This is a genomic window from Campylobacter novaezeelandiae (assembly GCF_004323845.1).
In the GTDB taxonomy this organism is placed as follows: Bacteria; Campylobacterota; Campylobacteria; order Campylobacterales; family Campylobacteraceae; genus Campylobacter_D; species Campylobacter_D novaezeelandiae.
On record NZ_QPGR01000004.1, the window covers coordinates 1 to 57,671 of the forward strand.

Sequence of the window (57,671 nt, forward strand, 5' to 3'; positions counted from 1 at the left end):
AGAAAAAATAGAAAAAATTGCAATTATTATAAATCAAATGAAATAATAAGAATACTGAAAAATAGATATTTTGAAAGGTTTTTAAATTTTAAGAAATTAAATGATGGTGGAAGCGAGGGGAATTGAACCCCTGTCCAAAAATAATTCCACAAAGACCTCTACATACTTAGTAAAGATGAAAATTTCACCAAATCAAGCTCATCTTCCAAAACTTTATGATCTGGCTAAGACTTTATTTCATCTTTGATGTGTCAAGTCAAAGACTACACTATCTTGTAATGACCAAATTTTAAATTAGATAGTATTGTTTAAAATTCGGGCTCAACTGAACTTACGCAGCTTTAGCGTAAGCAGGAGCAAATTTTACGTTGTTTGCGTTTAATTTTAATTTAGGCTTTTAACGCTTTGCCCAAAGCGGTATGCCATCTTTGCAAACTTACTCCTGTCGAAGCCAAGTCGCTCCCATTATTTAGAAATAATATTTGGAACATTAACAATTAAAGGATTAAAAATAGCTAAAACAGAATCGTCATTTTCGTAAGATCTGCAGTATTTTTCAAATTGATCACTCATTAAAAGCATCCAATCTGTAAATTCTTCGCTTGCAGGACCTTCAAAACGGCTTGCTTGAATCATCATTTCTTCACAAAATACGCAAAAATCTGTTACTTCATTAAGCTCTAAACGTCTTGCAGCCCAAGCAGTATTGTGTGCTAGAGTTTCAAGCTCTTTTACAGCTTCTTTATATTTTTGTTTATCTGTGCCTAATTTTATGATCAATGGTTCAAAGCGATCACACATGGTTCTAAAAAATTGCAAAAATTTTTCTATATCATCAATTTCATAATCTAATTCTAATTTTGTTAAAATCCCCATTTTTAAACCATTATTTTAAAGTTCAATTTAAATTTTATCAAATTTTAGCTAAAAACTAAATTTTAAAAGTTAATGAGCAATGCTTAGTGATAAAGTTTTATTTATTTTTGAAAAATTTCTTAAAATATAAATAGTCTTTATAAAAATTAAAACTATACTTTGTTAAAATTCTCTTTTAATTTTTTAAAGCAGTTTAAAATGGATAGAATTGTAGAAATAGAAAAATTTTCCCTAGATGAAACTTATGAAACTTCGCTAAGACCATCAAATTTTGATGGTTATATTGGTCAGGAAAATATCAAAAAAAATCTTCATATTTTTATCAGTGCCGCCAAAAAACGTAAGGAATGTTTAGATCATATTCTTTTTAGCGGACCCGCAGGACTTGGAAAAACAACCTTGGCTAATATTATCTCTTATGAAATGAATGCAAATATTAAAACAACTGCAGCTCCTATGATAGAAAAAAGTGGAGATTTAGCTGCTATTTTGACTAATCTTAGCGAAGGCGATATTCTTTTTATAGATGAAATTCATCGCTTAAGTCCTGCCATAGAAGAGGTGCTTTATCCTGCTATGGAAGATTATAGGCTTGATATCATTATAGGAAGTGGCCCTGCTGCACAAACGATTAAAATCGATTTGCCTAAATTTACTTTAATCGGTGCTACGACTAGAGCAGGAATGCTTAGTAATCCTTTAAGAGATCGTTTTGGAATGCAATTTCGTTTAGAATTTTATAAAAATGAAGAATTAGCCCTTATTTTACAAAAAGCAGCAAATAAACTTGGTAAAATTTGCGATAAAAAAGCAGCTCTTGAAATCGCTAAAAGATCGCGTTCTACGCCAAGAATTGCTTTAAGGCTTTTAAAAAGAGTAAGGGATTTTGCTGATGTAAATGATGAGGAAAATATTAGCGAAGAAAGAGCTAAAGAGGCTTTAAATTCTTTAGGGGTTAATGAGCTTGGTTTTGATGCTATGGACTTAAGGTATTTAGAACTTTTAACTTCTGCGAAACAAAAACCTATTGGGCTTGCTAGTATTGCTGCTGCATTAAGTGAAGATGAAAATACCATTGAAGACGTGATTGAGCCTTATTTGCTTGCTAATGGCTATATAGAAAGAACGGCTAAAGGAAGAATTGCAAGTGCAAAGAGCTTTAGAGTTTTGAAATTAAATTATCAAAAAAATTTATTTGAGGATTAAATTTATATGAAAAATGGTAAAATATTTTTAATATGCTTTATTTTGGTTGTTTTAACGCTTTTGCTTTATCTTTTTAAAAATTTTTTACTTGTTATGATAATTGCTATTTTAATGGCTGTGGCTACTTCTAACTTGCATTTGAGATTTTTAAATTTAACTAAAGGTCGTAAATTTTTAGCAACTTGTATGACTACTGCTTGTATTGTTGCTCTTTTCTTTGCCCCTTTTGTTTATGCCATGATAGAATTTGCCAGAGTTTTAAAAAATTTTGATATAAATACCATTACTCATACTTTAGATTATATTAAAAATTACGAATTTTCTCTTCCTGAATCTTTGAATTTTTTAGAACCAAAAATAAAAGAATTTTTAGCCAATATTGATCTTAATACCCTTTCAAAACAGTCTTTAAGTTATGCTTCAAATTTTACAAAAAGTGGAGCTAAATTTTTGATTGATATGGTATTAATTTGTGTATTTTATTTTTTTGCAAATCTTTATGGAACAGAGCTTGTTATTTATATAAAATCTATAGTGCCTATTGAGAAAAAGGAGCTTGAAGATGTATTAAGCGAAGTAAGCAATGTTATGGCTGTGGTGCTTTATTCTATGGTTATTGTTGCTATTTTTCAAGGTGCATTATTTGCAATTATTACTGCTGTTTTTGGTTATAATGGATTTTTAATGGGTGCTATTTTTTCAATAAGTTCTTTAATTCCTGCTATTGGCGGTGCTTTAATTTATATACCTATTAGTCTTTATGAATTTGCTATGAGTAATCAAAAAGCTGCTTTTTGGATTTTTGGTTATTCTGTTTTGGTAATATCTTTTTTTGCGGACACTTTAATCAAGCCTTTAATTATCAAATGGATTAATGAAAAACTTGTTAAAACTCCTACGAATATCAATGAATTCTTGATTTTTTTAGCAATGATCGCTGGAATTTCTAGTTTTGGGTTTTGGGGTATTATTTTAGGTCCAGCAATTTTAACTTTTTTTATTTCAACTATAAGACTTTATGTAATTTTGAAAGATAAAAATTTAATTTAATAATCCAAATTAAAAAGTTTAAAAATTTAAGCTTTTTAATTATTTAAGTCTTTGATTTCTTTTTTAAATATCTCTCCTCGTTCTTTATAGGAGCTAAATTGATCCAAACTTGCACAAGCAGGACTTAGTATAGCAATTTCGTTATTTTTTAATTCTTTTGAAATTTCTTTGATAGCATCTTTTAGAAAATGGCATTGATAAGCTTTTATTTTATAATCTTTAGCATAAGAATTAAGTTTTTGTATATTTGATCCTATGATGTATAAAGCTATATCTAGTTTTTGCATAAAATTGAATAAGTTGTTAAATTCCATTCCTTTATCATCACCCCCTATGATAAGATAAATTTTTTTATCTTTATAGCGTTTAAGCGCTTCTAAAGTGGCATTTTCATTAGTAGCTTTTGTATCATTGATCCAAGTTCTTCCTAGATGATCTTTTAATTCTTCTAATTTATTTTCTTCCATTTTAAAAGTGGATAAAAGTTTATAATTGATATCTTTAAGGATAATTTTTTTTATACTACAAGCTATAAGAGCATCGATTAAAAAAGGTTTTTTAAAATTAACTTTTTTTAGATCAATTTCCATTTTCTGTGCTAAATCTTTTTCATCTTTATAAGTAATTTTATCCGCTTTTGTAGGAATATCAGCATATATTTGAGGAAGTATAACTTTATCACATTTTTGCATTCTATATAAAACACTAAGTTTGGCTTCTTCATAGGCTTTAAAACTTCCATGCCAAGAGATATGATCTGTGCTTATAGGCAAAAGGGCATAAATTTCGGGTTTTGCTAATTTTGTATAATGAAGAGTAAAAGATGAAGTTTCAAGTATCCATAATTTTGCATAAGGATTTAAATTAGCTAAAGGTATGCCTATATTTGCGCCCATAACAGCTCCTACATGTTTTAAGAGATGTTGGGTTATTTGTGTTGTTGTTGTTTTTCCATTTGTTCCGCTAATCCAAACACTTCTTGGCATAATGTCATAAAAGAAATCATATTCACTGATTAAATTTCTAGCTTGTTTAACTAAGATATGATCTTTTGGAAAACCTGGGCTTACTATTTCAAGTGAACTTAAAGAAGGGTTAAAATGATTTGTAGGTAATAAATTGTTATTAAATTCATCTTTTAAAGGCTTTTTAAAATTATCATCATAAATATCAAAGCCACCTAATTTTTGCGCTAAAGCTTTAGTGGTTGTTCCGTAACCAAATAAAGATTTTTTCATCTTAATTTTATTGAGGCAAGGGCGATTAAATTGGTAAGTAAAGCTATCATCCAAAAACGCACAATGATTTTATTCTCTACCCAGCCTACTTTTTCAAAATGATGATGGATAGGAGCCATTTTAAATACTCTTTTATGAAATATTTTAAAACTTCCAACTTGCAAAATAACTGATATGGTTTCAAGAACAAAAACAAATCCTATAAGTAAAAGTAAAATTTCATTTTTACTAATAACTGCTAAAAACCCTATAAAAGCTCCTATGCTTAAACTGCCACTATCTCCCATAAAAATTTGTGCTGGATAGCAGTTATACCATAAAAACCCCATTAAAGCTCCAATTAAAGCCGCACAAACAATTGCAACTTCTCCAAGATTTTGAATTTTAGGCAAAAGCAAATACTCGCTGTAATTAAGATTTCCGCTTAAATAAATAAAAATTGCTAAAGTTGAAAGAGAAAATATAGAAGGAACCGTTGCTAATCCATCAAGTCCATCTGTTAAATTTACTGCATTAGAACTTGAAATTAAAACTAAAATCCAAAAGACTATAGCAAAAAGAGATAAATCAAAAAGAGGATGTTTGTAAAAAGGGATATATAAATCTGTATTAAATCCATAAAAATAAAGTGGCACACAACAAAGCAAAGAAGCAATGATTTGAGCTATAAATTTAGCCCTAGCACTAAGACCACTGTGATTGTTTTGATAAAGAATTTTACCTAGATCATCAATAAGACCTATAAGCGAAAATAAAATAAGACATAAAAGGGTCAAAAGAGCAAAATAATTATCAAATTTTATGCATATTAAACTTGCAATAACAGCACAAGATATAAAGACAATCCCACCCATTGTTGGTGTTTTTGATTTCATTTGATGATTTTGTGGAGCGTATTCGTATATAGGTTGATTAGCATTTTTTGTTTTTGCCCATTTTATAAATTTTGGAATAATAAATAAAGTAAGACAAAGGGCAATGAAAAATGCAAATCCTGCACGCACGCTAATATAAGTAAAAAAAGCATAATCACTAAAATAAGATAAATAATACAAATGTAAAGCCTTTTTTTGTTTTTAAAGTTTAATTTTAGTAAAATCAAGCAAAAAATATTCTTATAAAGAGTTTAAAAAATGAAACAAAAATGTATTTTAGTTATAACAGATGGTGTAGGGTATAATCCAGATAGTGAATTTAATGCTTTTTTTCATGCCAAAAAGCCAAATTATGAAAAACTTTTTAAAGAAGTGCCTCATACTCTTATTAAAACCAGTGGTTTAGCAGTAGGTTTACCAGAGGGACAAATGGGTAATAGTGAAGTAGGGCATATGTGTATAGGAAGTGGACGCATTATTTATCAAAATTTAGTAAGAATTAATAAGGCTATAGAAAATAATACTTTAAAAGATAGCACTAATCTTCAAAATATTTTAAAAAAATGCAAGAAAATTCATATTATAGGTTTATATAGTGATGGAGGGGTACATTCAAGCCATATGCATTTTAAAGCTTTGCTTAAAATGTGCAAAGATGCAGGTAATGAAGTTTATGCGCATATGATAAGTGATGGTAGGGATACAAGTCCTAAAAGTGGTATAAATTTCGCTAAAGATTTAATAAAATTTTGTCAAGAAAAAGATATTCAATTTGCAAGTTTATGCGGAAGATTTTATGCTATGGATAGGGATAAAAGATGGGAGAGAACACAAAAATATTATGATTGTTTATTAGCTAAAGTGTTAAAAAATAGTGATTTTGTTGAGCATATTCAAAATTCTTATGATAAAGATATTACCGATGAGTTTTTAGAGTCTATAATTAATCCTAAATTTGAGGGAATTAATGAAGAAGATGGACTTATTTTTATTAATTTTAGAAATGATAGAATGAAACAGATTATTGAAGTTTTAAATGATGGAAATTTTAAAGAATTTAAGCGTGAAAAAATTTTCAAAAATTTACTTACAATGACTGTTTATGATGATAAATATAATATTCCAGTGTTATTTGAAAAAGAAAAGATTGATAATACCTTGGCTGAGACTATTTCTTTGGCTGGTTTAAGACAACTTCATACAGCAGAGACTGAAAAATATGCTCATGTAACTTTCTTTTTCAATGGAGGAAAAGAAGAAGTTCTTGAAAATGAAACAAGGGTTTTAATCCCAAGCCCTAAGGTAAAAACTTACGATTTGATGCCTCAAATGAGTGCTTATGAAGTGCTTGAAGTGGTGTTAAAAGGTATAGAAAATCAAGAAGATTTTATAGTTGTTAATTTTGCCAATGGAGATATGGTAGGACATACTGGAGATTTTAAAGCGGCTGTTAAGGCTGTAGAAGCTGTAGATGATTGTTTAGGAGAAATTATAAAAAAAGCTAGAGAGCAAGATTATGCTTTTATTATTACAAGTGATCATGGCAATTGTGAAGCTATGCAAAATAAGAAAGGGGAGTCGCTTACCAATCATACAACTTTTGATGTATTTGCTTTTATTGAGGCAAAAAATATTACGAAGCTTAAAGAAGGTAAGGGACTTAGTAATATAGCTGCTAGCATTTTAAAGATCATGGGGATTAATATCCCAAAAGAAATGAATGAAGCTTTGTTTTAAATTGGGTATAAATTAATTTAATTACTAAAGCATTGTATAATTTTAAAATAAAAAAGGAGTAAAAATGAAATTTAGCGGAAAAAATGTTTTAATCACAGGATCAAGTAAGGGCATAGGCTCATATATTGCAAGAGTTTTAGCAGAATTTGATCTTAAAGTTTGGATTAATTATAGAGGAGATCATAAACTTGCAGATGCCTTAAAAGAGGAAATTGAATCAAAAGGTGGCAAAGCTGCTGTAATTAAATTTGATGCAAGCAAAGAGGATGAATTTGAAGCTGCTATTAAGACTATCATAGAAAGCGATGGAGAACTTAGTTATTTGGTAAATAATGCAGGAATTACAAATGATAAATTAGCCTTAAGAATGAAATTAGAAGATTTTACTGAAGTAATTAATGCGAATTTAAATTCAGCATTTTTAGGTTGTAAGGAAGCATTAAAAATAATGAGTAAAAAACGTTTTGGAGCTGTTGTAAATATAGCTTCTATAGTGGGAGAAATGGGCAATGTTGGACAAGTGAATTATTCTGCTAGTAAAGGTGGAATGATTGCTATGACTAAATCTTTTGCAAAAGAGGGTGCGAGTCGTAATATTCGTTTTAATGTTGTAACGCCTGGATTTATTAAAAGCGATATGACAGAGGTTTTAAGCGAAGAAATTAAAAAATCTTATGAAGATAATATCCCTTTAAAACGTTTTGCTGAACCTTGCGAAGTTGCTTATTGTGTAGCATTTTTGCTTAGTGATTATGCTTCTTATGTGACAGGAGACTCTCTTAAAATTAATGGCGGACTTTATATGTAATGATAAATAAAAAAACCTATGAAATCACTTCTTGTGATGATGTTGAGCTTAATATAAAAAGAGAATCAAAGCTTGAATTTAAGCTTTGGTTTGATGATGCTAAAGAAGTAAAAGCTTTAGTTTTTATCAATCAAGGGCTTGGAACTGATTGTAATGATCCTTATTTAGATTTTGTTGCTAGAGATTTAATCAAAAATTTAGATATTGCTATTGTAGGAGTTAATTATCACTGCATAGGCAATCGTCCTCAAACAGGTTCTAGTTTTTATTTAGATGATATTGATAAGCTTATTTTAAGTGAAAGTTGCAAAGCTATCAATTTAGAACTTCCTTTAGAGGTTAAAGATATTAATAATTATGAAAAAATGAGTGAAGTTTTTCATTTTGTCAATCAAAATTTAGCTAGAAGAAAATTTGAAGGGAAATTAAATCCTAATTATTTTTTAAACCTTCATGTAAGTTTACAGCCTAGTAAAAATGAATATCAAAATTTTGGCATTATGCAAGCACAAGATTTAATCAATGCTTTGCTTTTTATTAAAGCAAATCCTCCATTTAAAATTTCTGGGGGGGGGGATTTAGCTATTATCATGATAGGGACTTCTCACGGAGGATATTTATCACACCTTGCGGCTAAAATTGCCCCTTGGCTTATAGATGGAGTGATTGATAATTCTAGTGGAGCTAAATTTCCTTGGAGGGTTGTAGGTTTTGGCAAAGAGATTGATTTTATGCAATATGCTGAATTTTCAACTTTTGATTTTTTTCATCATATTAATACTCATTGTTCCACAAAAACATTTTGGACCAGTAATAAAGAAGCAAAAAACTTTTTTTCTCCGGCAAGAAGAAAAATAAGAAACATTTTAGAAGAAGATCATCTTATAATACAAAGCAAATATGCCAATACAAAATATGTGAGTTATTTTTCTGTAAAAGATCAATATCTTTCTTTAGAAGAAAAAAGAATTTTATATAAAGAATTTAGGGATTTAAATTTTGATGCTTGTCTTTATGAAATCAGTGAAAAAGATATAGATCATAAATTCATAAAAGATCTAAATCACGGTATGGGAATACCTACAAAACTTTTAATTAAAAAAGAATTGCCAACTTTATTAGATAAAATTCTTTTAGATAATAAAAAAGACTTTAAAGAAAAAAGTATTTCTTATCCAAGTGAAGACTTAATTTATACTTTTAGCGAAGAGAATAATAGAATAAGTTTGAAGATTATAAAAAAGTAATATTGTATTTTTAAGCTTTTTAGGATAAAATACGCGTTATTTTAAATTCAAGGAGATAGATAATGGCAACTTTTGATGATGTAAAATCAGTTGTAGTAGAGCAATTAAGTATAGATGCAGATGCGGTAAAAATGGATTCTAAGATAATTGAAGATTTAGGTGCAGATTCTTTAGATGTTGTTGAGCTTATTATGGCTTTAGAGGAAAAATTTGGTATAGAAATCCCTGATAGTGATGCTGAGAAGCTTATTAAAATTGAGGATGTTGTAAATTATATTGATAATCTTAAAAAATAATTTTAAATTCTTATAATAAGGAAGCTATTTTTGAAAAGAGTTGTAGTTACAGGTATTGGAATGATCAATGCTCTTGGTCTAAATAAAAATGACTCTTTTGGAGCAATTTGTGAAGGTAAGAGTGGCGTTGGAAATATTACTCTTTTTGATAGTAGTAATTTTCCTGTAAGAATAGCTGCTGAAGTAAAAAATTTTGATCCACTAGAAGTTATTGACGCTAAAGAAGTTAAAAAAATTGATCGTTTTATACAGCTTGGAATAAAAGCAGCAAAAGAAGCAATGCAAGATGCTAATTTTGATGAAAATTTTCAAGAAGAAGAATTTGGTATTGTTTCAGCAGCTGGTATAGGTGGTTTGCCTAATATAGAAAAGAATTCTATAATTTGTCTTGAAAAGGGTGCGCGTAGAATTTCTCCATTTTTTATTCCATCAGCACTTGTGAATATGCTAGGTGGATTAATTTCTATAGAGTATTCTTTAAAAGGGCCAAATATTTCTTGTGTAACAGCTTGTGCGGCGGGAACTCATGCTATAGCTGAAGCTTATAAAAGTATAGTTTTAGGAACAGCTAGTAAAATGCTTGTTGTAGGTGCAGAAGCGGCTATTTGTCCTGTAGGAATTGGTGGTTTTGCATCAATGAAAGCATTGTCAACAAGAAATGATGATCCTCAAAGAGCTTCTAGACCTTTTGATAAAGAAAGAGATGGTTTTGTTATGGGAGAGGGAGCTGGAGCTTTAGTTTTTGAAGAGTATGAGGAAGCCAAAAAAAGGGGTGCTCATATATATGCTGAACTTATAGGGTTTGGAGAGAGTGCTGATGCACATCATATTACTTCGCCTACTTTAGATGGTCCACTTAGAGCTATGCAAAAAGCTTTAAAGATGGCTGGTAATGTAAAAATTGATTATATTAATGCACATGGAACTTCAACTCCAGTTAATGATAGAAATGAGACAGCAGCAATTAAAGCACTTTTTGGAAATGATATTCCTTTGGTAAGCTCTACTAAAGGTCAAATAGGTCATTGTTTGGGAGCTGCTGGGGCTATTGAAGCTGTTATTAGTATTATGGCTTTAAAACAAAATATTGTCCCACCAACTATTAATCAATTAGTTCAAGATGAAGAATGTGATCTTGATTATGTGCCAAATAAAGCTAGAGAAATGAATTTAAAGGTTGCTATGAGCAATTCATTTGGATTTGGTGGCACAAATGGTTGTGTGATTTTTAAAAAAGTAGATAATTAATAATGGCTTCATATTTAGATTTTGAAAAAAATATTGAACAAATTGATCAAGATATTATTAATGCTAAAAATAAGGGCGATTTTGAAGCTGTTGCTATCTTGCAAAAAAATCTTGAAAAAGAAATACAAAAGACTTATAAAAATTTAAGTGATTTTGGTCGTTTGCAACTTGCTAGACATCCAGATCGTCCTTATGCTTTAGATTATATTCATCTTATTTTAAATGACGCTCATGAAATTCATGGAGATCGATCTTTTAAAGATGATCCTTCTATTGTTTGTTTTATGGGTTATTTGGGTCAAAAAAGACTTATTGTTATAGGTGAGCAAAAAGGAAGAGGAACTAAAGATAAAATTCTAAGGAATTTTGGTATGCCTCATCCTGAAGGATATCGTAAAGCTTTAAGAGTTGCAAAACTTGCTGAAAAATTTGAAATTCCTATACTTTTTTTAATTGATACCCCAGGAGCTTATCCAGGTATTGAGGCTGAAGAAAGAGGTCAAAGTGAAGCTATAGCGCGTAATTTGTATGAATTAAGCGATCTTAAAACTATTACCATTGCTGTAGTTATTGGCGAAGGAGGTAGCGGAGGAGCTTTAGCTATAGGTGTTGCAGATAAGCTTGCAATGATGAAAAATTCTGTTTTTTCAGTTATCTCTCCAGAGGGTTGTGCAGCGATACTTTGGAATGATCCTTTAAAAAATGAAGTAGCAGCAAAGGCTATGAAAATCACAGCAGATGATCTTAAATCTCAATCTTTAATAGATGATGTCATAGAAGAGCCTTTAAATGGAGCACATCGAAATAAAGAAGGTGCAGCTGTTGCTATAGCAAATTACGTTAAAAAATCTTTAGAAGAACTTGAAGGTATTGATAAAAGAGAACTTGTTTCTAATCGTATGAAAAAAATTCTTAAACTTGGATCTTATACTGAATATTCTTAAAAATATAAAAATTTATTATATTTTTTTATTTAATATTTAGATTTATATTTATTTCTTGATAAATATTTTTTAGCTTATATTGGTTAAAAAATATTTTTATAGACTTTCTTTAACTTTTTGTATTCAATAATTTGTTTTAAATTTTGTTTTATGCTGATTAAATATTATTAATAAATAATTTTTTATTTATTAAATTTTAAGCTAGTTCTCTTATAATTCAAAATTGATATTTAGTATCAATTTTATTTTAAAGGAAAAATTTTGACTAAAAAATTAAAAACCCCAATATTTGCAAGAAATAAATTTTTTATTTTTTCTTTATTCTTAAGCTCTTGTGCATATGCTCAAGAACAGTATAGACTTAATGAAGCTGTTATAAGTGCAAGTGGATTTGAGCAAAGCATAGTAGATGCACCTGCATCTATATCTATAATTACAAAAGAAGAGTTAAGTCAAAAACCTGTTAAAGATATAGGTGAAGCTATTGCCGATATCCCAGGAGTTGATGTAACTATGAATAAAACTGGAACTTACGATTTTAGTATACGTGGTTTTAGCTCTAGTTATACTCTTGTATTAATTGATGGAAAAAGACAAAGCGTTGCAAACGGTTTTTACGATAATGGTTTTGGAGGAAGTGAATCTGGATACTTGCCTCCCTTATCAATGATTGAGCGCATAGAGGTGATTAGGGGTCCTGCTTCAACTCTTTATGGAAGTGATGCTGTTGGAGGTGTTATTAATATTATTACTAAAAAAAATCCCAATAAAACTGAAGCAAGCATTGAATTTAATACACTTTTACAAAATCACCCTAAGAAATATGGTAATGCAGGAGGACTAAATTTTTATATAGCAACACCAATTATTGATAATAAATTTTCAGTTTCTACTAGATTTAAATATTATGATAAAAAAGATTCTGATTTAAAATGGCCAACTCCTGTATATCAAGGTTCATCTCAGAAACCATCTAATTATCAAATTGCTAGTCACTCTCCAGGATATTTTTCTAGTTTAGGTTTTGGCGCTAGATTTAATTTAAATGTCAATGATAATAATGACGTATATTTAGATTTAGAACGCTATATTAATGAAATAAGTGTAAATTCTACTAGCGGCAGAGCGATAAAAAGTGAGAGAAGATTATTTAAAGACAATATAGTTTTAAATCATGATGGAATGTATAATTTGATTTCAACTAACTCCTATTTTCAGTATGGAAGCACAAAGGATATAGATTTACATAGTCAAATTTTTGTAGTTGAAAGTAAAGCTGTTGTTCCATTTGATCTTAATAAATATGGTAATTTTGTTACAAGTTTTGGAGCAAGGTTGGATTATGAAATGCTTAAAAATGATTCTTCATCTGCTGGAACTGAAATTAAAGGAAAAAATTTAGATCAAACATTAGCTGCCTTGTATGCAGAGAATGAATATTTTATTAACGATAATCTTATATTTACTACAGGGTTAAGATATAATTATAGCGATTTATTTAACTCACAATTTACTCCAAGAGTTTATTTGGTTTACAATCTAAATGACAATGCAACTTTAAAAGGAGGAGTATCAAAAGGCTATAAGATTCCTGCTGTAAAACAGCTTACAAATGGATATTATAATTATGGCAATGGAAGCGCTTCTTTTGGAAATCCTGATTTAAAGCCTGAAGAAAGTATAAATTATGAACTTGGTATAGATTTTAAAATATTTAATTTTGCACATTATTCTATAACTGCTTTTGTGACGGATTTTAAAAATCAAATTTCTAATGAAGAATTAGATGGAACTTTAAATGGTATAGATTGTAGTAGTGGTATAACATGTACAAGACCTATAAATTTAGGAAAAACTAGAACAAATGGAATAGAATTTGCCTTTAATACTATATCTTATAATGGTTTTAGTATCAATTCTTCTTATACTTTCATGGATAATCGCTATAAAAATGGTAAAAAAAATATTTATGGTGGCAATAGGATAGAGAATTTACCAAGGCATATAGCTATGATAAAATTAAATTACGAAAAAGGTAAATTGAATTCTTATATAAAAACAAGAGCAAGACTTGATACTATCAGTAAGCCAAAAGGGGGAAATAATAAGCCTTTGCCTTGGCAAAAATATAAACCTTTTTATATAGTTGATATTGGGTTAAATTATAAAGTAGATAAGCATAGCACTCTTAATTTTTCTATACAAAATCTTTTTGATAAAAACTTTTTTGATCCAGGTATTACTAGTTATGCAAATAATGGATTGCCAGGAGGATATGCAAATCGATATCAAGATTATACTGAAGGTAGAAGCTTTTGGATAAGTTATAAATACGATTTTTAAATTTATAAAAAATTAAATGATTTGAATTTATAATGAATATAATTCATAACTTAATAAAAGTTTTTAAAGGAATATTATGAATTTAAAAACATTAAAAGAAGAAAGATTTGTTTCTTCGCCCTATATTCAACCTAAAAGATATACTTATGAATATAAGGGAAAAAAATATTCTTGGGATTTTATTTGTGCTAAAGATAGCGTATCTATTTTGCTATATCATGTAGATTTACAAAGTTTTGTTTTCGTTAAACAATTTAGAATTCCACTTTGGCACTATCAAACAAGTTTAAAAGAGTATAAAGAAAATAAAAATTTAGGATATACAATAGAGCTTTGTTCTGGGCTAATTGATAAAAATTTAAGCATAGAAGAAATTGCCAAGGAAGAATGTATAGAAGAGCTTGGTTTTCATCCTAAAAAATTAGAAAAGATTAATGAGTTTTATTCTGGTTTTGGTTCAGGGGTTAGCAAACAAAATCTTTATTTTGCAGAAATAAGTCAAAAAGATAAATTAAGTCAAGGTGGAGGCATAGACACAGAAGAAATTGAAGCCGTTTATGTTAAAGTTGTGGATTTTGAGGAATTTACAAAAAATATTATCCGTAATTCTCTGCTTGATTATTCTTATTTTTGGTTTATGAAAGAAAAAGCCAAAGTATACAATTTAGCTTAAAATTAAGCTAAATTATTTTTTTGGCGTGATAGACTTGTTTCATTAAGCATTTCTTCAAAGATATCAAAAAGTTCTAAAGAAGCATTTTCTGCATTTTGACATTTTTCTGTAATTTTGTTTTGTGTTACTTGAGTTGATGAGTCTTCAGTGTGAGCTATATTGATTGCAGAATTCATATTTTCGTGAACTTTTTGATGAGGTTCATTAATTTTTGAGAATATTTTACTATGTCCAAATCTTTCTTTTCCTGTGCTAGCTAACCATTTTCCTAAACGACATGAGGTATGATTTGCTAGTTGATTTCCTGTTTTTTCAAAAATTTCTTTATAGCCATTGAGTTTAAAAGCAACGTGATCTAACTTAGCTAAAGAAATAAAAGCTTCAGAAGTTATATCTTTTGCATTGGCATTTGTTAAGTTGGATTCTTGAATCAATTCATTAAATTTATTTGAAAAATTTTGTATATAAGAATTAGAATCAGTAGAAACTTTTTCAACTTGTTCGCTTTGTGAATACATTTCATTGGCATTTTGTTTTAATAAATTGATATTCATTTCAACTTCTGCTGTAGCTTTTTGTGTCTTTTCTGCTAGTTTTCTAACTTCATCAGCAACAACGGCAAATCCACGTCCATATTCTCCTGCACGTGCAGCTTCTATTGCTGCGTTTAATGCTAAAAGATTAGTTTGATCTGAAACGTCTTTAATTAAATTTATAACATTAGTGATTTCATCAACGCTTCTATGGAGAGTTCCAGCAGTATTACGAGATTTATTTGCTGATTCTATAATTTCTTCTAAAGAAGAAGTTATAGAATGGGTAATATGATCAAGTTCATCCATTTTACTAAGAGAATTTTGGGAGTATTGTGAGATGATTTCAGCTTTATTGACATTATCTAACATATTATTTTGAACAATGCTAATATTATTAAGAACTCCATTTAATAAGATTTTTAAAAGATCTGTTTTTAATTTTGACTCTAAGCTTTCTTGTTCAAGCGATGTAATTTTTGTTTTAAGATCCAAATTTTCATTTTCTAAATTTTTTATTTTTTCTTTATAGATTTTAACTTCTTCTTCAAGAAATTTAAGATCATTTTGGCTATTCTTTGAACTAAACATTATGACTCCTTTTTATAATTTGAAAGATATTCATTAAGTTGGTCTTTAAGTATTAATTTCTCTTTTTTGAGTTTTGAAATTTCTGTATTGCTTAAAAAGATTGTTCCATTTTCAGCATTTTTAATTTTTTCATCTAGTTGATTGTGTTGATCAAAAAGCTTATCAAAGTGAGCGTCTTTACCTTTTAATGATGATATTAAATCTCTAAATTCATGTAACATGGTTTTCCTTTGTTTTTGGTAAGTTTTAAGATTGTTTAATATTATATCTTAAATTAAGAGACTTAAACTTAAAAAAATATAAAATTTTATATATTAATATCGTAGATATTAAGGAGTAAAATCCTTAATATTATTTAGAGTTTTGTTTTTTAAGAGTTCTTAAAGTAGAAGCTGCAATTCTTATTTTTTTTGTAGTACCATCTTCTAGGGTTATACGAACTGTTCTAAGATTTGGTAAAAATCTTCTTTTTGTTTTATTGTTTGCATGACTAACATTATTACCTACCATAGGTCTTTTACCTGTAACTTGACAAATTCTTGACATTAGTTTTTCCTTAAGCTTGAGATTTATTTTAGCTATGTTTTTTCTATATAAAAACAAAATTGTATCTAAATAAACTTAAAAATTCAAATTATTTATATTTTTTTAATATATAAAAGATAAAATTTTTCTTTGTCGTCTAAATTAAATTGAATATAAAATGAGGTTAAAATGTATGTAGCTCCTAGTATATTATCTGCCAATTTTTTAAGACTTGAGGAAGAGATTAAGGCGATAGAGCAGGCTGGAGCCGATCTTTTACATATTGATGTAATGGATGGATATTTTGTTCCAAATTTAACATTTGGTCCTTGTGTAATAGAAAAAATTTCTAGTATTACAAATGTTCCATTAGATGTACATTTAATGGTAAAAGATGTTGTTAAATTTGTAGATTTTTTTATCCCTTTAAAGCCTAAATTTATTTCTTTTCATATAGAAGCAGAAAATCATCCAATAAGACTTTGTGAATACATAAGATCTCAAGGAATTCATCCTGCTATTGTTTTAAATCCTCATACACCTATAGATTCTATAAAACATATGTTAGAATTTGTTGATATGATTCTTTTAATGAGTGTTAACCCAGGATTTGGTGGGCAAAAGTTTTTGCCATTAATATATGAAAAAATTAGAGAATTAAGAGAGTTGATTGATAGGAAAAATGCAAAGGTTTTTATAGAGGTAGATGGGGGTATTAATGGTTTAAATGCCAGTGAGTTGGAAGCTAGTGGAGCTGATATATTGGTTGCAGGAAATCATATTTTTTCTTCTAATGATTATGCAAGTGCTATTAAATCATTAAAGCTTGAATTTTGAATTTACAACAAATTGATTTAATTATTACTAAACTTATAAGACAAAGTAGATCTTATGAATGGGTGATTAACGAATTTTCTATGATTGATGAGCTAAAGGATTTAAATCTAGATTTGAGGCTTTTAGAATTTATGGGTATTTCGTTTAATTTAAATAAAGATAATACTCTTACCTTAAAATCAAGAACTAAAAATTTTAAAGAAGAAATATTTTGTATAGTTGATATAGAAAGCACAGGTGGTATTAAGAATGGAAATATTTTAGAAATAGGTGCTGTAAAAATTCAAAATTTTAAAGAAATCGATCATTTTTGTTCTTTGATTAAGGTTGAAGAAATTCCTGATAAAATTACCGAGCTAACTGGTATTAATATAGATATGGTAAAGAATGCTCCTGCTCTTGATATTGTTTTAAAACAATTTAGAACCTTTTTAAAAGACAGTATTTTTGTGGCACATAATGTTAGATTTGATTATAGTTTTATTTCTAAAGCTTTAAATAATTGTAATTTAGGAATTTTACTTAACCGTCGTATTTGTACTATAGAATTTGCTCAATGTTGTATAGATAGTCCAAGATATAAACTTGAAACGCTTAAAGAAGTTTTAGGTATACAAAATATACATCATAGAGCATTAAATGATGCCCTAGCTGCAGCTGAAATTTTTAAATATTGTCTTAGCAAACTTCCTTATCATATTAAAACTACAGAGGAGCTTATTAGTTTTATTAGAACTTCTCGTTCAAAAACAAATAATAAGAGTTTGCAAAATAGTCCAAAGACGAAAGAAAATGGGTAGTCAATTTTTAAAAGATTATATCAAGGATTTGCAAAGTAAATTTTAACAGGAAAACTTACAGCTATATCTTTATCATCTGCTTTTAATGTAAGAGGATAATCTATTTGAATTAGGTTTTTATATTGTTTTAAATGATCTATAAAATTATACAAAATTCTAGGATTTTTAATATTTGCCTGTATCAGTAGGTGTTCTTTTAAATAAGGAATTGATTGATTTGTATCTAAAGACTTTATTTTTACATTTTGAAAGTAGTTTTTTGTAAAATTTACAAAATTTTGAACATCAAATTGACGTTTAAATTGTTCCAAGCTTATATTATTTTCTTTACGTAAAAGATTTAATTTATCTTCACTTGCTTTGAGTTCTTTATTGGTTGAGGCAAGTGATGAATTTTGAATATTTTCTTTTGCAACGATTTCTTTGTATTCTTTAAGTATAGGCAAAAGTAAAAATAAAATTAAGCCAGTACATATTGTTATAAAACTAAAAGAATAGATAAGAAGTTTTAAAACATCTATTTCTTCAAAACTTTTATCTTTCATTGTTATTTCCTATTTTTGTATTAATACTTATAAAACGATACCACCCATTATTGAGTTTATAATAGTTAGTATGACTTTCATCAAAAACACTTTTTAGCGGAGTTTCTAAAAGCAAAATAAACATTTCTTTTGTTGGAGTAATGCCTGAGAGTTTTAGTGAATATTTATTTTGTTCTAAATTATCCAAAGTAATTGCATTTGTTTGAATAACCATATCTAAAATATTTTTAAGACTTTCCTTTATATACTGGTTTTGTGTATAAAAATTATTTGCCATATAGCTTTGATTGAGTAAAATTTTATATAAATCTTCGTTTTTTGAAATTTGATTTTCTTTAAGTATTATTTCTTGTTTTTTGTTTTCTATGGAATTAGAAATAAAGCTTACTTTAAATAAATAAATAAAATAAATAAATAAAATAAATGAGATTCCAAATATAAATAAAGCAAACCATGTTTTATCAAAAAGTGTCCAAATAGGTTTTTTTCTAGGTTGTATAAAACTATATTTCATAAGAGTTAAGTTCCTCTTGCATTAAAGTTATCATCCAGTTTAGAGTATCAATTTTTTCAAATTTTGGCTCTAAAAAGATTTCATTTTCTATTACTTCAAAAGTAGCAAGAGAAAATTCTTTATCGCTAAAAAATACTAGCTCATCAATGAAATTATTAGAGTATTTATCATCATTATAAAATTTTTGAATACTTGAAAAAATATAATTACAAATTTCCATGTCATGACTAAAGCTATTTAATTCTTTAAAATCGATATCATTTTGTAATACACTTTCTTTATTTTCGCTATCTAAAAACTCAGAATTTTCTTGCATATCAAGCTCTTCTTTTTCTTTAGAAAACAATAACTCGTCATCTAAAGAGTCTGATTGATCTTCAATATTTCCCTGAGTAGTATTTTTTTCAAATACTTTATAATCTCCAAATAAAATATCCTTTCCCTTACAAATCATTAAAGTTAAAAAATTATCATAATTATGTATATATAAAATCGTTTTTTCTAAGCTTAAGCTCCTTTTTGAGATATGATAATATAGCAAAGCAAAAGGTGAATATAAAAAATCAATTCCGCTATATTCTTCAAAAAGTTCATTAAAATATTCTATATGTTCAGTAGCAATATAAATTTGTGCATTATTTAAAGGTAAATATTTTACACTCATTTTGCCTATATTAAATTTTTCAAGATTATTGGTATTTAAATCAGGAATTAATCCTTGCTCTTGATTATTTAAAAATAAGCCTATATAGTATATAAGATATTTTTTGCTTAATTTTTTTATATGTTCTAGAAGTTTTTTTTCGTCATTAAAAGTTTTTTCTTGGGTGCTAATTAAATTTTTATTTCGATAAATTTTTGCTTTAAAGATTTGTTCATTTTCTTTTATAAGAATAGCAATAAAAATCTGTGGAAGATATTTTTTTAAAAAAAACATTAATAAACCTTGAAACTATCCATATTATATATTTTTTCAAATTCTTTTTTTAAAAAAATTTTCGCTTGGCTTTTTGATAAATCTGAAATATCTAAAGGATCAGAAAGTCTATAAATAATTTTACTAAAAGGTTTTGGTAAAATCATTTGGTCCCAACTTGAAAATTTCCAAAAACGATTTGTTTCATAATTTAAAATTCTTATTTTAACATTTTTCTTTTGTGCAATTAAAATCGCCCCATCTGAAATACTATGAAAAGGTCCTCTTGGACCATCTGGGGTAATAACTATATCGTCATTTTGATCTAAAACTTTAAAAGCTGATTTTAATACAGTTCTAGCTCCTTTAAAAGTGCTACCTCTAATGGAGTGAAGACCATAAAATGAAATAATTCTTGCAATTTTTTCTCCATCTTTGTGTAGAGAAATCATTACATAAGCTCTTTTATTTTTAAATCTAAAATGTCTAAAAGCAAAAGGCATTAAAGCTAATCGTCCGTGCCAAAATAAAATAACACAAGGTTTTTCATCTACCTTTTTTCCTTTATATTCTTTAGAACAAGTTAAGAAAATAAACCATTGTAATAAAAATATTATTCTAGTTAAAAAAAATTCTTTAAATAATTTCCCCATGAAGCACCATGCGTTTAACATCTGTAATCTTTACACGTTTTAATTTTCCTAAGAATTCTTCACTTCCTTGAATTTGAACTAAAAAATTATTATCCGTTCTACCAGCAACAGCTCCATTGGCCCTTAGCTCCTCAAATAAAACTTTTACTTCTTTGTTTTTTTGTTTAAGAACAATTTCATCTAATATTTCATTATGTCTATTTTGCAAAGTTGTAAGTCTAGAAGAAGCGATATCTTCAGGAATTTGATTTGGCATTGAAGCAGCTTTAGTAAGAGGTCTTTTAGAATATTTAAAAGAAAAAAGTTGCTCAAAACGCACTTGTTCTAAAACATCCATAGTTTCTTCAAAATCTTTATCGCTTTCGCCAGGGAATGCTACAATGATGTCTGTAGATATGCTAACATCAGGACAAAGTTCTCTGATTTTAAAAGCTCTATTTAAATACCACTTTTTATCGTATCCTCTTTTCATGGCTTTTAAAATATTATCAGAACCGCTTTGTAATGGCATATGAATGGATTTGCAAATTTTAGGATTATTAGCAAAAACTTGTAAAAACTTATCATCCATATGTAAAGGATGAGGGCTAGTAAAACGAATACGTTCTAAGCCTTCAATAGTGCTAAGCTCTTCTAAAAGATCTGAAAAATCTATTTTTTTATGATTATTGCGGAATTTTTTACCATAATTATTTACATTTTGTCCAAGTAAAAATACTTCTTTTGCTCCTTTTTGAACTGCCTTTAAGGTTTCTTTAAAAATGATATCAAATGGAATTGAAATTTCATCTCCGCGCGTATAAGGAACTATGCAATAAGTGCAATGCTTGTCACAACCTATAGAAATATTAATATAAGTTTTATAAGGATTGTTTCTAAAATCAGCAAAAGTAAATTCACTTTCATCATAATCAATATCTGTCCCTATGAATTTAGGAGTTTTGACAGCTTTTGTGATTTTTGAAACATTTCTTGCTCCTAAAACAAAATCCACATAAGGAGCTCTTTTGAAAATCTCATCCCCTAAATGTGAAGCAGTGCAACCGCAAACTCCTATTTTGGCACCATTTTTTTTGATTTTTTCAAAAGCTCCAATTTCAGAAAACAATTTGTGAACAGGTTTTTCTCTTACAGAGCATGTATTGATAAGTATAAGGTCTGCTTCTTTAATGTCTTCAGTTAAGGTGTAATTTTCTTTTTGAGAGAGTTCAGCAACTATATGTTCTGAATCTCTTACATTCATAGCACAACCTAAAGTTTGAATAAATAATTTTTTTTCACTCAAAGAATGTGTACCTCATACATAAAATCTGATTCATCAAGCCCATATTTAATAGTTCTATGATAAACGCTAAAGCCTTTTTTTTCAAAATATTCTACAAGAGAAATTAATTGTTTATGAGAGTTGTCTTTATCAAAGTAAAAAAATTTTTGCCCTTCTTTTGTTACAGCTTCTTCGATTTTTTCTAAAGTAATAGTTTTTGGTTTTTCGTTGATTGAATTTCTTGCTAATTTTATTTCCATAGTTTTTCCTTAACTTCTTTTAAATTTATTATTATATCAATTTTACTTTTAATTAAACTTATTAAAGATATAATTTTTATCTTCTTTAAGCAAATTAATGAAAATTTCCCAAAAAAGGCAATATAGAAATGGAAAAAATTACAGATATTATAGAATCTATTGCTAATGAAAAAAATTTAGATCTAGAAAGTGTTAAAGATAAAGTAATTGTTGCATTAATTAATACAGCTAAAAAAGTTTATGGACAAGAATATGATTTTTTTGTTGATAATAAAAGCTTGAAACTTTATCAAAAAATTACTGTTATAGCAGATAATGATGAAAGATTAGACGAAAATAATGAAAGTTTTATTGCTCTAAGTAAAGCTAGAAAAGAAGCTGGAGAAGTTGAGGTTGGAGATGAGCTTACTTATGAGTGCTCTTTAGAAAATTTAGGAAGAACAGCAGTTAATATTTTACATAAAGAACTTGAATATCATATCCAAAAGCTTTTAGAACAAACTATTTTTGATAAATATAAAAATAAAGTAGGTCAAATAGTATTTGGGAATGTCGTGCGTATAGATAGTGAAGAAAATACTTATATAGAAATTGATGAATTAAGAGCTTTTTTACCGAGAAAAAATCGTATTAAAGGGGAAAAATTTAAAATAGGAGATGTTGTTAAAGCTGTAATACGTCGTGTTTATATCGATAAAGGTATTAAAATAGAACTTTCTAGGACAAGTCCTAAATTTTTAGAACGTTTGCTTGAATCTGAAGTTCCTGAGATTAAAGATGGTTATGTTAGTATACAAAATTGTGCAAGAATTCCAGGAGAAAGAGCAAAAGTTGTTTTAACAACTAATATGAGCAATATTGATCCAGTAGGAGCTACTGTTGGCGTTAAAGGAGTAAGGATTAACGCTGTAAGCAAAGAGCTCCATAATGAAAATATTGATTGTATAGAATACTCAAATGAAATTGAAATTCTAATAGCAAGAGCTCTAGCACCTGCTATTATTAGTTCTGTTAAGATTAAAGATCAAAAAGCTATTGTGAGTTTAAACAATGATCAAAAAAGCAAGGCTATAGGAAGGAATGGAATTAATATTCGCCTTGTTTCTATGTTGAGTTCTTGCGAAATAGAGCTTAATGTTCTTGATTCTAAAAATAATGAGAGTGCAGCAGAGGCCTTTAAAAATTTAGAAAATTTATTTAAAAATGTATAATCAAGCTATTATTTAGCTTGATTTGCTTGATCAATAGTTGCAAAAAGTTTGTTTAAAATAGTTTCTTCATTCTTTTTGTATTGATCTTCTCTCATTTTTTGCCATGCGTAAGCACTAAAGTTGTTTTTAACGCTAGAAAGATCAATGTCTTGATTTTTCATTACTTCTTTTTCTTCTTTTGCATCAGTTTTTTCTTTATTTTTAATTTCATTTAAACTGGCTTGAAATTCATCGCTTGAAAAATTTTTTTCTTTGACTTTGCTAAAAAACAAAGAATTATTTTGATTTGGATTTATAATCATAGTCTATCCTTTAGCTAATTTTATATAATACAAGCAATTATTATTCCGTATTATTTTTTTCTTTTAATTTGATCAAAAGAAAATTTATCCTTAGCAAGAAAAAGACTTAAAATTAATGCAGGTAAAACAAATAAGGCGCAAAATAATGCATTAAATTCTATTCCTAGATAACTTAAAACAATACCCCCTATAAAAGATGCTAAAGCAATTCCAACATTAAAAGCAGCCTCATTGATACTAACTGAACTATCAATAGTTTTAAAAGTGTGTCTTTTAGCTTTAATGATACTTAAAATTTTTAAAGCACTAATACTTGAGCATGCAAAAAAACCAATTAAAGCAATATTTATAATAATTAAAATTTTAGAATTCATTGTAAAAAATACACTTAAAAATATCAAAATTTGAATACTTAGTATAATTCTTAAAGAACGAATTGCTCCAATTTGACTAACTATTTTTCCTCCCCATAAATTCCCTAAAATTGCACAAATTCCATACAAAAGTAAAATATAAGCACTATCTTGAATTTCAAAACCACTTTTTTCTAATAAAAGTTTTTGCAAGTAAGTATAAAGGATAAATTGGGCTCCACAAGTACAAATAGTAATAACATAAGTTTTTATTAAGTTGATATGAGAAAAAGCTGGGATAAGGTTTTTAAAACTCATTTTATTGGGACTGAGATTTTTAGACATCATTTGTAAAATTCCTATAAATGCTAAGATGCTAATTATAAAAATCAATAAAAAAACAAATTTAAAGCCAAAATAATGGCTAATAAAAGTTCCAAGTGGAACACCGCTTATTAAAGATATAGTTAATCCACTCACCATAATAGCAAGAGCTTGACTTTTTTTATGATCTGGAGTTATTACGCTAATAGTTAGTGTAGCTATAACAAAAAATACCCCATGTTGAGTTCCTGCTATAAATCTTGCAAAAGCACTTAAGTAAAAATTTGTACTAAAAAAGATAGTTAAATTGGCAAAAGCAAAAATAGCTATATTAATTAAAAGTTGTATATGTCGTTTATAAAAACTTAATATTATACTAATTAAAGGAGCGCCAATTACAACCCCTAATGCATAAAGAGTTGTAAGATAACCAGCACTCTTTGTATCAATATTAAAATAATTTTGAACATCAATTAAAACTCCAGCCATAACAAATTCTGTAACTCCCATGCAAAAAGCACTTAAGGCAAGAGCAAAAATAGCTTTTTTATAATTTTCCATTTTTATCATTCTTTATATGGTTTAAATATAGGGCAAATTTAATTGCTTCTTTGTAACTTTTAATTTTTGCTTTATGTTTATAGGCTATATCAAAAGCAGTTCCATGATCAACACTAGTGCGTATAATGGGTAAATTTAAACTTATATTAATACTTTGATCAAAATATAAAGCCTTAAGCGGAGCAAGACCTAAATCGTGATACATAGCTATAAGTCTGTTACAAGATTTTAAAGAATTTTTAGTAAAAGCGGTATCAGCTACTAAAACTTGCGGTAAGTAGAAAAGATGAGTATTAAATTGAAGTAATTCTTGTTTTAAAATCTCATTTTTTAAAGCATTTTGAAGCAGAGTTTTTTCTGTAATATTAAATTTCTTTAATAAAATATTTTTTTGTTTAGTGCTAGCTTTTGAAAAATTTAAATAAGCATTGCTAAATTCAATGGCTTTATTTATAATCTCTTCTTCTTTTCCACCTATAACGCCGTAATCACCAGCGTGTGGATTAAATCCTAAAACCCCAATTTTTTTAAAATGTGTTTGTTTATAAAAGTTGATAAAAAAATTAACTAAAGATTTAAATTGAATTTTTTTACTGACTTCTTTTAAGGGGATATGATCGCTAAAAAGTCCTACAAAAAGTTTAGAACATCCAAGCATCATAATGGCTTCTTTTTTGTAGAAAAATCTTAAAGCTTCTGTATGTCCTCTAAAAGGTATATGTGCAAGTTGCCAAGCTTTTTTATGAATAGGAAGAGTGATTAGAGCTTTTGCATATTTTGCCTTTACAAAATAATTAGCCGCTTGAAAACTTAAATAAGAGTAAAGTCCACTTTTAGTATCAATTTTGCCGACGTTAATATCAAAATTTGAATCTACATCCGCATAAAGTGCACTTTTAAAGCAAAAAATTTTATAATGCTTATTTTCTTCTTTGAGAAAAAATTCTTCTTTACTATCTTTTTCAAAAATGACTAAATTATAATTATCAATAGTTAAATTTAAAATTTTTAAAGCTTGTGAGAGTAGATTAGGATGGATAAAATAATAAGGCGTGCAAATTTTTGAAATGGCATTATGAGCCTTGATTAGAATTTCGCAAGAAATTCCATTGATATCGCCTATGCTTATGGCAAGCTTATTCATTGATTAAAGCTTTCATTTCCAAGATAGCTTCTTTAAGACCTACAAAAACAGATCTTGCGATAATGCTTTGACCTATATTTAATTCATCTATAGCTTTAATTTTTGCTATTTTTTGGACATTTTTATAATTAAGCCCATGTCCTGCAGCAACTTTTAAACCAAGTTCTTTAGCTTTTAAAGCACAAAGATTAATAGAATTTAATTCTTCTTCTAATTTTTGTTCTAGAATTTTGGAATTTAAATCAAGTTCTTTAATTTTATATGGAGTTTTTAAAATATTACTAAAAATAGCATTATATAAATTAGCATATAATCCTGTATGAAGCTCTATAAAATCAACTTTTAGTGAAGAAGCTTTTTGGATATTTTCTAAATTTGGATCTATAAATAAAGAAATTTCAATATCTGCTTGTTTTAATTTTTTTATACTAGAGTTTAAATTTTCATGATCTAAATAAAGCCCACCTTCTGTTGTAAGCTCCTCTCTTTTTTCTGGAACTAAAGTAACACGCTTTGGTTTTAAAGTGCAAGCAAGATCAAGAATTTCATTATCTAGTGCACATTCTAAATTGATAGGATTTTTACAATGTTTGATTAAATCTTTTAAATCTCTTTCATTAGTGTGGCGTCTATCTTCTCTTACGTGAATAGTAATTTGATCACAAAAATGACAAGCAAACAAAGCTGCTTCTAAAAGATTTGGATCATTTACTTTTCTAGCTTCTCTTAAAACAGCTATATGGTCAATATTTACCCCTAAAAGCATGATATTCCTCCATTTTTTTAATTATATCCCATTTAAGCTTTTTGAATTTCAAAAAAATGAAATTTATCATTAAAATGAAAAAAAAGATATTTAGCTTGTTGTAAAAAATTTTCATAACTTTTAATATTTTTATCTTGAGTATATTTTAATAATTTTTCAAAACCAAAATGTAATAGGGCTTCTTTTTGCTTTTCAAAAGAAAGAATTTTAAAATTATAAAAATCACAAAGCTGATATAAATGTGTGAAATTAACATCATAAGTAAGATCACTTTGTCCAAAAAAATCTTGCAACTTACTTGTAAAAGGATTAAAAATTTTATGATTTTGATAAATTCTTAAACTTAAAGAATTTGGATTTAATACCCCATAATCAAATCCAGCAAGAATAAATTTTTTGCAAGCTTTATTCAAGTCTTTAAAAAAGTCTTCTAAAGCAAAGCTTAATTCACCTTTTAAAAGTTTTAATTCTTGACATTTTGATTTAGTATAATCATCCATAGCTAAAAAATGAATTTCAAAATTCTCTATAAAGGCCATTTTATCTTCATTTATTAATTCACAAGAAAAACTATCAAAAAGCTCATTACAAAAGATAAAGGCATTTTCAAATTCGCATTCTTTTAAGGAATTTTTGTGGTGAAAATCTATATTTTGTAATGTATGTTTTTGTAAATTTTGTAATTTTGAATGTGGTTCTATAATGTAAAATTCTATTTCTTTAAAAAGCTCTGGTCTAAATTCAAGCAAAGCACTTAAAAAATCTTTACTTAAATATCCTTCGTTTGCTCCTATTTCTACAACTTGCAAAGGAGGAGTTAAAATTTTTTTATCAATTAAATCTAAGAAATGTTGAGCTATTAAGGTTCCAAAAAGATTTCCCACGCTAACAGCAGTAAAAAAATCTCCTTCTTTGCCTATTTTAGTAACTTTTTTATAATAGTTTTGATGAAGCCAATTTTCAAAAAATTCACTAAATTTTTTCATTGCCAAATAAAGCGTTATATTTTTGTATGAAATCAATAGGATCAACTTGTTTTTGATTGACAATGATTCCAAAATGCAAATGAGGTCCATTTACTCTTCCGCTATCCCCGCTTAATCCTATGATTTGTCCTTTTTCAATTTTATCTCCAGTTTTTACTAGAATTTTTGAAAGATGATAGTACTGTGAATATATTCCATATCCATGATCAATGATAATAGAATTTCCGGCATAATAACGATTTTTAGCAAGTTTTACTATGCCTGAATTTGCAGCTTTTATTTTTGTCCCTATTTTTGCTCTAAAATCAGTGCCACTATGATAGGAAGCTAATTTATCATTAAAAATTCTTGCCTTACCAAAAGAGCTTGTAATAAAAGAATCAAGCGGTTTTTGGAAATTTGTTTTTATAAGAGTATTTGGAGTATAGTTAGCATAAATTAAAGAAGCTTCTTTAAACTCATTAGCAATTTGTTTTTGCTTTTCCTTGGAAGGAAAAACTTTATTTGGTGTAACTTGTATAAATTCTTTTTTATAAGCCCCTTCTAGAGAATTTATAGTATATATTTGCTCTTTATTGGTATAAATTGCTTTAATAATATTTTTTTTAGTTGGATTTTTATAAGGGAGTGAAAATATTGTTACAACTTTATTTTTATTATTTGGATGAATGAAAAAATTAATTTTTTTATCATTTAGTGTAATTTTTTGTAAGTCTTTTTTATCAAATTCTAAAAATAAAGCTTGTCCTTTGATGAGATCAATATTTTGTTCTGCAAAAAGAAACTGCAAAAAGAATAAAAAAATAAATATTTTTTTCATAAACTTACTTCTTTAATATCTGCAATTTTTAGAAATTCACTATAAATTTGATATACAAGTGCTTGACGATTATTCTTTATTTTTTCATCATCGACATTGATCATTACTTTATCAAAAAAGTTATCAATCAAAGGTTTTAGAGCAAATAAGCTATCTAATTTTTCTTCTACATCATTAAAATTTAAAGTTTGTAAAAATGCCTCATAAAGCTTATTTTCTTCTTCTTGTGTAAAAAGTGTTTTTTCTAATGGATATTTCGGTTTTGAAGCTATATTGGCAAGACGTTTAAAAGTGCTAAAATTTTCACTAAAATTTTCTTTTTGGCTAATTTTGATTAAGGCTTTAATAGCATTGTTAATATAAATAATATTAGTGTTTTTAGAACTTAATACAGCTTTGATAAAAGAAGCATTAACTTCATAAAAAGTATAAAGTCTTTCAAAAATAAAATCCTTTAAAATTTGTATATCAAATTCTTTGTAATTTTTGCAAATTTTTGAAAATAAATCATCAAGATCTAAATCTTTTTTTGTATTTAGTATTATTTTTAAAACTCCACTTGCAGCACGTCTTAATGCATAAGGATCTTTACTACCGCTTGGAAGCTTTCCTATAGAAAATAGCCCTAAAAGAGTATCAAGTTTATTTGCTAAAGATACTATACTAGAAAATTCATTGCTTGGAAGTTTGGAATTTTCTCCATCAGGTAAATATTGTTCTTTAATAGCTAAGCAAATTGCTTCATTAAATCCCATAGCTTTAGCATAATAAGAACCCATAATACCTTGTAAATTTGTAAATTCATAAACCATTTGAGAATTAAGATCGGCTTTTGAGTATTTTATAGCTGTTTTAATATCTTTGGTATTTGGATTATTATAAATCTCACATAAAATTTCTGCTATATATTCTTCTCTTAAGCTTTTATCTTTCATCGAGCCTAAATTTTCAAGATAGGTGATATAAGAAAGTTTATCTGGATTTAAACCAGTTTTTAAATCATTTTTCCAAAAGAACATAGCATCACTCAATCTTGCACGTAAAACTCTTTCATTACCTTCTATAATTTGCGTATAATCTTTACAAACTGAATTACTTACAACTATAAAATGATTACTAAGTTCTTCATTTTTAAAGACGGCAAAATAACGTTGATTTTCTCTCATTGAAGTGATAATAACTTCTTTAGGAATTTCAAGATAATTTTTGTCAAAACCTCCTAATAAAGCACTAGGATACTCAGTAATAGCAATGACTTCATTAAGCAATTCATCATCTTGTGCGATATTGATAAAATGCTTTTGTTCTAAGGCTTTAAATTCATTAAGAATTTTTTCTTTTCTTTTTTCTGGATCTAAAATAATATAATTTTGTTCTAAAATTTCAAAATAAGCTTGTATGCTATTAAAACTTAATAAATCATAACTAACACTTCTATGAACAAAAGTTTTATTTGAACTTTTAACTCCATAAAGCTCAAATTCAAGCACTTTACTATCCAAAAGACAAACCATAGATCTTATAGCCCTAATAAATTCAAAAGTATATTCTCCCCATCTCATACTTTTGCCAAAATTAAGACTTTTTAGAAAATTTTCTATCATCAAAGGCAAGATTTCTTGACTTTTTTGTCCTTGTATATATTTTTTATAATACAAAACTTCTTTTCCTTTGATTTCTTTAAATTCAAGCTCTTCTTCGCTTATACCTGCTTTTTGTAAAAAACTAAGTCCAGCATTGCTTAATTTTCCATCTTTATAAGCTATATTTTTAGGAGCTCCTATAAATTCCACAAAAGAATCGTCTTGTCTTTCTTTAAAATTTTGATGAAAAAATACTAATCTTCTTGGAGTATAATAAAATTTAAATTCGCTTTCTAATTTATAATTTTTTAAGATCTCAATCCATTTTTTTTCTATATTTGGAAGTTCTTTTAGTAAAGGTAGAGCTGGTAATTCTTCAACTCCAATTTCTATTAATAAATTTTTATTCATTGTTAACTCTTTATAAATTAATTTTAATTTTATCTTTTTTTATTTGAAAAACTTATAAATAATTTTCTAACAAAGCTTTTAATTCTAAAGCATTACTGAATTCATCTTTTAAAATTTCTTTTTCATACCACTTTGCATTAAAATAAATAACATTAGCATTTTTTGCACATTCTTTATCTTTTAAGCTATCTCCTATAAAAATACTTGTTGAAAAAGGCGCTTCTGCTTTTATAAGATTTAACATCATAGGATCTGGTTTTGGATTGATCCCTAAACTTACTCCTAAAATTTTACTAAAAAATTTTATAATATTATGTTTTTTTAAGATATCACTTAAAGAGCTTTGAGGAGCGTTTGTTGCAATAGCTAAATAGCAGGATTTATTTTTTAAAAATTCTAAAATTTCATAAACCCCTTCATATAAATTAGCACTTTGCTCATAGTGTTTTAAAAAATATTTTTCAAAGCCTTCTTTGAAATTAGGGTGATTTGCATCATCGATATTATACAGCTCTTTGCTCCAGTTGATTCCTGGTGTATTGATGATTTTATAAATTAGTTCTTTAGAAAGAGGGCTTAGATTAAGATCTTTTCTGATCTCATTTACCGCAGCACTTATAGCGCTTGCACTATCAATTAGCGTCCCATCCATATCAAAAATAACATTGATCACATATACTCCTTTAAATAATTTTTATATTTATCTTTTTTATAATTTTGATTTTTTTTAAGCTTTTCTATAAAATGAACTTGTTTTAAAAGATCATTTTGTTCCATAGAAAAATTTAAACATGTATTGGCAAAATTTTCCAAATTTTTAATGTAGTTGGAATTTATAAAAACAAAGGGATCCTTTTTAAGAATTTTGGCATTTTTTAAAACTTTTTCTCTAAATTTTTCTAAGTCAAAATTTTCTTTTTTTAAAGAAAGACTTGCTTCATTAAAAAATTTTTCTAAATTTCTTATATATTTAATTCTTATTTTTTTTTCTTCATTTTTAGTCAAAATTATCCTTTAAATATTTTTTTGAATACGACATTCTATAGCTTGTTGAACTAAATTTCTAGCTAAAACTTTTTCTGATTTAATAATGTGTATATTTTTATCAGTTTCCGAGAAAAGGAATTTTTCCAAATTTCTATTGATGTGAATAATAATATCAATAGGCCTTGAAAAACTTGTTAAAATTTGACAAAGCATTTCTAATTTATTTTCATTATTAAAGGTAATAATTACAACAGCACATTCTTCTATATTAGCAATTTTTAAAGTTTCTTTTTGAGCCACATTTGCAAAATGCACATTTTCGCCACGACTTAAACCAAGTTCTACTAGATTAAGATCATTTTCCAAGGCTATATAGGGGATACCTGTACGTTTTATTTTTTGCACAACTTCTTGTCCTAAATGCCCATATCCAAAAATAACTAAATGATTTTTAAGTTCTGATTTATCTTGGATATAAGAGTTGGAATTTGAATTTAATGTTATATCTTCTACTATATTTGTAATTTTTCGAATATTGTTTAAAATAAAAGGCGTTAATATCATTGTAATAATAGAAGTTACAATAAGAATTTGCGCAATTTTAATATCAAGCATTTCTTTGGCCTGCAAAAGTGAAAAAATTGCTAAAGCAAATTCTCCTATTTGGCAGATGCTAAAAGCAGTTTTTAAGGCTATGCTTTTCTTGGTGTATAGAAATAAAAAACCAAAAACAATTATAAATTTAAAGATTAAAACCAAGAGAATAAGAGATAATATAATTAGCCAGTTTTCAAAAACAATATTAAATTGAATTTGCATTCCCATTGTTATAAAAAATAATCCTAAAAGTAAATCTCTAAAAGGAATTAAATCTGCTTCAATTTTATGTTTATATTTAGTTTCTGCTATAAGAACTCCAGCCATAAAAGCACCAAGTGAATAGGAAAAACCAAAATTATTTGCCAAGAAACTTGCTCCAATAACTATAAAAAGTATAGTTACTATAAAAGTTTCTTGAGAAGAGGTATATATAACAAAACGAAAAATTCTATCGACTAAATATTTGCTTATTAAATAAAGTAAAGTAAGTAAAAGAATAGCACTGATAAAAATAGTTAAAACTAGTTGTGATATATTTGTGTTTTGAGAAGAAAATATTTCAACAATTAAAAGCAAAGGAATTACCGCTATATCTTGAAAAAGTAAAATTCCAAGTGCTTTTTTTCCGTAAGCTTCATTAATATCTGCATTATCATTTAAAATTTTTAAAACAATGGCCGTAGAAGAAAGAGCCAAGGTAAAACCTACAATCATAGCTATTTCATTTTTAAGCCCTAAAAGAAATATAACTATAAAACTACAAATAAGTCCGCAAGTAAGCATTTGTAAACTACCGTTTAAAAATACTTCTTGTCTCATTGCTAAAAGATGTTTAAAAGAAAATTCAAGTCCTATAGTAAACATTAAAAAAACAATACCAAATTCAGCAATGTCACTTAACTCATGACTTCCATTAAAATGATAAATTTGACTAATGATAATTCCAGTAACAATATAAGCTATTATTGTAGGAATTTCAAATTTTTTAAAAATAACATTTAAAATAATAACACTAGAAGCAGCAATTAAAAAAATTTGTAAGAAATTTTCCATTATTTTTTCTCATAGAAAATCAAATCAAAACTGCTTTGATGCTTTATAACAGCTTTTGATTTACCTCCATTTTCTTTTTTGCTTAATTCTAAGCGTAACTCATTGATTAAACTTTCAAACTCTTGAATTTGATTTTTAAGTTTTAAAATAACATCAACACCTGCTAAATTAATACCCATATCTCTTGTAAGTCTTAATATAAGTTTGATGCGATCGATATCTCTTTGAGAATAGAGTCTGATTTTTCCATCTGTCCTGCTTGGTTCAATCAAACCTTCTCTTTCGTATTGTCTTAAGGTTTGAGGATGTATACTAAGAACTTTGGCAACAACGCTTATTAAATAAACTGGTTCATCATAATTGTGTTCCATATTAATCCTTTAATTTTTCTTTTAAAAGTGTAATTAAATTTTCATCTAAATCATCAGTATTTGGTAAAATAATATTTAAAATTAAATACATATCTCCATAAATCTTTGTTTTTCTATTTTGTATTCCATAACCTTTAAGACGAATTTTTTGACCATTTTTAGAATTAGCAGGGATACTAAAGCTTACTTCTTTTTTTGGAGTTTGTATATTAACTTTTCCTCCAAATAAAGCTGTTTTAAGACTGATGTCAAATTTTCTTATAAGATCATCTTCGTCTCTTTCATAGATGGGACTTTTTTCTAAATTTACTTTAATAATCAAATCCCCAGTTTTTAATCCTCTTTGTTTACCTTTGCCTCTAACTCTTAATTTTTCTCCATCTTTTATACCGTGAGGAATTTTAATTTTAATATTTTCTCCATTGTGGTTGATACTATATTCTCCTCCTAAAATACCTGTTTCAAACGGAATATTAATACTAGTATTAGTATCTAAATCTTCTTCAAAATCTCCAAATCCACTAAAGTCACTACCAAATCCTCGTGAATTAAAACCTTTAAATCCACCCCTTTGACTTCTATTAAAGAGATCATTGATAATATCATTGATATCAAATCCGTTATTATTGCGTGAAAAGTCTTGAAAACTTTGTCCACCAAATATACTATCTCCATATTGATCATATTGTGCTCTTTTTTTCTCATCGCTTAAAATTTCATATGCAGCATTAATTTCTTTAAATTTTTCTTCAGCACCTTTTTCTTTATTGATATCAGGATGATATTTTCTTGCTAAGCGACGATAAGCTTTTTTTATCTCATCACTACTTGCGTTTTTTGATACGCCTAAAGTTTCATATAAACTATTCATAATTTTCCTTAGATATTTTTAAACTAAAAAATTAAACTGTATTTTTAATAAAAAATTATATCATAAACTTTAGTCTTAGTCAATCAAGTTTTATAAATTTTTATACTCAAGCTTTTATTTACAAATTAGTAAATTTTTGAATTTATACTTATATAAATTATATTAAAAAATAATTTATATCACTGAAAGGATACAACTATGAAAAAAATATTTTTATGTGTTGCTTTAGCTAGTTATTTATTTAGTGCAAATATTAATTTTAACGAAGCAAATTCAAATCCAAATCGTGTAAATCCTGCTAATGGATCTAATGTTGTTTTATCTTATCATGATGCAATTAAAGATGTAAAAAAATCTGTTGTAAATATTTCAACTTCAAAAACAATAGAATATTCAGATAGGACAAATCCCTTAGAAGAATTTTTTAATGATCCTTATTTTAAACAATTTTTTGATTTTGATTTTCCAAAAAGAAAAGGAAAAAGCGATAAGGAAGTTGTTAATTCTTTGGGATCTGGAGTTATAATTTCTAAAGATGGATATATAGTTACAAATAATCATGTTGTAGAAGATGCAGATAATATTATGGTAAATTTACCAGGAAGTGATACAGAATATAAAGCTAAACTTATAGGAAAAGATCCAAAAACAGATTTAGCTGTTATTAAAATAGAGGCAAATAATCTTCAAGCTGTTACTTTTTCGAATTCTGATGATTTAATGGAAGGGGATATAGTTTTTGCTCTTGGAAATCCTTTTGGAGTAGGTTTTAGTGTTACTAGTGGAATTATTTCCGCACTTAATAAGGATAATATTGGTCTTAACCAATATGAGAATTTTATTCAAACAGATGCTTCGATTAATCCTGGAAATTCAGGAGGAGCTTTGGTAGATACTAGAGGCTTTTTAGTAGGAATTAATTCAGCAATTCTTTCAAGAGGCGGAGGTAACAATGGTATAGGTTTTGCTATCCCTTCTAATATGGTTAAAGATATTTCAAAAAAACTTATTCAAAAAGGTAAGATTGAAAGAGGAATTTTAGGCGTCACTATTTCAGCTTTACAAGGGGATACTAAAAAGGCTTATAAAAATCAAGAAGGGGCTTTAATTACTGATGTTCAAAAAGGATCTTCAGCAGATGATGCTAAGCTTAAAAGAGGAGATTTGGTTATAAAAGTAAATGATAAAGTCATTAAGAGTCCAACAGATCTTAAAAATTATATTGGAACTTTAGAACCTAATCAAAATATAAATATAACTTATGAAAGAGATGGTGTTGTTAAGCAAGTAAGCTTTATTTTAAAGGGTGATAAAGAGGATAAGGCAAATCAAACCAATATTATCGATGGTCTAAATTTAAAAGAACTTAATGCTAATTTAAAAGCAAAACTTCAAATTCCAGGCGATATTAATGGTGTTTTAGTAGATGAGGTTAAAAATAAAAGCAAGGCAAAAAGTGCTGGATTTAGAGCAGGGGATATTATAGTTGGAGTTGAGCAAATTGAAGTGAAAAATCTAAAAGATTTAAGCGAAGCTTTCAAAAAAATAGGAAAGAAAGAATGGATTAAAGTTTGGGTTTATCGTGGTGGTTTTGTTACATTACTTGTTATAAAATAATAAATTTAATTTATAGTATAATTTGTTATTTATTTTTTAAGGAACATTTATGATCCATATTCTTATGATAGAAGATGATTTAGAATTGGCTGAAATTATAGCCGAGTATTTGGAAAAATCTGAGATGAAGGTTGATATTGCCCATGAGCCCTATATAGGGCTTTCAAAACTTGCCTTAAAGGAATATGAACTTGTTATTTTAGACCTTACTTTACCTGGACTTGATGGGCTTGAAGTTTGCGAAGAAATTCGCAAGAAATACGACATTCCTATTATTATTTCAAGCGCAAGGCACGATATTAGTGATAAAGTCAATGCTTTAGAACTTGGAGCAGATGATTATTTGCCAAAACCTTACAATCCTAAAGAACTTCAAGCAAGAATTAGGAGTCATTTAAGACGTATTTCTAATACTAAAAACACCTCTTCTCGTATTAGTAAAGATTTAGTTTATGATCAGTATAAGCATGCTATTACAATGAAGGGGCAAGAATTAAATCTTACAAATGCTGAATTTGATATTTTGAGTTATTTGATTAAAAAAGAAGGTGGTGTTGTAAGTCGCGAGGAGCTTGTTTATAATTGTAGTTCTATTAGCGAAGATTCAAGCAATAAAAGTATAGATGTTATTATTAGTCGAATTCGTCAAAAAATGGGAGATGACCCAAAAACACCTAAATATATTCATTCTATAAGAGGCATTGGATATAAGTTGACTCAATGAATAAATCATCAATTTTTTATGTTATTACTTTTATTTTTATTTTTGCTGGAGTGAGTGTTATTTTAGCCTTTTTGTGGCTTATAGAATATGATCAACAAAATTATAGCAATGAGCTTAATGCTAAATATTCTTTGATTGCTAATGCTAGATTATTATATTTTAGTGGAATTATTAGTAAAAAAGAATTTGAAGAGCAAACTAAAAATTATAAAATGAATGAAATTACAGAAGCAAAAAATATTAGAAAAGTATTATTTTATGGTGAAGTATGGGGAAGAGCACAAACAAATAGTGGTCTTATAGAAATCATTTCTTATAATAAAGAAATTTATCTTAACATTATTTTTGATGGTAAAATTTTTCTTTATAAAGATCAAGATTACGAAAGCTATAGATATTTTATGATAAAAGCTATTGCAATAGCTGTCATATGTATATTAATTTTACTTTATATTTTTATTTTTAAAAAATTAAAACCTTTAAAAGCCTTAAAAAAACAAATCGATAAATTTGCTCTTAATAAACTTAATGAAATAGAAGATGTAAGCAACGGACAAGATGAAATTTCTCAAGTTGCCAATGCTTTTTATCTGGCTATAGTGCAAATTAGAAAGCTTAATCAATCGCGTCAGTTTTTTTTAAGAAATATTATGCACGAACTTAAAACCCCAATTACTAAAGGACTAATTACATTAGAAATGCTTGAGGATAATAAATATAAAAGTCGTTTGGAGGGAATATTTAATCGTCTTGAAATTTTGATTAATGAATTTGCTGCAATTGAACAAATTACTTCTGGGGCTGCTTTTATCAATAAAAAAAAATATAATATTTTAGATATTTTAGATGAAGCCAAAGAAGTAGCAATGAATGATGATAAGAATATTAAAATTTCTATTAAAGAAAGTTTTTTTGTTAGTGTTGATTTTAAACTTTTTACAACAGCAATTAAAAATATGATTGATAATGGTGTTAAATATTCTAAAGAGCATTTTTTGCAAATTGAAATTTCAAAAGATTTTATTTGTTTTAAAAATTATGGAGATAAACTTAATAATTCTTTAGAATATTATACTCAAGCTTTTACTCAAGGTTCTAAGCAAAAAGATAGTTTTGGCTTGGGGCTTTATATTGTAAATACTATCTTAGAATCTCATTGTATAAAGCTTGAATATAATTATCAAGACGGAATGAATTTGTTTTATTTTAAAAATTTGGAAAATATTATTATAAAAGATTAGCTTAATTCTTTGGAATAAGCTTTTATGAAATATTTCCAATAACAAGCAGCAAATATAAATATAATTCCTAGTAAAGAAGTAATCATTTGTAAATTTAATCCCCATTCAAATAAAATTCCTATTAAAATAGAAACAATAGCACTAAAAGTAAGATAAACCATATCTGTATAAGCTATAACTCTTCCATAGTATTCCTTATCGCAGTTTTTTTGCACCATAGTATAAGTATAGGCCCAAAGAGATGATGTGAAAAATCCAGCTGCTATTAAACCTAAAAAAGAAAGATAAAAATTAAACTGAGTTAAAGCCCAAAGTATAATACCTACCCCTTGTCCAATATAAAAATAAATAAGAGTTTTACTGTTGATAAAACGACTTAAGATAATTGGACCAATAGCTAAAGAGCAGGCTCTTACCGCGTTAATAAAGCCTATTACCAAAGCAGCAGATAGCACTTCTTTGTATTGATGTTTAGCCAAAAGCGTTACTAAAGCATCATATGCAGTGATTCCAACAAAGGCATGAAGTATTATAAGATGTAAAATAATTTTTTTTCTAAAAATGTATAAAAATCCATCTTTTATCATCAAGATAAAATTATCTTGTTTTTTTCGTTCAAAATCTGGAATAATTAATTTAGTAAGGAAAAAGATTCCAATACCAATAAGAAAAACATCAAATAAAAAGGCATTTTGAACCCCAAAAAAATTAATAAAAATTCCAGCCATCGCCATACCAGCAGTATAAGAAACAGCCCATATAATGCTATGCATTTCATTAACAAGTTTTAATTCTTTGGCGCTAAGTATTTTAGCAAGTAAACTCATTTCTGTTTGAAAATAAATTGAAGCTACGCAAAGTCTTAAAAAGATTAAAACAAATAAAAGCCAAAGCATACTAAGATCTTTAACAAAAATAAGCATAAAAATGGATATTAGTTCAAGACTTGCCATGCTTAATAATAATTTTTTAGGCTTATTTTTTTCAACAATAACACCATTAATGGGCGCGAGTAAAACCCCAGGCAAAAAAGCAAGCATAGCGCTTATTGAAATAGCCCAAGTAGGAGCATTTAAACTTACTAAAAGAGTATAAACTCCAGTTTGAGAAAACCATGCCCCAAAATAAACAACAAATTGCACGCTTGCTAAAATTCGTATGTTTTTATTATTTTTTAATAAATCTATATAATTCATAACTTATAATTATAACACAATTTTATATTTTTAAATGCTATAATGTTTATATTAAAGATAACTATGAAAATGAGGATAAAATTTTGAATAAAAGACTTGATAAAAAAGAAGCTCTAAATTTACTTGAAAATGCAAGTTTGATAGAATTAGGAGAGATGGCTTATAAAAAAAAATTAGAATTACATCCTGATAAAATTACAACTTTTGTAGTGGATCGTAATATTAATTATACTAATGTTTGTTGTATTGATTGTTCATTTTGTGCTTTTTATCGTCACCATAAAGAAGATGATGCTTATATTTTAAGCTTTGAAGAAATTGGCAAAAAAATAGAAGAACTTAAAGCTATAGGTGGAACTCAAATTCTTTTTCAAGGAGGGGTTCATCCAAAGCTTAAGATAGAATGGTATGAGGATTTGGTGGATTGGATTAGAAAAACTTATCCTGATATTACAATTCATGGCTTTTCTGCAGTAGAGATTGCTTATATTGCAAAAGCTTCTAAAATTTCTATTGCTCAAGTTTTAAAAAGACTTCAAGATAAGGGTCTTTTTTCTATTCCTGGAGCTGGAGCAGAAATTTTAAGTGATAGGGTAAGAGATATTATAGCTCCAAATAAATGTGATGTAAAAACATGGCTTGAAGTCCATAAAAATGCACATAAAATAGGTATGAAAAGCACTGCTACAATGATGTTTGGAACTGTAGAGACAAATGAAGAAATTATTGATCATTTAGAATATTTAAGAGAACTTCAAGATGAAACAAATGGTTTTAGAGCCTTTATTTTGTGGAGTTTTCAAAGCGAAAATACTCTTTTAATCAAAAAGCATCCTGAAATTTTAAAACAAAGCTCTAATCGTTATTTAAGATTGCTTGCTTTATCAAGACTTTATCTGGATAATTTTAAAAATATTCAAAGCTCTTGGGTAACTCAAGGCTCATTAATAGGGCAGCTTGCTTTAAAATTTGGAGCCAATGATTTAGGTTCTACTATGATGGAGGAAAATGTTGTTTCAGCAGCTGGAGCAAGTTATAAGATGAATCAAGATGAGATGATAAGACTTATTCAAAGTTTAGGCGAAAAAGCTGCCAAAAGAAATACAGCTTATGAAATTTTAGAAAGGTTTTGATGAAATTAGAATATTTAGATTTTAAAAATACAAAAATTCCTTTGATTTTTGAAGAGAATAATGATCTTCCGGTTATAGTATTAAAATTAGTTTTTAAAAATTGTGGAAGATCTTTTGATAAGATACCAGGAACTGCAAGAATGTTTGCAAGAATTTTAAATGAAGGCGTGGATGATAATTTTTTTAAAGAATTAGAGCTAAAGGCTATTAATCTTACATCTAGTAGCGGATTTGAAACTTTAGAAATTAATCTTACTTTATTAAAAGAATACAAAGAATTTGCTTTTAAATCTTTGGCTAATTTATTAAAGCAACCTCGTTTTGATGAAAAAATACTACAGAAAAATAAATTTCTTGTTTTGAGTGAATTGGCAAGTAAAAATAGTGATTTTGATTATTTGGCAAAGAATTTATTAAATTCAAATGTATTTGATTATGAAGAATTTAAAAGCCCCAATGATGGAAATGAAGAGAGTATAAAACAAATTACCCTTAAAGATTTAAAAGATTTTTTTAATAAGCATATAAACCTTGGTAATCTTATTATAAGCTTAGGTGGGGATTTTATAAAAAAGGATATGCAAAAATTATTAGAACTTATTTTAAGCCCTTTGGATAAAGGAGAAAAAATTCCTGATAAAAAATATGATCTAACTTCACACTTAAAAGATGTGAATTTGGTGCGTAAAGAAAGTGAGCAAGCTTATATTTATTTTGCCTCTCCATTTTATGGAAGTATAAAAGATAATGATATTTATATGGCTAAAATTTCTCATTTTGTGCTAGGTCAAGCAGGTTTTGGATCTAGGATAATGGAAGAAATTCGTGTTAAAAGAGGTCTTGCTTACTCAGCTTATTCTATGCTTGATTTAAATTTGTCTTATAATCGTATTTTTGGGTATTTGCAAACTAAAAATGAAAATGCACAAGAAGCTAAGAAAATTATAAAACAGGTTTTTGATGAGTTTGTTAATAAGGGGATTAATGAAGAAGAATTAAATCAAGCGAAAAATTTTCTACTTGGGAGCACCCCTTTAAGATATGAGAGTTTAAGCAAAAGATTAAATATAGCATTTTATGAATTTTATCAAGATTTGGAACTAGGATATTATAAAAATGAACTTAAAAATATAGAGAAAGTTAATTTAAATGAGATCAATGCTTATATTAAAAAGCATGATGAAATTTTAAAACTTAGCTTTGCAAGTTTAAAAAATGAAAATTGATGTTAAGGATTTTGAACTTTTTAAAAAATTAAGGGTTAAAAATATTATTGATTTAGCCCTAATATTGCCTAAAAAAATTGAAAATTTAAATCTTAGCCCTTCTCCAAAACAAGGTGAAATTTGCATACAAAAAGTTAGAATTAAAAGTGTAACTTTAAAAAAAAATCAAATTTTTGGAATTTGTGAGTGTGAGGGATGGAAAATAGATGCTCATTTTGTTTTTTTTAATCCCAATGTTTGGCATATAAAACTTTTAAAAACAGGTTCTTGTTTAATTTTTAGTGCAAAATTAAATTTTTTTAATCAAAATTGGCAATTTAGCAATCCTAAGATTATAAATAAAACAGGTGGTTTTATTCCAAAGTATCAAATTTCTGGTATTAGAGATGAAAAAATTCAAAATTTGATACAAGGCTATCTTAGTTTTGAAAATTTAAAAGAGAGCAAACTTCAAGAAAAATATATTCATTTACTTCTTAATTTACATTCTTATGATCATAAATGCTATATTTTGTATCAAAATTTTTCAAATTTTGAAAAAGATTTAAAATATATAGAGATTTTTAATTTTTTAAAAAGATTAAAGAGCAAAAGAAAAACTTACAAAAGTTTTAATTTTGAAATTTTTAAAATTGATTCTTGGATAAAAAATTTACCTTTTAAGTTAACTCAAGATCAATTTAAAGCCTTAGAAGATATTAGAAAAGATTTAGAATCTAAAGAGGCTAAAAAACGTGTAGTTATGGGAGATGTTGGTTGTGGTAAAACTTTGGTTTTGTTAGGAGCTGCTTTAATGGTTTATCCAAAACAAGCTATTTTAATGGCACCTACTAGCATTTTAGCAAAACAACTTTATGATGAAGCTTTAAAGCTTTTGCCCGCTTTTATGGATATTTTATTTATCAAAGGAGGTAAAAAGGATAAAAATTTAGAAGAAAATATTAAAAAAGCCCATTTAATTATAGGAACACATGCGCTTACATACTTAAAAGAACATGGGGCGGTTTTGATTATGATTGATGAGCAACATCGCTTTGGATCAAATCAAAGGCAAAAAATTTATGAGTTATCAAATGGAGATTTTAGTCCTCATTTTATCCAATTTTCAGCCACTCCAATTCCTAGAACTCTTAGTATGATACAATCAGAGCTTTTAAATTTTTCTTTTATAAAACAAATGCCTTTTAAAAAAGATATTCAAACTTTATGTATAAAAAATGAAGATTTTGCTTTACTTGAAACAAAAATTAAAGAAGAAATTAAGCTAAAACATCAAATCATTATTATTTATCCTTTGGTAAATCCAAGCGATAAAATTCCTTATCTTTCCTTAGAACAAGCTAGTGATTACTGGAAAACTCATTATGAGAAAGTTTTTATTACCCACGGAAAAGATAAAAATAAAGATGAAATTTTGCAACGTTTTAAAGAAGAAGGTAATATTTTGCTTAGTACTACTGTTGTTGAAGTGGGAATTTCTTTGCCAAGACTTAGCACTATTGTTATAGTTGGAGCTGAAAGATTAGGACTCGCAACTTTGCATCAATTACGTGGTAGGGTTGGTAGAAATGGTGTTAAAAGTTATTGTTATTTATATACAAAATTAAAAGAAATTCCTCAAAGATTACTAGAATTTTCTAAAACTCTAGACGGATTTAAGATTGCAGAGCTTGATCTTAAGAACCGTTTAAGCGGTGATTTGCTTGATGGTTTTACCCAACATGGAAATGATTTTAAATTTTTCACTTTTAATGATGAATATATCTTAAAAAAAGCAAAAGAAGATTTAGAAAATATAAAATTCTAATTTTTAAATTCTTAAAATTTGTAAATAAGGATTATAAAAACTATATAAATCACTAAAAGAAATTTGGAGCAAATTCAAGTTTGAGTGGAACAAATACAAACAAGAGAGTAAAGAAGATTGGATTAAGTATAAGCAAAAAATACAAAAAATTGACGAAGAACACAAACAAAAAATACGAAAAATAAATGAAAAATTTAAAAAAGAAAAAGAGCAAAAAGACTTAGAAAAAATAGAAAGCTCTTATAAAGAAATATATGAAGAATACAAAAGCCTTTCTATAGATGAACAGGGTAAATTTTTGTATAATTTATCTTTAAACAATCAAGATGAATATGCAAAAGCGATAAGATTTATTCAAATTGCAGAAGAAAGCGTTAATATAGCCTTAAAATCAAAAAATAAAGATACTGCAGAAAGCAGAAGAAAAATTGCGTTAGAAATGGAACAAGAAATACAGGAAAGACATCCCAAAGCCTATGGTTTAATTATAAATACAATTCAATTTTTGGAAGATAATTATGATACAAATCTTTTTGAAAATCAATGTATTAAGTATTACAAAGAAGCTAGGAAATTAAAAACCATTAAATCTAAACAAAAAAGAATTGATTATATAAATGATTTAATAAAAGAAGTTGAAATAAATCCTAAAATTGATGAGAAATTTATTGATTTTTGGAAAAATAAATCAAAGAAATATAATAATTACATTTTAAGTTTAAGCTTCATGGAAAAAATAAAATCAGTATTTTTATGTTGTTTTTATTTTTCTACCGACAGAATTATCAAGAGAAATTAAAATTAATCTCTTGATTATTTTAATTTATAAAATAAGACTAATAATATAAATTAAGATTGATAAAGCATATTTTGAAAATGCCTAGCTATCATTTGAGCTCTTTGCAATATAATATTTGTTATATCGTCTTTATAAATACTTTTTAAGCTTTCATTGAAAAGCTCAAGCCAAATTTCAAAAAAATCCTTAGGAAAAGGTGGAAGTTCAAGATGTGCTTTAAGTGGTTGCCCTGTATAGTTTCCTTCACCTAAAAGCATACCCATCCAAAAATTTCCTATTTTCTTTTTATGTTCTTGCCAACTTTGATTATCTGTTCCTATGGCATTATTAAAAATAGGTCCTAATTTTTCGTTTTTTCTTATTTTGTCATAAAAAATATCCATAAGTTTTAAAATAGATTCTTGATCAATTGTTTCATAAATCATTTTTTTCCTTTGTTAATTTTTTATGGTTAATATATCAGATTCAAATAATTTAAATATTAACTTATGTTAAATGAGAGGCAATGGAAGATTATTTAAATTTTTTACATAAGATAGGCAATATTAAAAGATATAAAAAAAATAATATTTTATTTTATGAAGATGAACAGGCTGAAAATTTTTTTATACTTTTGAAAGGAAAAGTGCGTGTTTACAAAAGCATAAATGATAAAGAAATGACCTTGCATCGTTTTTTGCCCACAAGTTTTATAGCTGAAATGCCAGCTTTTAAAAGATTGAAATATCCGGCTAATGCTGAGTTTGAAGAAGAGAGTGAGATTTTAGAAATTAATTTTGAGAAATTTTATAATTTATGTTTAGAAAATACAAAATTTAATTTTTTACTTATTGCTTCATTATTTGAAAAAATTAAAATTTTAGAAAAAAAACTTTTGCAGAATTCTTTGGGATTAAAAGAGAGAGTAATTTCTTATATTTTGGAAAATGAACAGAAATTGGATATAATGACTCAAAAGCAAATTTCACTTGATTTAAATGTTAGAGTAGAATCTTTATCTAGAATTTTAAAAGAATTTAAAAATAAGAATTTGTTAACAACTAACAAAGGTAAAATTACTATTTTAGATAAAGAAAAACTTATAAAAAATTTCAGCGAGTTATCTTAAGGAAGCTTTGATGGATTTTAATTTTTTATTGCACTATATTCCAGCTTTTGCACAAGCAGCTTTTCTTACCATAAAATTAAGTTTTTTTGGGATCGTTTTTTCTTTAATTATTGGAGTATTTTGTGTTGTAGCATCTTATTTTAGAATACGTATTTTTGAATATTTTTGTAATATCTATATAGAACTTGCAAGAAATACTCCTTTGCTTATACAGCTGTTTTTTTTATATTATGCTTTGCCAAAGCTAAATATACATTTAGAGCAAATGCCTATTTTAAATTTAATATGTCTTAGCGTTGATGAAAGCTTGCGTCCTGCTTTTGCTTGTGCTATAGCCGGTCTTAGTTTTTTGGGCGGTGCTTATATGGCAGAGAGTCTTAGGACGGGTTTTGAAGCTATAAAAAAGAGACAATTTGAAGCAGGACTTTCTTTAGGATTTACATCTTTTCAAAATTTAAGATATGTTATTTTTCCTCAAGCTTTAGCCATTTCTATACCAAGTATCAGTGCAAATATGATTTTTTTAATTAAAGAAACATCTGTTGTAAGTATTATAGCTTTGCCAGATTTGGTAAATTTAATGAAAGGTTTAAATTCGCTTACTTATAAGACAGATGAGCTTTTATTTATGCTATTTTTGGGATATTTGTGTATCATTTTACCTTTATCTTTAATTTTATCTTATATCGAAAAAAGGCTAAGACATGCTTGATCTTTTAAATCAAGATACTTTTTTAAGATTGGCACAAGGACTTTTTGTTACGCTTGAAATTTCTGTTATTAGTATTATCATGACCTCATTGGGTGGTCTTGTATTAGGAATTTTAATGGTTCTTAAAAATCCTTATATTTATGCATTTTGTCGTTTTGGTTTAGAATTTATACGCGTAATGCCATTACTCGTTTGGCTTTTTATTGTTTATTTTGGATTTTCAAGATGGCTTGGTATTGATTTAGATAGCACAACTTCTGCTATTATTGTTTTTAGCATTTGGGGAAGTTTTGAAATGATGGATTTAGTGCGTTCATCTTTGCAAAGTATTCCTAAACACCAATACGAAAGTGCCGCATCTTTAGGTTTAAATTCTTTGCAAAGCTTTATTTATATTATTATACCGCAAGCCCTTAGAAGATTAACACCTGTAAGTATGAATTTGCTAACGCGTATGGTAAAAAGTACTACTTTTGCTTATTTGATCGGAAGTGTTGAGCTTGTTAAGGTTGGACAACAAATTATAGAATTTCATAATAAAAATGATTTTGCTCCTTTTATAATTTATGGATTAATTTTTATTATATATTTTATAATTTGCTACCCTGTTTCTTTGTATTCTAGAATTTTAGAAAAAAAATGGAGTTAATGTGAGTATTTTAAAAATAGAAAATTTACAAAAATATTATGGTAATCATCATGCTTTAAAAAATATCAATTTGGAATTAAAGCAAAAGGAAACTCTTGTTATTTTAGGTCCTAGTGGATGCGGAAAATCAACTTTATTGCGTTGTATTAATGGGCTTGAAGAAATTGCTGATGGAAGTATTTATATCGATAAAGAAAAAATAACAAAAGATTTTAAAGACTGGACAAGAATTCGTCAAAAAGTAGGAATGGTTTTTCAATCTTATGAGCTTTTTGAACATTTAAGTGTAAGAGAAAATATACTTTTAGGTCCTACAAAAGTTCAAAGAAGAAACAAAGAAGAAGTTCTAGAAGAGGCAAAAAAATGGCTTGAAAAAGTTGGTTTATCTCATAAGATTGATGCTTATCCAAGAGAATTAAGCGGTGGACAAAAGCAGCGTATAGCTATAGTTAGAAGTTTATGTATGAATCCTGAATTAATGCTTTTTGATGAGGTTACAGCAGCTCTTGATCCTGAAATAGTACGTGAGGTTCTAGAGGTAATGCTTAATCTAGCAAGAGAGGGTATGACCATGATTATAGTAACTCATGAAATGGGCTTTGCTAAAGGGGTGGCCGATCGAATAGTTTTTATGGATAATGGCACTATAGTAGAAGAAAATACTCCTGATATATTTTTTAAAAATCCTAATACAGATAGAGCTAAAAAATTTCTTAATCTATTTAGTTATAATAAGGATTTTTAAATGAAAGTATTTATTATCAATTTATAAAGATCAACCTAAAAACGTATTAACTTAGAAAAACAAATTTCTAATTTATCCCGCCCCTCATAAAAGAAAAATTAGAATTTAATTTTTTAAAGCTATTGATGTAAATTATATGAGCATTTAAAATTTAAAAACATTTTACTTTTCTTGCCTATTTATATGGAGGTGGAGCATTGATGAGCGAGTCTGAAAAGGCTTGTTTTGCAAGTCATTATTTATTATGGCAAGAATGTGTAAGGCTTAATGAAAAAATACTAATCTTAGAAGATGATATAGTTTTTAACAAAGAATTTATAGAACATCTTAATGAAATTTTAAGTCTAGATTATGAAATGTTAAGATTTAATTATCAAGAAAATAAAATAGCATATAGGGTTGATAAAAATGTCGCTTTAGTATTAAAAAATAATCTTTTTTAGCTTCTCTTATATTATAAATCCAAAAGGAGCTAAAAAACTTTTAGAAAATGCTAAAATTTGGTTCGCACCTGTTGATTATTATTTAGATATGTATTATTTTTATAAAATTTATAATTTGATGTATATGAAAAATCTATTTAGCTTTCAGGCTCAAGCAGGTTCAAATATACAAAAAACGTCCTTTAAAAATTATTATAATTCAAAAAATAACCAGACCTTTATCTAAATTTTTTCTCATCTTTATAGATATATTTTTGTATTTTTTGTAAATCCTAAAAAAGAATTTAAAAATAATCCATTTTTTGAAAAAGCTAAAAAATAAAAATTTTTAACTTATCTTAAATTTAAGATAAGTTAAATAGGACTTTTAAGTTTTCTTTTAAAAAAAGCTAATATGATTAAAGCAAAAGTAAAAATAATAAAAAAATATAGAAATTTAGGCACAGGTATAGGATCGCCACTTGCATATGAATGAAGCCCTGATAAATAAAAATTAACACCAAAATAGGTCATTAAAATGGAATAAAAACCTAAAATACTAGCACTTGCAAAAACAAAAGGTGAATTAAGTTTTGGTATAAGTCTTAAATGTAAGATTATGGTATAAATGATAATAGAAATTAAAGCCCATGTTTCTTTAGAATCCCACCCCCAGTATCTTCCCCAGCTTTCATTTGCCCAAACTCCACCTAAAAAATTTCCTATGGTAAGCAAAGCAAGTGCTATAATCATAGCCATTTCATTGATGCAATGAATGTTTAAAATACTTTGATCAATTTGTGGTTTTTGAGAATTTCTTAAAATAAATAAAACTAAACTAAAAACCCCCAAAAAGAAACAAAAAGCTAAAAATCCATAACTTGCAGTGATAATAGAAACGTGAATATTTAGCCAATAAGATTTTAAAACAGGAACTAAGTTTGTAATTTGTGGATCCATAAAGCCAAGATGAGCCACAAATAAAGAAATTCCAGCCATAATATTTGCAACACAAAGAGATAAAATTGATTTTTTGTAAAACATAAATCCGCAGATTATACAAGCTAAAGCTATATAAATCATACTTTCATAGGCATTACTCCAAGGAGCGTGATCTCCTATATACCATCTTAAAGTTAATGCAAAAATATGCACTAAAATAGCCAGTAGTGTTAAAAATATAATAATTTTTTTAAGGGTATTGAAAATATTTTTATTTTTTAAAATTTCATAAAAAATTAATACAAATAGCAAAATTCCAAAACTAAGATAAATATAGCCTAAATTTTTAAAGAAATCAAAATGATTTAGAAAAATTTCCATTTTTATTTTTAAAGGAGAAGGTAAAAGTTTTTCTCCGTAATATTCTTGAAATTTTTTGATATTTATTAAAGATTCATTGGCTCGTGTGAAATTATTATCTTCTAAGGCGGTATTAAAATTTAAAAAATAATTATACATTAGATTTTGTATCATTTGAATGTCTTTAAATTTAAAAGGCATATTTGTAGCAGGTGAATACCAAGTTGTAGTATTAAAGCTAGGATCTGGGAAAATTCTAAAAATTTCTCCGCTATATATATAAAATGCTAGATTAATTTTTTCGTCTAAAGCTAAAATGTCTTTGTCAAATTGCGTTCTAAGATTTGGTTTTTTTCGGTTTGCTTCTTGAACATAATTTATGATTTTATAAAAATTTCCATCAAAAGTATCATTATAAGATGCATATTTTTCTTCATTGTTAATTCCTAAAATCTGCTTAAGTTTATCTGTTTTTATAGGAATCATCTTAACTTGTTTAAAGTATTTTGGATAAATCATCATTCCTAAAAATATTTGATTATAATTTAATCCTAAAAAAGAATTTCTTTTCGTGATTTTATGGATAAAATTCATAGCCAAAGTATCTATGGGCTTAATCCTTCCATCAAAATCTTGCACTAATAAACTTGAAAATATTTTAGAATGTTCATTAGAATTTTGCTTAATGCTTTTTATAGTATTGATAATGTTATCTTTTTCTTCATTAGCAAAGGCAAAATTTTGCAAAGATAAAAGTAAAATACAAAATAAAAATAAATTTTTTTGATTTTTAAGATAAGAACTAAGTTTTAAAAATCTTGAATTTTTATCAAATATTACCCATAAAAAACCTATAATAAGTAAGGTATAACCTATATAAGTTGGAATTTTACCCGGATCTTTATTGACTGAGAGTATAGTTCCTTTCTCATCTTCATCGTATGAGGATTGAAAAAAACGATAACCTCCATAATCTAAAACATTATTCATAAAAATTTTATATTCAAAATTTTGATTGTTATCATTAACTATAATATCTGAAGCATAAGATGAAGGGCTCATGGATCCTGCATAACGTTCTAATATAAATTGATTTAATGTTAAAGAAAATGGTAATTGAATTTCTTTTGGACCCAAATTAAGGGCAAAAATTTTATCAGCTAATCTAAAAGGAATTACATTTTCATTGTTATAATTACTAAGAAGTAAAATATCTTTTGAATCACCTTTATAATTTATATTAAATTCTATAATAGGAAGACTTTCTTTATCTTGTGCTTTAGTGTAACTTTTAAGTTTTATATTGACTTTATTGTCCTTTAAATTTATATCTTGTTCAAAGTGATTTTTAAATAAAGGATGTAAATTTATAGGAAAAGAAAAATATTCTATCACTTTTCCTATGTCATTATAGACCATAAAAGAAAGAATTTCATCTCTTGTTATTAAGATATTTGATTTTTCACCTTCTCTTATATGCATTCCCCCTTCTAAGCCAAAATATCTAGTTATCCCAGCACCAATAAGTATCATGATAAAGGAACAGTGTAAAAGCAAAATAGCGTATTTTTTTCTAGGTATAAATTTATAAATTACTATTGCGCCTATTAAATTAATGATTAGTATTAAATGAAGCAAGTCAAACCATAAGGCATTATAAATTAATGTTTTAGCTACGTTGGTTCCAAAATCATTTTCTATAAAGGTTGCAACAGCACACGCAAACGCGTAAAGAAAAAGTAAAATAAGGCTCATCCATAATGAAAAAAATATTTTTTTAAACATTATTTTCCCTATAAGCTAAAAATAGCTTTTTTAAAAGTTCATCTTCTGTTAAATTTTGATTTTCTTTTAAAATATCCATGGTTAAAGCAAGCCTTTTTGCGCCCATTAATCCAGGATAATTAAGCAACATTTTTCCAGAGGAGTTAAAAAATATTAAAGTTGGGGTTGATTGAATATCATAGTTTTGTATAAGATCTTGTGTTGTTTGTTTTTGTTTGTTGATATTATGGATTTTTTGATAGCTTATATTGATATAGTAAGAGTTATAATCTTTTCTTAGCTTATCTTGTAATTTTTTGTCCTCTTTGATTTCTTCTCTTAATTTATTGCAATATTTGCAGTTATTGGAGCTAAATATAATAAATGTCGGTTTTTTATCATCAAAAATAATATTTTGATTGTCTTTAAAAAAAATAGCAATTTCTTTATAAGAATTTATATCTAATGAATTTGAATGTTCGAGTTGCTCTTTACTTAATGCTGAATTATTGCTTAATATATTCTTATTAATTTGTTCATCATTGCAAGCATATAAAAATAAAATAAATAATCCACATAATATTTTTTTAATCAATTTTTATCCTTTTTAAAGTGCCTAAAATAGGCACTTATTTTAATAGTTCTATAATGAAAGCATAAATCATTAAAAACAAAAATATCATTCCTGTAATTAACATTGCATAGCCAATTATTTTTGCTATACCTTTGTAAGAGTTAAATTTTGAATTTTTCTCCTTAAGTGTTTCTAATTTTCCGCTTTCTATTAAACGTTTATAATAATTATTTCTTTCTTGTCTAATTTCACTTTCACTTTGAACTCCTGAAAATATAACCATATCCATAGGGAAACGATCGGCTCTAAAATGAGTATTGAAAAAGTGTATTGCAAAGATAAATCCTGTTGCAAGTAAAGCTTCATCTGAGTGAATTAATGTGCAAAGATTTATCATCCATCCAGGTAAAATTAGAGTAAAAAATGTTGGAAACCATAATACTAATCCAGAAAATCCTATTACAAACATACCCCAAAATACTGCTAAATAATCAAATTTTTCCCAGTAAGTCCAACGATCAAATTGAGGTCTTTCTCCTTTGCCAAAAAACCATTTAAAATGTGCTTTCATGTCTTTAAAATCTTGTAAATTTGGCATTAAAGAATCAGGCCCAAAAAGAGCTTTGAAAATTTTCTTTTTATCTAATTTTCCTGTATTAGGATTGCGTACTAAATCTCTTCTTTTCCAATTAACTAAAATAATTTCCCCAATATGAGAGAAAAACACCATAAACATTATAATGGCACTGATATGATGTATAAGTGTTGCATTAAGAGGTCCGCCCATTAGATTAATCATAGTTTGCGCCCAAGGAGCTGTATAAAATTTTTGTGGCAGACCAGAAAAAGCAAGTCCTAGAAAGCTTGCAGCCATAAAGAAATGTTGTATTTTATGAAATGTTGAAAAGCGTTTGATCAAAATCTTATCATTATGAGTATTTTCTTTTGCTTTTTTCCATGTAATAGGATTTTTAATTCTTGCAATGATCAATCTTATACTCCAAAGCAGAGTGTGAAGTCCAAAAAATGCAAAAACTCCCACAACTAGACAAGTCATAAATATATAAGCTGTGTTTAATAGTGGAAAATTATTTCTATCATTATGATCAGCATGTGCTATAAAATTTGCAAAATTTTCATTTGAATTTGGATGACACTCCATACAAGTTTTAACACGATTTATAGGTGATAAAGTCGAATTTAAGTCATTTACTTTTAAGATATTATGCTTTCCATGACAATCAAAACAAGCAGCCACTTTAGGAGCACTTCCTGGGGTGTTTAAAAACATAGCTTTTCCATGAAAAGTATCATGATAACGATCTTGTTTATCTTGATGACATTCTCCGCACTTAAAATCGCTTCTTTGTTTTAAGGTCATAAGATCAAAAACATTATTATTGTTAGTATGGATTTCGTGACAAGTTGTGCAAGTTGGTTTTTTCTTTTCTTTGCCATCTTTGCCAAGTGCCATTTGGCTTATATTTTGATGGATGCTATGTTTAAATTCTTTATTAGCTTCTTTATGACAAGTAGCACAGTTATTATTTATAAGATCTAAATTTGCAGCGTTGTAATATTCAATTTTCTTTTGATTTTCACCTTTTCCATGACAATCTCTACAGCTTGGCAAATCTCCAAAATACATTCTTGAATGAATGCTATCTTTAAAATCTTTTATATCTTTTGCATTTTGCCATTTTTCTATTTGTTCTTTTTGAACCTTTCTTCCTGATATAACCCATGATTCAATACCATCAAGCATAACGTAAATATTTTTATAACCCATTTTTTTACTTAAATTCGCAAGACTTGAGGCATTATAAGTAAAGCGATTTGAACCATAAAAAATTAAAGTAGCATTAAAGTCGTTTGGTAGCAAATTTTGCCAGTTTTCGGCATTGACTAAGATTGCATTAGGAATATAACCTGCATTTTCTCTTTCTTCTTCTGAATTAACATCTATGAAATATATATCTTTTTTATCTAAAAGTTTTTCAGCATCTGCCATACTAATTGGAGTGATGCCATCTATAATACCAATTTGCATTTTTCCATCAGCATAAGCTAACTGTGCAAAAAACATAAAAAAACTAAGAATAATAAATTTGATCAAGCTTTTTTTCAAGATTAGCTCCTTAAAATTTGCTCCAAAAAAGGAGCAAGAAAATTATTTGAGAATATTTTTAGCTTCTTGTATATAAACTAAAGCTTCATCAACTATTTTTTTGGAATAAACCGGTCCATGAACTCCCCAAGAACCGTCTTTTTGTATTTTTTCTGCTATTTCTCTTGCCTGATTAGCTAAAGAAATAACTTTTGATTTTTTCTCAACAGAGAGTTTAGGATTTTCAGCCATTTTTTTATCTATATCTTTAATACCCTTTAAGATATTTTCATAGCCATCTTTTACAGGTTTTTGCCAACCTACAACAATGTCATAAATCATTTCTTGATTTGTAAAGTGTAGTTTTTTAGGCAAATTTGACTGCACTGCACTATGACAACCGCTAGCACCAGGACCCATTAAATTTGGATCACTAAAACTTGTGCGACCGCAACTCCACATTAGATCAAGAAAAAATCTTCCATCATTATCTCTTGCTATAGTCCATCCGGGTGTTTTTGGAGATCTTTCTTTTCCTTCTGGTGGATTTAATGTTTTTGCTTCTTTATCAACTTTTATTTTCCAAATATGTGAAGCTCTAACATTGTCAAATCCACCTTTATCAGGATTTTGAACCACTCCAAAATTTTCACAACTCATCATATTTGGCATATGACATGCGGTGCAATTATCTTTTGAATGAATTCCGCCTTGTTTAAAGAATCCTGCTTGCGTGTCATGACAATCTGCACAAGTTTTTTTAAGTCCAACTTTTGTATAACCATCTTTCCAGTTATTATAAGTCACTTCATGCGGATCATGACAAGTTGAACATCTCATACCTTTATCATAGTGAGCAGAGCTATACATTTGAGCTCCTTCTGTTCCGCATGCTGGACAGCTAGATTTAAAAAAGGCATTAAATGGTTTTCTTGGATTTTTCTTTGCATCTTCTTGATCATAAGAAAATCTTTGATGACATCTTTCACAATTTGATGGCATACCAGCTCCCCTAGCTCCATAAAGATGGGCACCAGCTCCATGACATTCTTCGCAAGAAATTCCTTTAGAGATTGTATGTTTTCTTAATTCTTGTGGATTGCCTAAAGCTTTATAAAATTCTTCTTTATTTTTAAAATCAAATTTAAAAGAGTGGCATGTTTCACAGTATGAACTTGCTGGTTGGAAAAGCATATTTTTTCCATAGCTTGCAGCATAAGAATTTGTTCCCCATACTTTTGATCCATTTCCTCCAAATTCTTCTAAAGTGGTTGGAAATCCTGGTGAAAATTTGGCAATTTTTTTAGTCATTTCTGGGGTTAAAAACTCGCTCCATAATCTTGAAAATTGATTTCCTCCTGCTACTATTTTTCCAGTCATATTGCTTAAATTTCCATCCTCAACATGATAAGTTCCACGCACTAACCATTTATCGATAAACCCATATTTAGTTCTTGGTGTTCCAATTACTGCATAAACATCATCAGGATAAATTCCTAATGGTAAAATTGTAGAAGGAGAGTTGTACATAGGTTTTTTTAGATCATTATTTACTTCTTCAAATTCATCTGGAAAACGGACACTTTTTGCATGGCGAGATCTCTCCCATGCCTTATATTGAGCAGGGTGGCATTCTCCACATTTTTTAGGACCTACAAATTTATTTGGAATATCTAAAAATGATTCCATTCCTAGGCGGTATGTTATAGAGGTATTAGAAAGATGGTTTTGTTCTGCAAATGTAGGGCCATTTGAAAATTCTACATATTCTTCTTCTCTATCACTTATAGCATATTTTCCAACTATACGACCTTCTTTTTCATATTTGAACATAGGATGATTTTCTTTTAAATATTTAAAAAAAGCATCTTCTTGATGAATATAACCTTCAAGCGTTCTTGGTGTTGTATTGCCATCTTGCGCCGCTTGTCCTTGAATGAGAACGTTTGGATTTTGCCTTGCATTTAATGCATTATTTCCTAAAAATAAAACTAATGCAGTAATACCTAATATAAGTTTATTCATAAGTATAACCTTGCGATTGGAAATTTAAGTAAAACAATTAATTAATAGCAATAGATAATTTTTATTAACTATTTGTTAACTTATATTTGAAATTTATTATAAATAAACTTAAAATATATTTAAAATAATATATAAAATTTAAATATTAAATTAATTTTTATTTAATATTAATTACAAATTTTTAAAAATTAATTAATTTTTAAATTTAAAAATTAATTAAAGACTTAATAGTATTTATAGTTCATAGAATATAGATAGATGTTTAGGTAATTTAGTAATTTAATAATGCATAATATTTTAAAATATTGTTTATTTTTTTAATTTTTCCTTGACAAAACCTTTTTTTTAGGTTAGAATAACAACCTAATTTTTGCTGGTTTAGCTCAGTTGGTAGAGCAGCTGCCTTGTAAGCAGCAGGTCGGGGGTTCAAGTCCCTTAACCAGCTCCATTTAACAGTGTTTGACCAGATAGAAGCGTTTTGGTGAGTTACTCAAGTGGCCAACGAGGGCAGACTGTAAATCTGCTGGCTTTCGCCTTCCGTGGTTCGAATCCACGACTCACCACCATCATTGCTTGCGGGAGTAGCTCAGTTGGCTAGAGCATCAGCCTTCCAAGCTGAGGGTCGCGGGTTCGAGTCCCGTTTCCCGCTCCAAAATTATAAACTGGGAGCTGTATTTATTTTAAAACTTACAGTTTATCTCCTAGATTTTTGTTGTCTATAAAAATAATTTTTCTGAGCGCTCGTATGGCTCAGAGGTAGAGCACTCCCTTGGTAAGGGAGAGGTCGCGGGTTCAATTCCCGCTATGAGCTCCATTGATTTGAAAAAATTATACAATATAGACTTGCTTTGCTTGATTATACTTTAATTATGGAGGAAAAAAATGGCTAAAGAAAAGTTTTCACGAAATAAGCCACATGTGAATATAGGAACAATTGGTCACGTTGACCATGGTAAAACAACTTTAACAGCTGCTATTTCTGCTGTTTTGTCAAGAAAAGGCTTGGCAGAGCTTAAAGATTATGATAATATCGATAATGCTCCAGAAGAGAAAGAACGTGGTATTACAATTGCTACTTCTCATATCGAGTATGAAACAGATAATCGCCATTATGCACATGTTGATTGTCCTGGCCACGCTGACTATGTTAAAAATATGATTACAGGTGCAGCGCAAATGGATGGAGCTATACTTGTTGTTTCTGCTGCTGATGGTCCTATGCCGCAAACTAGAGAGCATATATTACTTTCACGTCAAGTTGGAGTTCCTTATATTGTTGTTTTTATGAATAAAGCAGATATGGTAGATGATGCTGAACTTTTAGAATTAGTTGAAATGGAAATTAGAGAATTATTGAGTTCTTATGATTTTCCTGGAGATGATACTCCTATCATTTCTGGTTCAGCACTTAAAGCTTTAGAAGAAGCTAAGGCTGGACAAGACGGTGAATGGTCTGCAAAAATACTTGATCTTATGGCTGCAGTTGATAGTTATATACCAACACCAACTCGTGATACAGAGAAAGATTTCTTAATGCCAATTGAAGATGTTTTTTCAATTTCTGGTCGTGGAACAGTTGTTACAGGTAGAATAGAAAAAGGTATTGTTAAAGTTGGAGATACTGTAGAAATTGTAGGAATTAGAGATACTCAAACTACAACAGTTACAGGTGTAGAAATGTTTAGAAAAGAAATGGATCAAGGTGAAGCAGGTGATAATGTTGGAGTTCTTTTAAGAGGAACAAAAAAAGAAGATGTTATCCGTGGAATGGTTCTTGCTAAACCTAAGTCAATAACACCTCATACAGATTTTGAAGCTGAAGTTTATATTTTAAATAAAGATGAAGGTGGTAGACATACTCCATTCTTTAATAATTACAGACCGCAATTCTATGTAAGAACAACAGATGTAACTGGTTCTATCAAATTAGCCGAAGGTGTTGAAATGGTTATGCCAGGAGAAAATGTAAGAATTTCTGTAAGCTTAATTGCACCAGTTGCATTAGAAGAAGGAACTCGTTTTGCTATTCGTGAAGGTGGTAAAACTGTTGGTTCTGGTGTTGTTACAAAAATACTTAAATAAATAACTTAAATTTTAAAGCTAAGATTTAACAATCTTGGCTTTTTATAAGGAATTAGAATGAGAATTAAAATAGGTTTAAAATGTGAAGAATGTGGTGATATAAATTATAGCACTTA

General features: G+C 27.5%; 56 protein-coding genes, 4 tRNA genes, 1 other RNA gene and 1 pseudogene (1 of these 62 running past the window's edge). 31 read left to right on the plus strand and 31 right to left on the minus strand.

Annotated elements, in window-relative coordinates:
• Nucleotides 1–104: 104 nt before the first annotated feature.
• Together ssrA and DU473_RS02965 are read right to left on the minus strand one after the other, a co-directional pair.
• Nucleotides 105–464, minus strand: a transfer-messenger RNA (tmRNA) gene (ssrA, locus tag DU473_RS02960).
• 1 nt (nucleotide 465) lies between these two features.
• Nucleotides 466–876, minus strand: a complete 411-nt coding sequence (locus tag DU473_RS02965) for a histidine phosphotransferase (protein ID WP_131163659.1) — start codon at nucleotides 874–876, stop codon at nucleotides 466–468.
• Nucleotides 877–1,074: 198 nt separating this feature from the next.
• Between DU473_RS02965 and ruvB the strand changes: the two genes are divergently transcribed.
• Both ruvB and DU473_RS02975 read left to right on the plus strand, forming a co-directional pair.
• Nucleotides 1,075–2,082, plus strand: a complete 1,008-nt coding sequence (ruvB, locus tag DU473_RS02970; protein ID WP_131163658.1) for a Holliday junction branch migration DNA helicase RuvB — start codon at nucleotides 1,075–1,077, stop codon at nucleotides 2,080–2,082.
• Nucleotides 2,083–2,088: 6 nt separating this feature from the next.
• Complete coding sequence (locus DU473_RS02975) at nucleotides 2,089–3,132, plus strand: AI-2E family transporter (RefSeq protein WP_131186499.1); 1,044 nt, start codon at nucleotides 2,089–2,091, stop codon at nucleotides 3,130–3,132.
• A 35-nt stretch (nucleotides 3,133–3,167) separates the two neighbouring features.
• Here DU473_RS02975 and murD read toward each other — a convergent pair whose 3' ends face one another.
• Both murD and mraY read right to left on the minus strand, forming a co-directional pair.
• Complete coding sequence (gene murD, locus DU473_RS02980; RefSeq protein ID WP_131186500.1) at nucleotides 3,168–4,370, minus strand: UDP-N-acetylmuramoyl-L-alanine--D-glutamate ligase; 1,203 nt, start codon at nucleotides 4,368–4,370, stop codon at nucleotides 3,168–3,170.
• Complete coding sequence (gene mraY / locus DU473_RS02985; RefSeq protein WP_131166353.1) at nucleotides 4,367–5,425, minus strand: phospho-N-acetylmuramoyl-pentapeptide-transferase; 1,059 nt, start codon at nucleotides 5,423–5,425, stop codon at nucleotides 4,367–4,369. Before mraY ends, murD begins: the two co-directional genes overlap by 4 nt.
• A gap of 78 nt (nucleotides 5,426–5,503) precedes the next feature.
• On the opposite strand from mraY, the gene gpmI reads away from it, so the two are divergent.
• From gpmI to DU473_RS03025, 8 genes are all read left to right on the plus strand, one after another.
• Nucleotides 5,504–6,982, plus strand: a complete 1,479-nt coding sequence (gene gpmI, locus DU473_RS02990; protein WP_131163654.1) for a 2,3-bisphosphoglycerate-independent phosphoglycerate mutase — start codon at nucleotides 5,504–5,506, stop codon at nucleotides 6,980–6,982.
• A gap of 64 nt (nucleotides 6,983–7,046) precedes the next feature.
• Nucleotides 7,047–7,790, plus strand: coding sequence for a 3-oxoacyl-ACP reductase FabG (gene fabG, locus DU473_RS02995; RefSeq protein WP_131163653.1), 744 nt, complete (start codon nucleotides 7,047–7,049; stop codon nucleotides 7,788–7,790).
• Nucleotides 7,790–9,037: a DUF2920 family protein gene (locus DU473_RS03000; protein ID WP_131186501.1), complete on the plus strand. Its 1,248-nt coding sequence runs from the start codon at nucleotides 7,790–7,792 to the stop codon at nucleotides 9,035–9,037. The genes fabG and DU473_RS03000 overlap by 1 nt, the downstream gene beginning before the upstream one ends.
• A 62-nt stretch (nucleotides 9,038–9,099) precedes the next feature.
• Nucleotides 9,100–9,333, plus strand: coding sequence for an acyl carrier protein (gene acpP, locus DU473_RS03005; protein WP_131163651.1), 234 nt, complete (start codon nucleotides 9,100–9,102; stop codon nucleotides 9,331–9,333).
• Between the two features lie 30 nt (nucleotides 9,334–9,363).
• Complete coding sequence (locus tag DU473_RS03010; RefSeq protein ID WP_131163650.1) at nucleotides 9,364–10,581, plus strand: beta-ketoacyl-ACP synthase II; 1,218 nt, start codon at nucleotides 9,364–9,366, stop codon at nucleotides 10,579–10,581.
• A gap of 2 nt (nucleotides 10,582–10,583) precedes the next feature.
• Nucleotides 10,584–11,525 carry an acetyl-CoA carboxylase carboxyltransferase subunit alpha gene (locus DU473_RS03015; RefSeq protein ID WP_131163649.1) on the plus strand — a complete coding sequence of 314 codons (942 nt, stop codon included), beginning with the start codon at nucleotides 10,584–10,586 and terminating at the stop codon, nucleotides 11,523–11,525.
• Between the two features lie 258 nt (nucleotides 11,526–11,783).
• Nucleotides 11,784–13,868, plus strand: coding sequence for a TonB-dependent receptor domain-containing protein (locus DU473_RS03020; RefSeq protein WP_438830690.1), 2,085 nt, complete (start codon nucleotides 11,784–11,786; stop codon nucleotides 13,866–13,868).
• Nucleotides 13,869–13,944: 76 nt separating this feature from the next.
• A complete protein-coding gene (locus tag DU473_RS03025) occupies nucleotides 13,945–14,541 on the plus strand; it encodes an NUDIX hydrolase (protein WP_131186502.1) in 597 nt (198 codons plus the stop codon).
• A 2-nt stretch (nucleotides 14,542–14,543) separates the two neighbouring features.
• On the opposite strand, the gene DU473_RS03030 is transcribed toward DU473_RS03025, so the two are convergent.
• From DU473_RS03030 to rpmB, 3 genes are all read right to left on the minus strand, one after another.
• Complete coding sequence (locus DU473_RS03030) at nucleotides 14,544–15,665, minus strand: methyl-accepting chemotaxis protein (RefSeq protein WP_131186503.1); 1,122 nt, start codon at nucleotides 15,663–15,665, stop codon at nucleotides 14,544–14,546.
• The gene (locus tag DU473_RS03035) at nucleotides 15,665–15,886 is read right to left on the minus strand and encodes an HP1242/YdcH family protein (RefSeq protein ID WP_131163646.1); all 222 of its coding nucleotides are present in this window, start codon (nucleotides 15,884–15,886) and stop codon (nucleotides 15,665–15,667) included. The genes DU473_RS03030 and DU473_RS03035 overlap by 1 nt, the downstream gene beginning before the upstream one ends.
• 130 nt (nucleotides 15,887–16,016) lie before the next feature.
• Entirely contained in the window at nucleotides 16,017–16,211 is a 195-nt protein-coding gene (gene rpmB / locus DU473_RS03040; RefSeq protein ID WP_131163645.1) for a 50S ribosomal protein L28, read from the minus strand.
• A gap of 168 nt (nucleotides 16,212–16,379) precedes the next feature.
• Between rpmB and rpe the strand changes: the two genes are divergently transcribed.
• Complete coding sequence (gene rpe, locus DU473_RS03045) at nucleotides 16,380–17,027, plus strand: ribulose-phosphate 3-epimerase (protein ID WP_131166349.1); 648 nt, start codon at nucleotides 16,380–16,382, stop codon at nucleotides 17,025–17,027.
• On the plus strand, nucleotides 17,024–17,827 hold the full coding sequence (locus tag DU473_RS03050) for a 3'-5' exonuclease (protein ID WP_131186504.1): 804 nt from the start codon (nucleotides 17,024–17,026) through the stop codon (nucleotides 17,825–17,827). The genes rpe and DU473_RS03050 overlap by 4 nt, the downstream gene beginning before the upstream one ends.
• Nucleotides 17,828–17,847: 20 nt before the next feature.
• On the opposite strand, the gene DU473_RS03055 is transcribed toward DU473_RS03050, so the two are convergent.
• Genes DU473_RS03055 through DU473_RS03080 form a run of 6 tightly spaced genes read right to left on the minus strand, consistent with a single transcriptional unit; the run spans nucleotide 17,848 to nucleotide 21,979 of the window.
• Nucleotides 17,848–18,372, minus strand: coding sequence for a hypothetical protein (locus tag DU473_RS03055; protein WP_131186505.1), 525 nt, complete (start codon nucleotides 18,370–18,372; stop codon nucleotides 17,848–17,850).
• On the minus strand, nucleotides 18,362–18,886 hold the full coding sequence (locus tag DU473_RS03060; RefSeq protein WP_131163641.1) for a hypothetical protein: 525 nt from the start codon (nucleotides 18,884–18,886) through the stop codon (nucleotides 18,362–18,364). The genes DU473_RS03055 and DU473_RS03060 overlap by 11 nt, the downstream gene beginning before the upstream one ends.
• The gene (locus tag DU473_RS03065; protein ID WP_131186506.1) at nucleotides 18,876–19,823 is read right to left on the minus strand and encodes a DUF8569 domain-containing protein; all 948 of its coding nucleotides are present in this window, start codon (nucleotides 19,821–19,823) and stop codon (nucleotides 18,876–18,878) included. The genes DU473_RS03060 and DU473_RS03065 overlap by 11 nt, the downstream gene beginning before the upstream one ends.
• Nucleotides 19,823–20,455, minus strand: coding sequence for a lysophospholipid acyltransferase family protein (locus DU473_RS03070; protein WP_131186507.1), 633 nt, complete (start codon nucleotides 20,453–20,455; stop codon nucleotides 19,823–19,825). Before DU473_RS03070 ends, DU473_RS03065 begins: the two co-directional genes overlap by 1 nt.
• Nucleotides 20,439–21,740: a tRNA (N6-isopentenyl adenosine(37)-C2)-methylthiotransferase MiaB gene (miaB, locus tag DU473_RS03075; protein ID WP_131163638.1), complete on the minus strand. Its 1,302-nt coding sequence runs from the start codon at nucleotides 21,738–21,740 to the stop codon at nucleotides 20,439–20,441. Before miaB ends, DU473_RS03070 begins: the two co-directional genes overlap by 17 nt.
• Nucleotides 21,737–21,979, minus strand: coding sequence for an HP0268 family nuclease (locus DU473_RS03080; protein ID WP_131163637.1), 243 nt, complete (start codon nucleotides 21,977–21,979; stop codon nucleotides 21,737–21,739). Before DU473_RS03080 ends, miaB begins: the two co-directional genes overlap by 4 nt.
• A gap of 128 nt (nucleotides 21,980–22,107) precedes the next feature.
• Here DU473_RS03080 and nusA point away from each other — a divergent pair, with 128 nt between their 5' ends.
• Complete coding sequence (nusA, locus tag DU473_RS03085) at nucleotides 22,108–23,190, plus strand: transcription termination factor NusA (RefSeq protein ID WP_131166347.1); 1,083 nt, start codon at nucleotides 22,108–22,110, stop codon at nucleotides 23,188–23,190.
• 8 nt (nucleotides 23,191–23,198) lie between these two features.
• Here the strand turns inward: nusA and DU473_RS03090 are convergent, their stop codons facing one another.
• The 12 genes from DU473_RS03090 to DU473_RS03145 are packed head-to-tail and all read right to left on the minus strand — an operon-like array spanning nucleotide 23,199 to nucleotide 34,322.
• On the minus strand, nucleotides 23,199–23,492 hold the full coding sequence (locus tag DU473_RS03090; RefSeq protein WP_131163635.1) for a hypothetical protein: 294 nt from the start codon (nucleotides 23,490–23,492) through the stop codon (nucleotides 23,199–23,201).
• A 50-nt stretch (nucleotides 23,493–23,542) separates the two neighbouring features.
• Nucleotides 23,543–24,730: an MFS transporter gene (locus DU473_RS03095; protein ID WP_131163634.1), complete on the minus strand. Its 1,188-nt coding sequence runs from the start codon at nucleotides 24,728–24,730 to the stop codon at nucleotides 23,543–23,545.
• Nucleotides 24,717–25,874 (minus strand): 4-hydroxythreonine-4-phosphate dehydrogenase, encoded by a 1,158-nt coding sequence (gene pdxA, locus DU473_RS03100; protein ID WP_131163633.1) that lies wholly within the window; start codon nucleotides 25,872–25,874, stop codon nucleotides 24,717–24,719. Before pdxA ends, DU473_RS03095 begins: the two co-directional genes overlap by 14 nt.
• Nucleotides 25,867–26,640, minus strand: a complete 774-nt coding sequence (locus DU473_RS03105) for a pyridoxine 5'-phosphate synthase (protein ID WP_131163632.1) — start codon at nucleotides 26,638–26,640, stop codon at nucleotides 25,867–25,869. The genes pdxA and DU473_RS03105 overlap by 8 nt, the downstream gene beginning before the upstream one ends.
• A gap of 32 nt (nucleotides 26,641–26,672) precedes the next feature.
• A complete protein-coding gene (locus DU473_RS03110) occupies nucleotides 26,673–27,626 on the minus strand; it encodes an SAM-dependent methyltransferase (RefSeq protein ID WP_131163631.1) in 954 nt (317 codons plus the stop codon).
• Nucleotides 27,613–28,446 carry a peptidoglycan metallopeptidase Pgp3 gene (gene pgp3 / locus DU473_RS03115; protein WP_131186508.1) on the minus strand — a complete coding sequence of 278 codons (834 nt, stop codon included), beginning with the start codon at nucleotides 28,444–28,446 and terminating at the stop codon, nucleotides 27,613–27,615. Before pgp3 ends, DU473_RS03110 begins: the two co-directional genes overlap by 14 nt.
• Nucleotides 28,443–30,440 (minus strand): glycine--tRNA ligase subunit beta, encoded by a 1,998-nt coding sequence (gene glyS, locus DU473_RS03120; RefSeq protein ID WP_131186509.1) that lies wholly within the window; start codon nucleotides 30,438–30,440, stop codon nucleotides 28,443–28,445. The genes pgp3 and glyS overlap by 4 nt, the downstream gene beginning before the upstream one ends.
• 52 nt (nucleotides 30,441–30,492) lie before the next feature.
• On the minus strand, nucleotides 30,493–31,113 hold the full coding sequence (locus DU473_RS03125) for an HAD family hydrolase (protein ID WP_131163628.1): 621 nt from the start codon (nucleotides 31,111–31,113) through the stop codon (nucleotides 30,493–30,495).
• Nucleotides 31,110–31,445 (minus strand): hypothetical protein, encoded by a 336-nt coding sequence (locus DU473_RS03130; protein WP_131163627.1) that lies wholly within the window; start codon nucleotides 31,443–31,445, stop codon nucleotides 31,110–31,112. The genes DU473_RS03125 and DU473_RS03130 overlap by 4 nt, the downstream gene beginning before the upstream one ends.
• Before the next feature lie 9 nt (nucleotides 31,446–31,454).
• Nucleotides 31,455–33,080: a cation:proton antiporter domain-containing protein gene (locus DU473_RS03135; protein WP_131163626.1), complete on the minus strand. Its 1,626-nt coding sequence runs from the start codon at nucleotides 33,078–33,080 to the stop codon at nucleotides 31,455–31,457.
• Entirely contained in the window at nucleotides 33,080–33,451 is a 372-nt protein-coding gene (locus DU473_RS03140; protein ID WP_131163625.1) for a heat shock protein transcriptional repressor HspR, read from the minus strand. The genes DU473_RS03135 and DU473_RS03140 overlap by 1 nt, the downstream gene beginning before the upstream one ends.
• Nucleotide 33,452: 1 nt before the next feature.
• Nucleotides 33,453–34,322: a DnaJ C-terminal domain-containing protein gene (locus tag DU473_RS03145; RefSeq protein WP_131163624.1), complete on the minus strand. Its 870-nt coding sequence runs from the start codon at nucleotides 34,320–34,322 to the stop codon at nucleotides 33,453–33,455.
• 198 nt (nucleotides 34,323–34,520) lie between these two features.
• Between DU473_RS03145 and htrA the strand changes: the two genes are divergently transcribed.
• The 3 genes from htrA to DU473_RS03160 are packed head-to-tail and all read left to right on the plus strand — an operon-like array spanning nucleotide 34,521 to nucleotide 37,904.
• Nucleotides 34,521–35,939, plus strand: coding sequence for a serine protease HtrA (gene htrA / locus DU473_RS03150; RefSeq protein WP_131163623.1), 1,419 nt, complete (start codon nucleotides 34,521–34,523; stop codon nucleotides 35,937–35,939).
• A 49-nt stretch (nucleotides 35,940–35,988) separates the two neighbouring features.
• The gene (locus DU473_RS03155; protein WP_131163622.1) at nucleotides 35,989–36,663 is read left to right on the plus strand and encodes a response regulator transcription factor; all 675 of its coding nucleotides are present in this window, start codon (nucleotides 35,989–35,991) and stop codon (nucleotides 36,661–36,663) included.
• Nucleotides 36,660–37,904, plus strand: a complete 1,245-nt coding sequence (locus DU473_RS03160; RefSeq protein ID WP_131163621.1) for an ArsS family sensor histidine kinase — start codon at nucleotides 36,660–36,662, stop codon at nucleotides 37,902–37,904. The genes DU473_RS03155 and DU473_RS03160 overlap by 4 nt, the downstream gene beginning before the upstream one ends.
• Here the strand turns inward: DU473_RS03160 and DU473_RS03165 are convergent.
• Nucleotides 37,901–39,100 carry an MFS transporter gene (locus DU473_RS03165; RefSeq protein ID WP_131186510.1) on the minus strand — a complete coding sequence of 400 codons (1,200 nt, stop codon included), beginning with the start codon at nucleotides 39,098–39,100 and terminating at the stop codon, nucleotides 37,901–37,903. The genes DU473_RS03160 and DU473_RS03165 overlap by 4 nt on opposite strands.
• Before the next feature lie 83 nt (nucleotides 39,101–39,183).
• Between DU473_RS03165 and DU473_RS03170 the strand changes: the two genes are divergently transcribed.
• From DU473_RS03170 to DU473_RS03185, 4 genes and pseudogenes are all read left to right on the plus strand, one after another.
• Nucleotides 39,184–40,233, plus strand: a complete 1,050-nt coding sequence (locus tag DU473_RS03170; RefSeq protein ID WP_131186511.1) for a dehypoxanthine futalosine cyclase — start codon at nucleotides 39,184–39,186, stop codon at nucleotides 40,231–40,233.
• The gene (locus tag DU473_RS03175) at nucleotides 40,233–41,459 is read left to right on the plus strand and encodes a M16 family metallopeptidase (protein WP_131186512.1); all 1,227 of its coding nucleotides are present in this window, start codon (nucleotides 40,233–40,235) and stop codon (nucleotides 41,457–41,459) included. The genes DU473_RS03170 and DU473_RS03175 overlap by 1 nt, the downstream gene beginning before the upstream one ends.
• Nucleotides 41,449–43,266 (plus strand): ATP-dependent DNA helicase RecG, encoded by a 1,818-nt coding sequence (gene recG, locus DU473_RS03180; protein ID WP_131186513.1) that lies wholly within the window; start codon nucleotides 41,449–41,451, stop codon nucleotides 43,264–43,266. Before DU473_RS03175 ends, recG begins: the two co-directional genes overlap by 11 nt.
• 238 nt (nucleotides 43,267–43,504) lie before the next feature.
• Nucleotides 43,505–43,963 (plus strand): annotated as a pseudogene (locus DU473_RS03185) (hypothetical protein); the annotation flags it as partial.
• Between the two features lie 152 nt (nucleotides 43,964–44,115).
• Here the strand turns inward: DU473_RS03185 and DU473_RS03190 are convergent.
• Nucleotides 44,116–44,490, minus strand: coding sequence for a group III truncated hemoglobin (locus tag DU473_RS03190; protein WP_131166340.1), 375 nt, complete (start codon nucleotides 44,488–44,490; stop codon nucleotides 44,116–44,118).
• Between the two features lie 80 nt (nucleotides 44,491–44,570).
• On the opposite strand from DU473_RS03190, the gene DU473_RS03195 reads away from it, so the two are divergent.
• The 5 genes from DU473_RS03195 to DU473_RS03215 all read left to right on the plus strand — a co-directional run bounded on the left by DU473_RS03195 (nucleotide 44,571) and on the right by DU473_RS03215 (nucleotide 47,722).
• Nucleotides 44,571–45,173 (plus strand): Crp/Fnr family transcriptional regulator, encoded by a 603-nt coding sequence (locus tag DU473_RS03195; protein ID WP_131186514.1) that lies wholly within the window; start codon nucleotides 44,571–44,573, stop codon nucleotides 45,171–45,173.
• Nucleotides 45,174–45,183: 10 nt separating this feature from the next.
• Entirely contained in the window at nucleotides 45,184–45,885 is a 702-nt protein-coding gene (locus tag DU473_RS03200) for an amino acid ABC transporter permease (protein WP_131186515.1), read from the plus strand.
• The gene (locus DU473_RS03205) at nucleotides 45,878–46,534 is read left to right on the plus strand and encodes an amino acid ABC transporter permease (RefSeq protein ID WP_131163613.1); all 657 of its coding nucleotides are present in this window, start codon (nucleotides 45,878–45,880) and stop codon (nucleotides 46,532–46,534) included. Before DU473_RS03200 ends, DU473_RS03205 begins: the two co-directional genes overlap by 8 nt.
• A gap of 1 nt (nucleotide 46,535) precedes the next feature.
• Entirely contained in the window at nucleotides 46,536–47,279 is a 744-nt protein-coding gene (locus DU473_RS03210) for an amino acid ABC transporter ATP-binding protein (RefSeq protein ID WP_131186516.1), read from the plus strand.
• Between the two features lie 200 nt (nucleotides 47,280–47,479).
• Nucleotides 47,480–47,722 carry a glycosyltransferase family 25 protein gene (locus DU473_RS03215; RefSeq protein ID WP_131166336.1) on the plus strand — a complete coding sequence of 81 codons (243 nt, stop codon included), beginning with the start codon at nucleotides 47,480–47,482 and terminating at the stop codon, nucleotides 47,720–47,722.
• 354 nt (nucleotides 47,723–48,076) lie between these two features.
• Here DU473_RS03215 and DU473_RS03220 read toward each other — a convergent pair whose 3' ends face one another.
• The 4 genes from DU473_RS03220 to DU473_RS03235 are packed head-to-tail and all read right to left on the minus strand — an operon-like array spanning nucleotide 48,077 to nucleotide 55,473.
• A complete protein-coding gene (locus DU473_RS03220; RefSeq protein ID WP_131186517.1) occupies nucleotides 48,077–50,788 on the minus strand; it encodes a cytochrome c biogenesis protein in 2,712 nt (903 codons plus the stop codon).
• Entirely contained in the window at nucleotides 50,781–51,362 is a 582-nt protein-coding gene (locus DU473_RS03225) for a SoxW family protein (RefSeq protein WP_131163608.1), read from the minus strand. The genes DU473_RS03220 and DU473_RS03225 overlap by 8 nt, the downstream gene beginning before the upstream one ends.
• A gap of 34 nt (nucleotides 51,363–51,396) precedes the next feature.
• On the minus strand, nucleotides 51,397–53,469 hold the full coding sequence (locus DU473_RS03230) for a rhodanese-like domain-containing protein (RefSeq protein ID WP_131186518.1): 2,073 nt from the start codon (nucleotides 53,467–53,469) through the stop codon (nucleotides 51,397–51,399).
• Nucleotides 53,470–53,511: 42 nt separating this feature from the next.
• On the minus strand, nucleotides 53,512–55,473 hold the full coding sequence (locus DU473_RS03235) for a cytochrome c3 family protein (protein ID WP_131163606.1): 1,962 nt from the start codon (nucleotides 55,471–55,473) through the stop codon (nucleotides 53,512–53,514).
• 372 nt (nucleotides 55,474–55,845) lie between these two features.
• Here DU473_RS03235 and DU473_RS03240 point away from each other — a divergent pair.
• From DU473_RS03240 to rpmG, 6 genes are all read left to right on the plus strand, one after another.
• A tRNA-Thr gene (locus tag DU473_RS03240) sits at nucleotides 55,846–55,921 on the plus strand.
• 32 nt (nucleotides 55,922–55,953) lie between these two features.
• Nucleotides 55,954–56,039: transfer RNA gene (locus DU473_RS03245), tRNA-Tyr, on the plus strand.
• 9 nt (nucleotides 56,040–56,048) lie between these two features.
• Nucleotides 56,049–56,125, plus strand: a tRNA-Gly gene (locus DU473_RS03250).
• An 87-nt stretch (nucleotides 56,126–56,212) separates the two neighbouring features.
• Nucleotides 56,213–56,287 (plus strand) — tRNA-Thr (locus DU473_RS03255).
• Nucleotides 56,288–56,355: 68 nt separating this feature from the next.
• Nucleotides 56,356–57,555 (plus strand): elongation factor Tu, encoded by a 1,200-nt coding sequence (tuf, locus tag DU473_RS03260; protein ID WP_131163605.1) that lies wholly within the window; start codon nucleotides 56,356–56,358, stop codon nucleotides 57,553–57,555.
• Nucleotides 57,556–57,612: 57 nt separating this feature from the next.
• On the plus strand, nucleotides 57,613–57,671 hold the start of the coding sequence (rpmG, locus tag DU473_RS03265) for a 50S ribosomal protein L33 (protein WP_131163604.1). 100 nt of this gene lie beyond the right edge of the window; only the first 59 of its 159 coding nucleotides appear in the window; its start codon is at nucleotides 57,613–57,615; the stop codon falls past the right edge of the window.

Coding starts and splice junctions, on each gene's coding strand:
- DU473_RS03175 (WP_131186512.1), top strand. CDS start 40,233: ATGAAATTAGAATATTTAGATTTTAAAAATACAAAAATTCCTTTGATT.
- gpmI (WP_131163654.1), top strand. CDS start 5,504: ATGAAACAAAAATGTATTTTAGTTATAACAGATGGTGTAGGGTATAAT.
- nusA (WP_131166347.1), top strand. CDS start 22,108: ATGGAAAAAATTACAGATATTATAGAATCTATTGCTAATGAAAAAAAT.
- pdxA (WP_131163633.1), bottom strand. CDS start 25,874: ATGAATAAGCTTGCCATAAGCATAGGCGATATCAATGGAATTTCTTGC.
- recG (WP_131186513.1), top strand. CDS start 41,449: ATGAAAATTGATGTTAAGGATTTTGAACTTTTTAAAAAATTAAGGGTT.
- DU473_RS03145 (WP_131163624.1), bottom strand. CDS start 34,322: ATGAATAGTTTATATGAAACTTTAGGCGTATCAAAAAACGCAAGTAGT.
- DU473_RS03000 (WP_131186501.1), top strand. CDS start 7,790: ATGATAAATAAAAAAACCTATGAAATCACTTCTTGTGATGATGTTGAG.
- fabG (WP_131163653.1), top strand. CDS start 7,047: ATGAAATTTAGCGGAAAAAATGTTTTAATCACAGGATCAAGTAAGGGC.
- rpmB (WP_131163645.1), bottom strand. CDS start 16,211: ATGTCAAGAATTTGTCAAGTTACAGGTAAAAGACCTATGGTAGGTAAT.
- htrA (WP_131163623.1), top strand. CDS start 34,521: ATGAAAAAAATATTTTTATGTGTTGCTTTAGCTAGTTATTTATTTAGT.
- DU473_RS03110 (WP_131163631.1), bottom strand. CDS start 27,626: ATGAAAAAATTTAGTGAATTTTTTGAAAATTGGCTTCATCAAAACTAT.
- DU473_RS03190 (WP_131166340.1), bottom strand. CDS start 44,490: ATGATTTATGAAACAATTGATCAAGAATCTATTTTAAAACTTATGGAT.
- DU473_RS02975 (WP_131186499.1), top strand. CDS start 2,089: ATGAAAAATGGTAAAATATTTTTAATATGCTTTATTTTGGTTGTTTTA.
- DU473_RS03015 (WP_131163649.1), top strand. CDS start 10,584: ATGGCTTCATATTTAGATTTTGAAAAAAATATTGAACAAATTGATCAA.
- DU473_RS03220 (WP_131186517.1), bottom strand. CDS start 50,788: ATGTTTAAAAAAATATTTTTTTCATTATGGATGAGCCTTATTTTACTT.
- ruvB (WP_131163658.1), top strand. CDS start 1,075: ATGGATAGAATTGTAGAAATAGAAAAATTTTCCCTAGATGAAACTTAT.
- DU473_RS03070 (WP_131186507.1), bottom strand. CDS start 20,455: ATGGGGAAATTATTTAAAGAATTTTTTTTAACTAGAATAATATTTTTA.
- DU473_RS03030 (WP_131186503.1), bottom strand. CDS start 15,665: ATGTTTAGTTCAAAGAATAGCCAAAATGATCTTAAATTTCTTGAAGAA.
- rpe (WP_131166349.1), top strand. CDS start 16,380: ATGTATGTAGCTCCTAGTATATTATCTGCCAATTTTTTAAGACTTGAG.
- DU473_RS03080 (WP_131163637.1), bottom strand. CDS start 21,979: ATGGAAATAAAATTAGCAAGAAATTCAATCAACGAAAAACCAAAAACT.
- DU473_RS03095 (WP_131163634.1), bottom strand. CDS start 24,730: ATGGAAAATTATAAAAAAGCTATTTTTGCTCTTGCCTTAAGTGCTTTT.
- DU473_RS03135 (WP_131163626.1), bottom strand. CDS start 33,080: ATGGAAAATTTCTTACAAATTTTTTTAATTGCTGCTTCTAGTGTTATT.
- pgp3 (WP_131186508.1), bottom strand. CDS start 28,446: ATGAAAAAAATATTTATTTTTTTATTCTTTTTGCAGTTTCTTTTTGCA.
- DU473_RS02965 (WP_131163659.1), bottom strand. CDS start 876: ATGGGGATTTTAACAAAATTAGAATTAGATTATGAAATTGATGATATA.
- acpP (WP_131163651.1), top strand. CDS start 9,100: ATGGCAACTTTTGATGATGTAAAATCAGTTGTAGTAGAGCAATTAAGT.
- DU473_RS03090 (WP_131163635.1), bottom strand. CDS start 23,492: ATGATTATAAATCCAAATCAAAATAATTCTTTGTTTTTTAGCAAAGTC.
- DU473_RS03140 (WP_131163625.1), bottom strand. CDS start 33,451: ATGGAACACAATTATGATGAACCAGTTTATTTAATAAGCGTTGTTGCC.
- glyS (WP_131186509.1), bottom strand. CDS start 30,440: ATGAATAAAAATTTATTAATAGAAATTGGAGTTGAAGAATTACCAGCT.
- DU473_RS03165 (WP_131186510.1), bottom strand. CDS start 39,100: ATGAATTATATAGATTTATTAAAAAATAATAAAAACATACGAATTTTA.
- DU473_RS03035 (WP_131163646.1), bottom strand. CDS start 15,886: ATGTTACATGAATTTAGAGATTTAATATCATCATTAAAAGGTAAAGAC.
- DU473_RS03205 (WP_131163613.1), top strand. CDS start 45,878: ATGCTTGATCTTTTAAATCAAGATACTTTTTTAAGATTGGCACAAGGA.
- DU473_RS03215 (WP_131166336.1), top strand. CDS start 47,480: ATGAGCGAGTCTGAAAAGGCTTGTTTTGCAAGTCATTATTTATTATGG.
- DU473_RS03055 (WP_131186505.1), bottom strand. CDS start 18,372: ATGAAAGATAAAAGTTTTGAAGAAATAGATGTTTTAAAACTTCTTATC.
- DU473_RS03155 (WP_131163622.1), top strand. CDS start 35,989: ATGATCCATATTCTTATGATAGAAGATGATTTAGAATTGGCTGAAATT.
- murD (WP_131186500.1), bottom strand. CDS start 4,370: ATGAAAAAATCTTTATTTGGTTACGGAACAACCACTAAAGCTTTAGCG.
- DU473_RS03195 (WP_131186514.1), top strand. CDS start 44,571: ATGGAAGATTATTTAAATTTTTTACATAAGATAGGCAATATTAAAAGA.
- DU473_RS03200 (WP_131186515.1), top strand. CDS start 45,184: ATGGATTTTAATTTTTTATTGCACTATATTCCAGCTTTTGCACAAGCA.
- DU473_RS03105 (WP_131163632.1), bottom strand. CDS start 26,640: ATGCTTTTAGGGGTAAATATTGACCATATAGCTGTTTTAAGAGAAGCT.
- tuf (WP_131163605.1), top strand. CDS start 56,356: ATGGCTAAAGAAAAGTTTTCACGAAATAAGCCACATGTGAATATAGGA.
- DU473_RS03160 (WP_131163621.1), top strand. CDS start 36,660: ATGAATAAATCATCAATTTTTTATGTTATTACTTTTATTTTTATTTTT.
- DU473_RS03060 (WP_131163641.1), bottom strand. CDS start 18,886: ATGAAATATAGTTTTATACAACCTAGAAAAAAACCTATTTGGACACTT.
- DU473_RS03065 (WP_131186506.1), bottom strand. CDS start 19,823: ATGTTTTTTTTAAAAAAATATCTTCCACAGATTTTTATTGCTATTCTT.
- DU473_RS03235 (WP_131163606.1), bottom strand. CDS start 55,473: ATGAATAAACTTATATTAGGTATTACTGCATTAGTTTTATTTTTAGGA.
- DU473_RS03025 (WP_131186502.1), top strand. CDS start 13,945: ATGAATTTAAAAACATTAAAAGAAGAAAGATTTGTTTCTTCGCCCTAT.